The following is a 55,643-nucleotide window of genomic DNA, read 5'->3' as shown; positions in this document are numbered from 1 at the left end:
GGAACAACGGCGTGAAGCCCGAGGAGTACCTGCTGATCACCGTGCAGGACGACGGCCGCGGCATGCCCGAGGGCTTCGACCCGCAGCAGGCCGGCAACCTCGGCCTGCAGATCGTCCGCACCCTGGCCACCGGCGAACTCGGCGGCAGCTTCGACATGGTGGCCGCGCCGGACGGCGGCACCAAGGTGGTGCTGGAGATCCCCGTCCCCTGACGGGGGCGGGGCGTCCCCCTCCCGGGGGCGGAGACAGAAACGAGGCCCTGCCGACCGGGGGGGGTGGGTCGGCAGGGCCTCTCGACCCGGTCCGGCCGTCGGGGGGAGTCGGCCGGAACGGGGGCTTCTGGTGGTGGCGCGACGCCCGCCCCGTGCGTTGCACACGGTGAGCGCCACAGGCCAACGATATTGCTCTCCGTGAACAGTATCAAGTGCCTGGGCGGCTCGCGTCGTCGGCCCCGCGGATCGAGCGGGCCCGTTCGGGAAGGCTCGGCCGGCCAATCGCGGCCGAACCCTTGATCATGGGTTGATCCGTACTGCTGCCGACTGCTCCTGACGACGCGTCAGTCGGCGGGTGGTCGGGTGTATCAGGCGGTGCGGGCGCGGTTGCGGGCAGCGCGGCGCTTCATCGCGCGACGCTCGTCCTCGCTCATGCCGCCCCAGACGCCGGCGTCCTGGCCGGTTTCGAGCGCCCACTGCAGGCACTGCTCCATCACGGGACAACGGCGGCACACGGCCTTGGCTTCCTCGATCTGCAGCAGAGCAGGGCCGGTGTTCCCGATCGGGAAGAACAGCTCCGGGTCCTCTTCGCGGCAGACAGCGCGGTGGCGCCAGTCCATGGTCGTCCAACTCCTCCGGTCGACGGGCCGTGGCCCGCGACTCACTCGAATGGCTTGTGAATGTGAACGCTTTCACGAATCCCGCAACAGCAAAAGGGACCTAAGGCCCATCGGGCCCGGGCGGTCTGTGCTGAGGGGGGTTCGGCGATTCGAGGGGCTCTCCCGCGGTGTCCCGCTGCGGTGTGTCCCGATCGCCATGTAGAGGTTCGCAAACCTCGAAGCCGGATACAACCCCCTTCGGCAAGAAATTTTTGATTCTTCGGTGTCGCCTACCTCACAGGCAGTACTTCTATGGGGTGAAGGGGCTCGAACGTTCGAGAGCAAGGCGATGACCCCCTTCTGGTCACACAATCACACGCAGTGCCCGCCGTACGCCTGTGAAACTGACGCGACTCCTGTCTCCAAGGTGGTCCCCGTCGACCTGAAACGGGGCCGGTTCCTCTGAAACCAAGGTGAAGTGCCGGACGTCGTGATAGGAGACGAGGTGCTTCCCGGAGGGGCCGGCCGGGCGTTCACCGCCCTCCGCCGAGGGCAGCGGACGGAGGATCTGACGGACCGTCCGGGCGGTCCGGAACGCCGTCATTCGAGTGATGCCGAAGATGTCCAGGTCGGTTTCGAATGAAGCCGAGGGGGACGGGAAGACGGGACGGGAACCCAGAAAGGTCCACGGTGAAGTGTTCGAGACTATGGCCATCACCATGCCCGGCACCGGCTCCTGGCCGTTGATCTCCAGGGAGATCGGCCCGGAACGCCGGTGTTCACGCTCGGTGACGTAGTGCCGGAGCGCCTCGACCACGTAGAGCGCGTGGGTGGATCTGCGCCCCGCCCGGCGCTGGCGCTCCACCCGGCCGACCACGCCCGCGTCGAAGCCGAACCCCGCGGTGAAGGTGAACCAGCGGTCCGGCACCCCGTCGGTCAGCGCCTTGCCCAGGCCGATCGCCCGCTCCCGGCGCTCCGCCAGCGCGTCCAGCAGCGCGCCGGTCGCCTCCACCGGGTCGTTCGGCAGGCCCAGCGCGCGGGCGAACACGTTGGTCGAACCGCCCGGCACCACCGCCAGCCGCGGCACCCGCTCGCCCGGGCCGTGCGCCAGCAGGCCGTTCACCACCTCGTTGACCGTGCCGTCGCCGCCCAGGGCCACCACCAGGTCCACCGCGCCGTCCTCGACCGCCCGCTGGGCCAGGTCCCGGGCGTGGCCGCGGTACTGGGTCTGGGCGACGTCCAGCTTCAGGTCGCTGCGCAGGGCGTGGATCAGCACGTCCCGGGTCCGGCCACTGGTGGTGGTCGCCTTCGGGTTCACGACCAGGAGAGCGCGCATGGTGATCAGCCTACGACCCGCCCGACCCGGGACGACCGTTACCCTGGCCCGGTGACCGCTGAACCCGCCTCCGCCACCACCCCCGTCGCCCGGCCCGTCCCGCTGCTCGTCGGCGCGGTGACCACCGCGCTGGAGGGCGCGGCCATGGCCGGCTGGGGCGTCTACAACCTGCTGTCCGGCTTCACCGGCGCGGACGCCGACTTCGGCCGCGCCGAGCTGGGCGGCGCCGTCCTGCTGCTGATGGGCCTGCTGCCGCTGCTGGCCGCCCGCGCGCTGCTGCGCGGGCAGCGCTGGGGCCGCAGCCCCGCGGTGCTCACCAACTCCATCTGCCTGCCGGTCGCGTACTACATGTGGCAGTCCGGCGGCGCGATGGCCGCCGTCGGCGCCGCGGTCGCCCTGGTCGGGCTGGCCGGCATCGTCGCCCTGCTCAACCCCCGGGTCACCGCCGTGCTCTACGGCACCCCCGGCGAGCGCTAGCCGCACGCCCCGGCCCGCCACGACCGGCAGGGCCCGTCCCCGGGTGGGGCCGGGCCCTGCGGCGTCGTACGGGGGCGTGCGGAGGCCCGGACGGGCGCGCGGCGGGTGCCCGCGCGTCCGTCCGCTCCTCGCCTACTCCTCGACCAGCAGCTTCTCGCGCAGCTGCGCCAGGGTGCGGGCCAGCAGCCGGGAGACGTGCATCTGGGAGATGCCGACCTCGGCGGCGATCTGCGACTGGGTCATGTTCCGGAAGAACCGCAGCACCAGGATCTTCTGCTCCCGGGGCGGGAGTTGGGCCAGCAGCGGCTTCAGCGACTCGCGGTACTCGACGCCCTCCAGCGCCTCGTCGGTGGCCCCCAGGGTGTCCGCGACGGCCGGCGACTCGTCGTCGCTGTCCGGCACGTCCAGCGAGAGCGTGGAGTACGCGTTGGCGGACTCCAGGCCCTCCAGCACGTCCTCCTCGGAGATGCCCAGGTGCTCGGCCAGCTCGTGCACCGTCGGCGACCGGCCGTGCCGCTGGGACAGCTCGCTGGTCGCCGTGGTCAGCGACAGCCGCAGCTCCTGGAGGCGGCGCGGCACCCGCACCGCCCAGCCCTTGTCGCGGAAGTGCCGCTTGATCTCGCCGACGATGGTGGGCGTCGCGTACGTGGAGAACTCGACCCCGCGCTCGTGGTCGAACCGGTCCACCGACTTGATCAGGCCGATGGTGGCGACCTGGGTCAGGTCGTCCAGCGGCTCGCCGCGGTTGCGGAAGCGGCGGGCCAGGTGCTCCACCAGCGGGATGTGCATCCGGACCAGCTGGTTGCGGATCTCCACCCGCTCCGGCGACCCCTCCGGCAGCTCGGACAGCCGGACGAACAGCGCCCGGGCCGCCTCGCGGTCCGGGGCACCGCTGCGGTGCCCCTGCGCCGGGACGGTCGAGCGGACGGCCTCGGCGGCCGCCGCCGGACCACCGCCCGCAGCGGGCTCGACCGCGGGCACCGCCTCGGGCACCACCTCGGGCCGCTCGGGCTTCGGATCGGTCGGCTGGCTCATCCGGTGGGAGTCCTTCGGGAGGGCTTCTTCGTCAGGGGTGGCGGTGCGGGCGACGCTCGCCTGCGGCGGTACGACGGCAACTGTGCGGTCCAGATCACTCACGGCGATCACCCGTTCCGTTCCGAGAACACGTCACTACCTACGGCTGGCCCGGCGACCCGCCGCGCTTCTTGTGCAGGCTGATGGAGACCGTGTTGTCCGAGCCGACCGTCGAGTCGACCTCGCCGGCCAGCGCGGAGAGCACCGTCCAGGCGAAGGTGTCCCGCTCCGGGGCCCGGCCGTCGGTGGTCGGGGCGGACACGGTGACCCGCAGCGCGTCTCCCACCAGGCGGAACTCGCAGCTCAGGATCGAGCCGGGGACGGCCTGTTGGAGCAGGATGGCGCAGGCCTCGTCCACCGCGATCCGGAGATCCTCGATCTCGTCCAGGGTGAAGTCCAGCCGTGCCGCGAGGCCGGCCGTCGCCGTCCGCAGCACCGAGAGGTAGGCGCCCGCCGCGGGCAGCCGGACCTCAACGAAGTCCTTCACTCCGGGCTCGCCGTCGATCTGGGACACCCTCACCTCCTGGGTGACGCACGGTGCTTGCGGCCGGGGAGCTGCCAACACCACTGGCTCGGTTCAACTGCCTTGTGCCCCGAGACGTTACCGCGCCCGGGGGTGGTCTGTCGTGATCTCGCCGTACCGTCACGGGAACGGGGGACCACGGTTCGAACGGGCTCGCGCTCAGCGCGGACCGGAGCCGAGCGCGGTGAGCGCGCCGTCGGTGAGCCGGAAGACCGTCCACTCGTCCATCGGCACCGCGCCGAGCGACTTGTAGAAACCGATCGAGGGCTCGTTCCAGTCCAGCACCGACCACTCCAGGCGCTGGTAGCCGCGCTCCACGCAGATCCGGGCCAGCTCGGTCAGCAGCGCCTTGCCGTGGCCGCCGCCGCGCTTGTGCGGGCGGACGTACAGGTCTTCCAGGTAGATGCCGTGGGTGCCGCGCCAGGTCGAGAAGTTGCGGAACCAGAGCGCGAAACCGACCGGCTCGCCCGCGTCCTCCGGGTCGTCGGACTCGGCGATCAGGCCGAACACCGCCGGGTGCTCGCCGAACAGCGCGTCGTGCAGCTGCTCCTCGGTGGCCTTCGCCTCGGGCAGCGCCCGCTCGTACTCGGCGAGCTCGCGGATCATGGCGTGGACGAAGGGGATGTCGGCGGGAGTCGCGGTGCGGATCATACGGTCGAGCGTACTCATCTCACCCCTCCATCCGGAAAGGGCTTTATGCCCTGGACGGCACCGCCGGAAACGGTGCCCGGACGGCGCCGCCGCACCGGCGGGACGGGGTGGGGGACGGAGGGGGAGCGGGGCGGGGGCTCAGACGGACCGCCGGGCGCGCAGCGCGTTCAGCAGGGCGGCACCGCGCTCGGCGTCGTCGACGCTGACCGCGAAGTCGTGGCCGGTGGCCCGGACCCGGACCACCAGGCACTCGCCGGCCCGCAGCATCACCGTGGTGCCGCGGCCGCTCAGCCGGTAGCCCCAGCCGCCGACCTGCGCCGCGCCCCGGCGCTCGACCCGGGCCGACTCCAGCTCCGCCAGCGGCCAGCGGCGGGTGGGCAGGCCGAGCGGGCCCAGCGCCACCTCAAGGCCGGCCGTCGAGACCCGCACCCGCACCGAGGAGCAGGCCCCGACGGTCAGCCCGGTCAGGGCGAGCACCCCGAACACCGTCCAGCCCGGTCGCGCCGCGAGCAGGCCGGTCCCGGCGCCCAGCAGGACCGCCGCCGCGGCCAGGCCGCAGAGCGCCGCCAGCGCCCGCAGCCACGGGTTGGCGGTCCGGGAGAGCCACACCAGGCGTTCGCCGTCCGGGAGTTCGAGCACCGGGCCGGCCGGGGCCGGGAGCACCCGCCGGGCGGACAGCCGGCGGCGGCCCGACAGCCACGCCGCCGCGCCGGTCAGCAGCGCCGCCGCCAGGGTGCCGAGGAACCAGCCGAGCGGCAGCCCGGCCCCGTGCCAGTCGGCGCGGTCGAGGTTGGCCCGGACCAGGGTGGCCTGCACGCCCGGGAACAGCACGCCGCCCGCCGCCAGGCAGACCAGCAGCCAGAGCCGGGCGAGCGGATCGCCCCGGTGCCGCTCCAGCAGGGACAGGCCCAGCAGGCCCAGCGCGCCCAGCACCGCCCAGATCAGCGCCGGGACCAGGCAGGCCGCCCAGAACGGCATCGAGCCGTCCGCGGTGCTGCTCCTCCAGTGGGTGGCCATCCGCTCCGGCAGCCGCCCGGCCGCGCCCAGCGGGAGGACGGCGGTCAGCACCGCGGTGCCCGCCGTCCAGACCGCCGGCCGGACCGCCGGCCACCGCAGGCCGTCCCGGTGTGCGCTCCGCTGCTCGCTCACGGTATCCCCCTGATCATCTCGACGAGTTCGGCCCTGCTGTACCCGGCCCGGGCGGCCTCCGCGACCAGCGCGCGGGCCTGCTCCAGCAGCCCGGAGCGCTGCTCCGCGCCGCTCGCGACCGTCACGCCCCGGCCCCGGCGGAACTCCAGCAGGCCGTCGTCGCGCAGGTCGCGCAGGGCGCGCAGCACGGTGTTGACGTTCAGGTCGAGCGCCTGCGCGAGGTCGCGCGCGGAGGGCAGCCGGTCGCCCGGGCGGCACTCGCCCTCGGCCACGGCACGGCGGACGGCGGCGGCGACCTGCTCGTGCAGGGGCCGGGTGTCCTTGGTGTCCAGTCTCAGCAGCATGGTGCTAATGAAGATAGCACCATTGGCTCGAACGGGGCTGCCGGAGCCCTCCCGGTCCCGGAAACGCGAAGCACCCGGCCGCCCCTGGTGGGGCGGCCGGGTGCCGGCGAGGGCTGACCCGGGGTCAGGCCTTCTTGGTCTCCCAGAAGATCGCGTCGATCTCGGCGATCAGGTCCAGCAGGGCCTGGCCGGTGGCCGGGTCGGTGGACGCCTTGGCGGCCGAGGCGGCCTTGCCGGCGCGGTTGAACAGGTCGTGCAGGCCCGGGTAGGCCTCGAAGTGCGGGGCCTTGAAGTAGTCGGTGTGCAGCACCGAGAGGTGGTGCTTGACCAGCTCGGCGCGCTCCTCCTTGATGACGATGGCGCGAGCCCGGAACTCGGCGTCCTCGTTGGCCTGGTACTTCTCCTGAGTGGCCTTCACCGACTCGGCCTCGATGCGGGCCTGGGCCGGGTCGTACACGCCGCACGGCAGGTCGCAGTGGGCGTGGGCGGTGACTCGCGGAGCAAACAGACGAGAGAACATGGGGGTCCTTCCTTAGATCGTCTTCCCGCGCCCGACATTACCCTCACGGCAGGCCGAAATCGCGGTCGCCCCGGGGGCCTAGGGCAAAAGAAGGAGTTCGAATCGTGCGATATGGGACACCGTTCGGCCTCGCCGACATCGCCGGCCCGTCGATGCGCCGGCTGCTCTCCGACGGCGACCGGGTGCTGGTGCGCTACGGCGCTCCGCTGCGGCCCGGGGCGATCGCGCTGTTCCGGCACCCGCTCCAGCACGACCTGCTGGTGGTCAAGCGGGCGGCCGAGCGGCGTCCGGGCGGGTGGTGGATGCTCTCCGACAACCCGCTGGTGCGCACCGACAGCCGGGAGTACGGCGCGGTGCCGGACGAGTTGGTGCTCGGCCGGGTGCTGCTGCGGCTGGCCCCCCGGCCGGCCTGGCTGGCGCCGGGGCGGCGGCTGGAGCGGGTGCTGCGCGGGCGGGTGCTGCGCGGGCGGGTGCCGCGGCTGGCGGAGCGGCTGGGGGTCGGCGTCCCGTTCGAGGACCGGCTCTGACGGCGGCTCAGCCCTGGGCGGCCAGGGCGCGCTGGGCCTCCTGCCGCTTGCGGGCCCGGTAGGCGGCCACGTTGGCGCGGGTGGCGCACCGGTCGGAGCAGTAGCGGCGGGAGCGGTTGGTCGAGGTGTCCAGGTAGGCGTTGCGGCAGGGCGCGGCCTGGCAGATGCCGAGCCGGTCGACGCCCAGGCCGGTGAGGTGGATGGCCAGGCCCATGCAGGCGACGGCGGCGTAGTTGGCGGCGGCGGTGGGCGCGTTGTCGGCCAGGTGCAGGTGCCAGTTGGGGCGGCCGGTGTCGTCCAGGTCGTCGTGGCCGGAGACCAGCGGGCTGACGGGGTACTCCACCATCAGGCTGTTCAGCAGGTCGACCGCCCGGACGTCCTCGCCGTCGGCGGCGGCCTCGAACACCCCGCGCAGCCGGGTGCGCACGGCGCGCAGCCGGGGCAGGTCGGACTCGTCGGCCAGGGCGGCGGCCCGGGACGGCGCGCCGAACAGGGCCCGGACGGCGTCCACCGAGGTGAGGTCGTCGGTGCCGCGGCCGGGTTCCTCGCTGTTGACCAGCCGGACGGCGAAGTCGGCGTAGGAGGCGAGCTCCACGGGGGTCCTTCCGGGCGGGAGTGTAACGGGTCGAATGACTCCAGGGTATTACAGGTGGGGGCGGGCGCGCCGGTGCCCGCCGTGCGCGGGGCGCAGGGCGGGCACCGGGGGGCGTGCGGGAGCGGGGTCAGAGCACCTTGGACAGGAAGGCCCGGGTGCGCTCGTGCTGCGGGTTGCCGAGCACCTCGCGCGGGTGGCCGGACTCGACCACCACGCCCCCGTCCATGAACACCAGGGCGTCGCCGACCTCGCGGGCGAAGCCCATCTCGTGGGTGACCACGATCATCGTCATGCCGTCCTCGGCGAGGCCGCGCATCACGTCCAGCACGTCGCCGACCAGTTCGGGGTCGAGCGCCGAGGTGGGCTCGTCGAACAGCATCAGCTTGGGCTCCATGGCCAGCGCCCGGGCGATCGCCACCCGCTGCTGCTGGCCGCCGGAGAGCTGGGACGGGTAGTTGCCGGCCTTGTCGGCCAGCCCGACCCGCTCCAGCAGGGCCGTCGCGCGCTCCCGGGCGGCGGCCCTGCTCTCCTTCTTGACCTGCACCGGCGCCTCGATGACGTTCTCCAGCGCGGTCATGTGCGGGAACAGGTTGAAGCGCTGGAACACCATGCCGATGTCCTGGCGCTTGAGCGCGACCTCGCGGTCCTTGAGCTCGTACAGCCGGTCGCCCTTCTGCCGGTAGCCGACCAGCTCGCCGTCGACGTACAGTCGACCGGAGTTGATCTTCTCCAGGTGGTTGATGCAGCGCAGGAAGGTGGACTTGCCGGAGCCGGACGGGCCGACCAGGCAGAACACCTCGCTCTGCCGCACCTCCAGGTCGATGCCCTTGAGCACCTCGACCTGGCCGTAGGACTTGTGCACGCCCTCGGCCCGGACCATCGGGTGGTCGGGGGCCGCCTGCGGCTTGGTCAGGTCGGTCATGCGTCCTTCCCTCCGTCCGGTGCGCCGCCGTCGGACGCCGCGGGCTCCGCCGGGGCGGGTGCCGCGGGTGCCGCTGCCGCTGCCGCTGTCGCTGTCGCCGGGGCCGCCGCTGCCGCCGGTGCCGCCGTTTTCGCCGGGGCGCGGCCGGCGAACAGGGCGCGCACCCGTTGCAGCGGGGTGGGCGGCAGCGTCCGGTTGGCGCCGCGGGCGTAGTACCGCTCCAGGTAGTACTGGCCGACCGTGAGGACCGAGGTCAGCAGCAGGTAGTAGATCGAGACCGCGATCATCGCGGCGATCGGCTTGTAGGTGCGGGTGGAGATGTCGTGGCCGGCGGTGAACAACTCCACCAGCGAGATCACCTGCACCAGCGAGGTGGTCTTCAGCATCGAGATGGTCTCGTTGCCGGTCGGCGGGATGATCACCCGCATCGCCTGCGGCAGCACGATCCGGCGCAGCGCGGTGGCCCGGCTCATGCCGAGCGCGTGCGCGGCCTCGGACTGGCCCTCGTCCACCGACTGGATGCCGGCCCGGACGATCTCCGCCATGTAGGCGGCCTCGTTGAGGCCGAGGCCGAGCAGCGCGGCGGTGAACACCGGCACCAGGGTGTTGGACTCCTGGGACCAGAAGGAGGGGCCGAACGGGATGCCGAGCGAGATCTCCTTCCACAGGAAGCCGATGTTGTTCCAGAGCACCAGCTGCACCAGGACCGGAGTGCCGCGGAAGACCCAGATGTAGAACCAGGCGGCGCCGGAGAGCACCGGGTTCCTCGACAGCCGCATCACGGCCAGCAGCACGCCGCCGACCACGCCCATCAGCATGGCCAGGACGGTCAGTTCCAGGGTGGTCCAGATGCCGTGGACGACGGTGGGGTCGCGCAGCGTGGCGCCGACGAAGTCCCAGTCCAGGGCGGGGTTGGTGAACAGGACGTGCAGCAGCATCGCGCCGAGCACGGCGACGACGGCGACGGTGACCCAGCGGCCGGGGTGGCGGACGGGGACGGCCCTGATGGGATCGGGCCGTCCCGCGGCCGCCGACCCCTGGTCGGTCGTTTTCACGTGGTTACCTCGTCAGGGATCGGACGACGGGGCGTCAGCTCTGGGCGGCGTTGATCTCGGAGGTGGTGATCGCCCCGGCCGAGACGCCCCACTTGTCCAGGATGGTCTTGTAGGTGCCGTCCGCCATCAGCGACTGGATCGCACCCTGCACCGCCTTGCTGAGCGGCGAGTCCTTGGCCAGGATCACGCCGTACGGGGCGGCGCCGTAGGTGTCGCCGAGCTTCTCCAGCTGGCCGCCGGTCTGCTTGAGGGCGTAGTCGATGACCGGGGAGTCGGCCAGCATCACCTGGTCGCGGCCGGAGACCAGCGCCTGGGCGACGTCGGTCTGCAGGGCGAAGCGGTCGCCGTCGTTCGGGATGGCGCTCTTGCCGGCCTTGGCGCAGTCCGGGTTGCGGGTGTCCTTGACCTCGTCGGCCTGGGTGGTGGCGTCCTGGACCGCGACCTTCTTGCCGCACAGGTCGTCCAGGACGATCTTGTCCGGGTTGCCCTTCTTCACGGCGGCGGAGGTGCCGGCCGAGAAGTAGCTGACCATGTCGACCTGCTCCTGGCGCTCCTTGGTGACGGTGAAGGAGCTCATGCCGAGCTGGTACTTGTTCGACTGGATGCCGGGGATGATGTCGGCGAAGCCGGCGCTCTGGAAGTCGGCGGTCAGGCCGAGCTTCTGGGCGATGGCCGCGCCCAGGTCGACGTCCATGCCGACGATCTTGCCCTTCTCGTCCTTGAACTCGTTGGGCGCGTAGGAGGTGTCGGAGCCGACGACCAGCTTGCCGCCGGCCTTCAGGGTGTCCGGGACCAGTCCGGCCAGGGCCGGGTCGGCGGCGACCGCGGGGATCGCCTGGGTGGGTATCGGGGCGGCGCCCGCAGTGGTCGTGGTGGTGCTGGAGCTGCTGCACGCGGTGAGGAGCAGCGAGCCGGCCGCGAGGACGGCGGCCGCGGTGAGCGGCCGGAGGCGCGGGGTACGGGCAGCGGGCATGGGGGGGATCTCCTCTTGGGGATCGGACGGGGTGCCGCGCTGCGGGTGGGACGGCGCGGTACAGCGGGTCGGTGCTCGCCACCCTCCGCCGAGGTGACAGGTGGTTCCGATGTGGGGGGAATCCTGCCACTGTGGGCGGGAAATCGGAGCCTGTGGCAGATCAAAATCGGATAACAGGACTGCCGACTGTCCGGTATCCGGATATTTCTCCCGTTCATGTCACCCGGTGCATAACCATGCACCGGGTGACCGAGTGGGCGGGCGACCGGCTCGGCGGTCTAGAAGCTGCCGTTCACCACGGCGCTCTGCACCGCGCCCTCGGACAGGCCCCACTTCGCCAGCACCTTGTCGTACACGCCGTTCCGGATCAGCCGGTTCAGCGCCTCCGCCACGGCGTCCCGCAGCGCGGTGTCCTCCTTGGCGAACGCGATCCCGTACGGCGCCATCTGCAACTGCTCACCCGCCACCTGGAACTGCGCGCCGGCCCGGCCGTTCTTCACCGCGTGCGCCGCCACCGGGGAGTCGTTCAGGTCCGCGGTCGCCCGGCCCTGGGCCACCAGCGCCAGTGCCTGGTCGTCCGTCTCGGTCTCGGTCACCGTCAGCTTCTTGCCGGTCTTCTCGCAGGCCCCGGCCTGGCGCTCCATCATCACCGACTGGACGGTCTCGCGCTGCAGCGCGACCGTCCGCCCGCACAGGTCGTCCAGCGAGGAGACCTTCTGCGGGTTGCCCTTGGCCACCACGATCGAGGTGCCGGTGACGAAGTAGTCCACGAAGTCCAGGCCGTCGTTGATCTTGCGGGCCTGGTCGTCGGTGCCGTCCCGGCGCTGGGTGTTGTCGGTCATGCCCGACATCACCAGGTCGTACTCGTGGGCCTGCAGCCCCAGCCGCAGCCGGTCGAACGGCACGTCGCTGAACTGCACCTGCACGCCCAGCACGTCCCCCAGCGCGTGGGCCAGGTCCACGTCCAGGCCGTCCGGCTCGCCGCCCTCCGCCTTGAAGCCGATCGGCGCGTACGTCAGGTCCGCGCCGATCCGCAGCACCCCCGCGGAGCGGACCGGGGCGGGCAGCCGGCCGTGCAGGTCGGACGGCGCGGCGGTGGCGCCCGACGAGGAGCCGGAGCCGCAGCCGGTCAGCAGCAGTGAACCGGTCACCGCGGCGGCGGTGAGGGCGCCGGCCCGGTGCGCGGTGGTGGTGGTCCGGCTTCCGGCGCCGGTGCCGGATCTGACGGGGCGAGTGGCCGTCGACATCTTGGTCCTCCTGTGGGAGAGGGAGCGGGCCCCCGACGCCGCGCGCTGGTGTGCGCGACCGGGTGCGACGGGGCAGGACGCGGCCCGACGTGCGCGGGAACGTCCGGACAACGGTGGTCGAACACCGGATACTGCCATCCCGACCTGATGGAGCAGGTAGCGGGTGTGTCAGAATCTGGTATCGGGTGACCCCCGACGCAGAACTCAGACCGCCGGTTCGCCACAGGGCCGGGGTGCCCAGGAACGGAAGCCGTCACCGGCTCCGTATCCGAAGGCGCCAGCTCCCCTCCGTGTCTGCGTTCACTCCTGCGAGTGCCCTGCGGACCCCTCGCTTCGGGGGCCACGCGGACAAGAAGGACCCGGCACAGGTGCGGTACCGGGCCCGGACCACAAGCGCAGAACACCTAACACCCTCACCCCGAGGGCGCCGCCGACGGCAGCGCCCCGACCCGGACACGGGTACGCCACAGGCGGCGTACCCGGATTCGCGCATTGCCGCGCGGCCGGGCCGAAGTCCGTCGGACGCGCGCCTTCGCTGATATGACGAAGAGGTCATTGTGGCAGCGGAGATCATCACCGACACCCAGAGCACTGACGACCCGGTCGACGCCGTCTTCGCGCTCCACCGCGGCGGCAAGATGGAGATCCGGGCGACCGTCCCGGTCCGCGACGCGGAGGACCTGTCGCTCGCCTACACCCCGGGCGTGGCCCGGGTCTGCACCGCCATCGCCGAACAGCCCGCCCTGGTCAACGACTACACCTGGAAGTCCAACACCGTCGCCGTCGTCACCGACGGCACCGCGGTGCTCGGCCTCGGCGACATCGGCCCCGCGGCCTCGCTGCCCGTGATGGAGGGCAAGGCCATCCTGTTCAAGCAGTTCGGCGGCGTCGACGCGGTGCCGATCGCGCTGGACTGCACCGGCGTCGACGAGATCGTCGAGACCGTGGTCCGGCTCGCGCCGTCCTTCGGCGGCGTCAACCTGGAGGACATCTCCGCCCCGCGCTGCTTCGAGATCGAGCGGCGGCTCCAGGAGCGGCTGGACATCCCGGTCTTCCACGACGACCAGCACGGCACCGCGATCGTCACCACCGCCGCGCTGTGGAACGCAGCCAAGGTGACCGGCCGTCAGGTCGGCGACCTGCGCGCGGTCATCTCCGGCGCGGGCGCGGCCGGCATCGCGATCGCCAAGATGCTGCTCGCCGCCGGCATCGGCGACGTCGCGGTCTGCGACCGCCGGGGCGTGGTCCACCAGGGCCGCGAGGACCTCACCGACGTCAAGGCCGAGATCGCGGCGCTCACCAACCGCACCGGCCGCACGGGCAGCCTGGCCGACGCGCTGGCGGGCGCGGACGTGTTCATCGGCGTCTCCGGCGGCACCGTCCCCGAGGACGTCGTCGCCACCATGGCGCCCGGCTGCTTCGTCTTCGCGATGGCCAACCCCACCCCGGAGATCCACCCCGAGGTGGCCCACCGGTACGCGGCGGTGGTCGCCACCGGGCGCTCCGACTTCCCGAACCAGATCAACAACGTGCTGGCCTTCCCGGGCATCTTCGCCGGCGCGCTCTCGGTCCGGGCCAGCCGGATCTCCGAGGGCATGAAGCTCGCCGCGGCGCAGGCCCTGGCGGGCGTCGTCGCCGACGAGCTGACCCCGCAGAAGGTCATCCCGTCGCCCTTCGACGAGCGGGTCGCCCCCGCGGTCACCCGCGCGGTCGCCGAGGCGGCGCGGGCGGAGGGGCTCGCCCGGCTCTGACGCCGGGTCGCACGGCACCGGGGCCCGCCCGAGGACTCGTCCGGGGGCGGGCCCCGGTGCCGTGCGCGGACAACGGCCGCCCCGGAAAAGCAATATGGGGACGTTCACAGTGAGTCGTGGTTAACGCGCGGGGCGTCGCCCGGCTATGGTCCGGGCATGTTCGCTGCCTACGCCGCCCGCATCAGTCCCGACGACCCGCTGAGCGCACTGGAACTGGGCGAGGTGCCCGAACCGGAGGCCCGCCCCGGCTGGAGCGTGGTGACGGTCAGGGCCGCCACGCTGAACCACCACGACCTGTGGTCGCTGCGCGGGGTGGGCCTGCCCGCCGAGCGGCTGCCGATGGTGCTGGGGTGCGACGCGGCGGGCGTCGACGAGGACGGCAACGAGGTGGTGATCCACTCGGTGGTCGGCCAGAGCGGCCACGGGGTGGGCCCGCACGAGCCGCGCTCGATCCTCACCGAGCGCTACCAGGGCACCTTCGCCCAGCGCGTCGCGGTGCCGACCTGGAACCTGCTGCCCAAGCCGGCGGAACTGAGCTTCGAGCAGGCGGCCTGCCTGCCGACCGCCTGGCTGACCGCCTACCGGATGCTGTTCACCAACGCGGGCGTGAAGCCCGGCGACACGGTGCTGGTGCAGGGCGCCGGCGGCGGGGTGTCCACGGCGCTGGTGGTGCTGGCCAAGGCGGCCGGGCTGCGGGTGTGGGTCACCGGACGGGACGAGGCGAAGCGGGCCCGGGCGGTGGAGCTCGGCGCGGACGCGGCGTTCGAGAGCGGCGCCCGGCTGCCGGAGCGGGTGGACGCGGTGATGGAGACGGTCGGCGCGGCGACCTGGTCGCACTCGGTGAAGTCGCTGCGCCCGGGCGGCACCATCGTGATCTCCGGGGCGACCAGCGGCCCGAACCCGAAGGCCGCCGAACTGAACCGGATCTTCTTCCTGGAGCTGAAGGTGGTCGGCTCGACCATGGGCACCAAGGAGGAACTGGCCGGCCTGCTGGCGCTGTGCGCCCACACCGGGGTGCGGCCGGTGATCGACTCGGTGCTGCCGCTGGCCGGGGCCCGGGAGGCGTTCGCCCGGCTGGAGCGCGGGGACGTGTTCGGCAAGCTGGTGCTCACCCCCTGACCCGGGGCCCGGCCGGGGCGCCGGACGTGGGCGGAGCGCCCCCGACCCGTCCTCGGGGGCGCTCCGGGTCTCCGGTGCGGGCCTAGCGTCCGTACAGGGCGCGGGCGGCGGCGGCCAGCGCCTGCCGGGCGCGGGCCAGCCGGGCGGCGTCGACGCCCCGGTCGCGGGCGGTGTCCCGGACGTGGTCGCGGAACCGGTCGAGCAGGCGCTCCAGCTCGCGGGCCGGGTCGCCGTCCGGGTCGGTGCGGGCCCAGTCGGGCAGCTCGGCGGCGTCAACGGTGCCGGCAGCGTCCGCCGGGCCGGTCGCGTCCGCCGGGGCGTCCTTGTCCAGGTCGATCCGGACGGCCGGCTCCTCGGAGCTGCCCCAGCGCGCGGCGTCCGCCAACGAGCCGAGGCCGCGGGTGAGTTCGGCCAGGCCCTCGGCCAGGCCGGCCGACCAGTCGCCGCCCGAGGCGTGCGCCCGGACCTGCTCCTCGACCCGCCGCTTGAGCCGCAGCGCCTCCTGCTGGGCGGCGGTGCGGGCGGCCCTGGACTGCTCGCGCAGCCGCCTGGACTCGGCCTCGGCGGCCTTGGCCTGCTGCCGGGCGGCCTTCTCCTGCTCCTTGGCGCGCCGGGCCTGCTCCTTGGTCTCGGCCTTGAGCCGGGCGAACTCCTCCTTGGCCCGCTGCCAGGACTCCTGGTCGCGCCAGGGGGTGCCGGTCGAGGAGGCGCCGGGCTCGGCGGCGGCCTGGTTCCACAGCTCGGCGCGCAGGTCCTTGGCGTTGTCCCGGACGTCCTGCCGGATGGCCCCGGCGAGCTGGCCGACCGAGTCGTGGATCTCGGCCTCCAGGTCGGTCAACTCGGCAGCGCGGGAGGCGAGTTCGGCTCGGCCCTGGTCGGTGAGCCGGTAGACCTTGCGGCCGCCCTCGGTGGTGTGGCTGACCAGTCCCTCCGCCTCCAGCTTGGCCAGCCGGGGGTAGACGGTGCCCGCGGAGGGCGCGTACAGGCCGTGGAAGCGCTCCTCCAGCAGGCGGATCACCTCGTAGCCGTGCCGGGGGCTCTCGTCGAGCAGCTTCAACAGGTAGAGGCGCAGCCGCCCATGGCCGAACACCGGTGTCATCAGGACTCCTTGGTCAGGTCGAGCGGGGCCGCCGACAGTTCCTTGGCCGGCTGCTCCTCCTCGGACTCGGGGCGGCGCTGGACGGTGACCGCGCCGGTGACGGTGGTCACCGCGAGGCGGCCGCGGCCGGTGCCGAGCTGGCCGGAGAGCTTCTTGGAGCCCCAGCCGCCGCCGACGCTCAGCTCGGCGAAGGCGCTGGAGAGCGTCCCGCTGGTGGTGCCGGCCTCGACCTTGGCGTCGGCGAGGGCGGGCAGCCGGACGCCGACCGCGCCGGAGACGGTGTTCACGCCGATGTCGGTGGGGGTGGCGGCGTCCAGGTCCAGGGTGACGGCGCCGGAGACCGAGTGGGCGCGGATCTTCGTCGCGGAGCCGGCCACCAGGGTGACCGCGCCGGAGACCGTGTTGACCTTCAGCTGGCCGGACAGGCCCTCGGCGTCCACGTCCCCCGAGACGGTGTTGGCGCTGACCAGGCCGGTCAGCCCGGCCAGCGTGGTGGCGCCGCTGGCGCCGTGCACGCCGACCTCGCCCGCGATGCCGGAGATGGTGGCGTCGGCGGAGACGGTGCCGACCCGGACCACGGCGGCGGCCGGGACCGCGACCGTCAGGTCGGCGCTGCGCTTGCGGCGCAGCCCGGAGAAGAAGGACTTGACCGTCTGCACCGACTTCACGGCCTCGCCGAACTCGCCCCAGCTGAGGTCCTTGTAGGTGACGGTGAGCACGCCGTCCTCCAGGGCGACCTGGAGCGGCTCACCCTCCAGCCGGGCCACCTCCAGCCGGGCGGGCCCCTCGGTGGGGACCACGTTCACGGTGCCGTCGACGACCCGCACGTGCAGGGTGTGCACGCTCTCGTCGAAGGCGATCTGCTGAGTGCTGTCTACCGTCCACTGCGTCATGTCCGACTCCCCGTCCTCCCATACGCGATGTATCGCGTCGTCCTGTTATTCACGATATATCGCGTGGCGCGGAAGTCAAGGCGCTCCGGCCCCCACCCCGACCCGGAGCGCACCCCGAGCCGACCCCGAGCCGGACTCCGGGGCGGGGCCGGACCGGGCTCCGGGCCGGGCTCCGGGAACGCGAACGGCCCGGGAGGCGAACTCGCCTCCCGGGCCGCGCTGCTGACGTCGCGTCAGCCGGTCACTCCTCGTCGTCCTCGTCGTCCAGCCGGGCCAGCCAGGTGGCCAGCCGCTCCACCGGCACCTCGAAGTCCGGGTTCAGGTCCACGAACTCCCGCAGGCGCTCGGCCAGCCACTCGAAGGTGACCTCCTCCTCGCCTCGCCGGCTCTCCAACTCCTCGATGCCGCGGTCGGTGAAGTACACGGTGGTTCGCTCCGGGGGTGGGTGGTTCCAGGTCCGTCGGAACCCAGGATAGTGGCGCGCCGATCAGCCGTTGTACCGGTAGTAGCTGAGCGAGAGGGAGACCGCGCCGTCGTTGGTGACGTTGGTGACCTTCATGATCGCCACGCTCCAGCTCTGCCGGTTGCGCACGCAGATCATCCGGCCCGGCGGCAGGTCCCCGTACGGGAACGCGGCGCTGGGGTTCTTGTCGATGGCGTCCGAGCACTCCTGCGGGGTGAGCGAGTCCGCCTTGCTGAGGTAGCGGTCGAAGTCGTCCGGCACGGACAGCTTGTCGTAGCCCGGCCGCACCAGGCCGTCGCTGACCGAGGTCGGCACCACCTTGCCGTTGACCAGGTCGAAGCCGTAGTCGCTGCTGGGCGCGGACAGCTCGCGGTCGGTGTAGACCGCGGTGAACCCGGCGGGCGCCCCGCTCGGGCGGGCCGACCCGGAGGGCGAGGACTTCGGGCTGCCGGAGGCGGACGGCGGCGGCGGCGACACCTGGTCCTGGCCCACGCTGTCGCCCCCGGCGCCGCCGCCGGTGGGGCTCGGACCGACCGTGACGGTCTCGGTGGCGACCGGGGTGCCCCCGGTGTCGCCGCCCAGCTGCTTCATCAGCACCAGCCCGCCCGCCGTCCCGGCCAGCAGGGTCACCAGCGCGACGATCAGCAGGGTCTTCCAGGACACCCCGCGGTGGCGCTCCGCCGGTCCGGCCGGGGCCGGCTCGGCGGCGAGCGGGACGGCCGGGCCGGGCGGCGGGGTGTGCTGCTCGGCCAGCCGCACCGTCGGGTCGGCCGGGGCCACCGGGCCGGTGACCGCCTCGGAGACCGGGGTGGGCGGCCCGAACACGCCCGCCGGCGGCGCCACCGGGGCGTGCTGCTGCACCGGCGGCGCCACCGGGGCGTGCTGCACCGGCGGGGCGAGCGGCTGCGGGGGAGTGGTCGGCAGGGTCGGCGGCGCGGCCGGCAGCGGGGTCGGCGGGGTCCGCGGCAGGTCGGAGCGCCGGGTGATCTCGGTGTTCACCTGCCCCGGCAGCCAGTCCTCGCCGAACCGCAGCTGCCCGCCCACCGCCGGGTGCTCGCGGGCCGCCAGGATGATCTCGGCGGGCGTCGGCCGGTCCGCCGGGTCCTTCGCCAGGCAGCGCCCGATCAGCTCGCGCAGCGGTGCGGGCACGCCGTTCAGCTCCGGCTCCTCGTGCACCACCCGGTACAGCACCGCGGTGTCCGGGCCGTCGCCGAACGGCGGCGCGCCGCCCGCCACGTACGCGGCCAGCGCGCCCAGCGCGAACACGTCGGTGGCCGCGGTGACCGGCCGCCCCTGGGCCTGCTCCGGCGACATGAACGCCGGCGAGCCGATCCGGTAGCCGGTGCCGGTCAGCGCCGTCGCGTCGGCGGCCCGCGCGATGCCGAAGTCGATCACCCGCGGCCCGTCCGCGGCCACCAGCACGTTGGCCGGCTTGAGGTCCCGGTGCACCACCCGCACGCTGTGGATCGCCTGCAGCGCCTCCGCGATGCCGCCCACCAGCAGCAGCACCGTCCGCACCGGCAGCGCCCCGTGCTCGCGCACCACCTGCTGGAGCGACGGCCCCGGCACGTACGAGGTGACCAGCCAGGGCGCGCCCGACTCCAGGCCGCCGGAGTCGATCACCTGCGCCGTGTACAGCCCGTGGATGCGCTGGGCGCTGCTCACCTCCTGCGCGAAGCGGCGGCGGAACTCCCCGTCCTCGGCGAACTCCGACCGCACCACCTTGAGCGCCACCGGACGGCCGCCCGGCGTGTACGACAGGTAGACCCGGCCCATGCCGCCGGCGCCGAGCCGGGCGAACAGCCGGTAGCCGCCGACCTCGCGGGGGTCGTCCGGCAGCAGCGGCTGGAAGACCGGTGGGAGCGGAGCGGCGTGCTGCGGAGTGTCGGCTGCCATGAGGCGGGTCCCCCTCGGATGAGCGTGTCGAAAGACGGCCGTCCGGCGCGCGGCGCCGGGAACGGCGAACCACAACCTATCGACCCGTCAGAACCCGTGCAGCCCACCGGCTCCCGCAGTGCGTCACGGTCCGGAAACGGAAGCGCCCCCGCCCCCGGAGAACCGGGGACGGGGGCGATCCGTGCCGTGCCGTACGGCGTCGTGCCGTGCAGTGCCGTGCCTCAGCGCGTCAGAGCGAGAACACCTCTTCGATCAGCGCCTGCTGCTCGGCGGCGTGCCGCTTGGCGGAGCCGACCGCGGGGGCCGAGGAGGCCGTGCGGGCGACCCGGCGCAGCCGGGCGTCGCCACCGGAGCGGCCGACCACGACCTGCAGGTGGTCGACCAGGTTCATCGCGATGAACGGCCAGGCGCCCTGGTTGGCCGGCTCCTCCTGCGCCCAGACGAACTGGACGTTCTCGCCGTAGCGGCTCAGCTCCTCCTGGAGCTCGGCCACCGGCAGCGGGTACAGGCGCTCGACGCGGACGATCGCGGTGTCGGTGGTGCCGCGCGCGGTCCGGGCCGCCTCCAGGTCGTAGTAGAACTTGCCGGAGGTGATGACCACCTTGCGGACCTGCGCCGGGTCGACCGTGCTGTCCCCGATCACCGGGCGGAACGAGCCGCTCAGGAACTCGGAGGTGGCGGACGCCGCGGCCTTCAGGCGCAGCATCGACTTCGGGGTGAAGACGATGAGCGGCTTGTGGTGCGGGTTGTGCGCCTGCCAGCGCAGCAGGTGGAAGTAGTTCGACGGCAGGGTCGGCATGGCGACCGTCATGTTGTCCTGCGCGCACAGCTGCAGGAAGCGCTCCGGGCGGGCGGACGAGTGGTCCGGGCCCTGGCCCTCCATGCCGTGCGGCAGCAGCAGGGTGACGCCGGAGTGCTGGCCCCACTTCTGCTCGGCCGACGCGATGTACTCGTCGACCATGGTCTGCGCGCCGTTGACGAAGTCGCCGAACTGCGCCTCCCACATGACCAGCGCGTTGGGGCGGGTCAGCGAGTAGCCGTACTCGAAGCCCATCGCCGCGTACTCGCTGAGCAGCGAGTCGTAGACGGTGAACCGGGCCTGGTCCTCGGTCAGGTACATCAGCGGGGTGTAGTCCTCGCCGGTGTTCCGGTCGATCAGCACCGCGTGGCGCTGGCCGAAGGTGCCGCGGCGGGAGTCCTGGCCGGCCAGCCGGACCGGGTGGCCCTCCATCAGCAGCGAGCCGATGGCGAGCGCCTCGCCGGTGGCCCAGTCGATGGTGTTGTCCTCGACCGAGGCGGCGCGGCGCTGCAACTGCGGCAGCAGGCGCGGGTGCACGGTCAGCCAGTCCGGCAGGTTGACCTGCGAGGCGGCGATCCGCTTGACCATCTCGGCGGAGATGCCGGTCTGGATGGAGACCGGGAAGTCCGCGACCGGGCGGCCGGCCTCGGCCTGGGCCGGGGCGGCGACGGCCTCGCGGACCTCGGCGAACACCTTCTCCAGCTGGCCCTGGAAGTCCTGCAGCGCCTGCTCGGCCTCTTCCATGGTGATGTCGCCGCGACCGATCAGCGCCTCGGTGTAGAGCTTGCGCACCGAGCGCTTCTTGTCGATCAGGTCGTACATCAGCGGCTGGGTGAACGACGGGTTGTCGGCCTCGTTGTGACCGCGGCGGCGGTAGCAGATGAGGTCGATCACGACGTCCTTGTGGAACTGCTGGCGGAACTCGAAGGCCAGCCGCGCGACGCGGACCACGGCCTCCGGGTCGTCGCCGTTCACGTGGAAGATCGGGGCCTCGATCATCCGGGCCACGTCGGTGCAGTACATCGAGGAGCGCGAGGAGGCCGGGGCGGCGGTGAAGCCGACCTGGTTGTTGACCACGATGTGCACGGTGCCGCCGGTGCGGTAGCCGCGCAGCTGCGACATGTTCAGGGTCTCCGCGACCACGCCCTGGCCCGCGAAGGCCGCGTCGCCGTGGATCTGGATCGGCAGCACCGGGAAGGTGGTGCCGCCGAAGTCCAGGATGTCCTGCTTGGCGCGGGCGATGCCCTCGACGACCGGGTCGACGGTCTCCAGGTGCGAGGGGTTGGCGGCCAGCGACACCTTGATGGTCTCGCCGTCCAGGCCGGTGAAGGTGCCCTCGGAGCCCAGGTGGTACTTCACGTCGCCGGAGCCGTGCATCGACTTCGGGTCGAGGTTGCCCTCGAACTCGCCGAAGATCTTGCCGAACGGCTTGCCGACGATGTTCGCCAGCACGTTCAGCCGGCCGCGGTGGGCCATGCCGATGACGGCCTCGTCGAGGCGGTGCTCGGCGGCGGCGTCGATGGTGGCGTCCAGCAGCGGGATGAGCGACTCGCCGCCCTCCAGCGAGAAGCGCTTCTGCCCGACGTACTTGGTCTGCAGGAAGGTCTCGAACGCCTCGGCCGAGTTCAGCCGGCGCAGGATGCGCAGCTGCTCCTCGCGCTCCGGCTTGGTGTACGGCTTCTCCAGGCGCTCCTGCAGCCAGGTGCGCTGCGCCGGGTCCTGGATGTGCATGTACTCGATGCCGACGGTGCGGCAGTAGGTGTTGCGCAGCAGGCCGAGGATGTCGCGGAGCTTCATCATCTTCTGGCCGCCGAAGCCGCCGACCGCGAACTCGCGCTCCAGGTCCCACAGGGTGAGGCCGTGCGAGACGACGTCCAGGTCGGGGTGCTTGCGCTGCATGTACTCCAGCGGGTCGGTGTCGGCCATCAGGTGGCCGCGGACCCGGTAGGAGTGGATCAGCTCGATGACCCGGGCGGTCTTGTTGACCTCGTCGTCGTGGGTGGTGGCCACGTCGGTGGCCCAGCGCACCGGCTCGTACGGGATCCGCAGGGACTCGAACACCTCGTCGTAGAAGTTGTTCGCGCCCAGCAGCAGCTGGTGGATCGAGCGCAGGAACTCGCCCGAGGCCGCGCCCTGGATGACCCGGTGGTCGTAGGTCGAGGTCAGGGTCATGGTCTTGGAGATGCCCAGGCGGGCCAGCGTCTCCTGGGAGGAGCCCTGGAACTCGGCCGGGTACTCCATGGCGCCGACGCCGACGATGGTGCCCTGGTTCTGCATCAGGCGCGGCACCGAGTGCACGGTGCCGATGCCGCCGGGGTTGGTCAGCGAGATCGTGACGCCGGTGAAGTCGTCCATGGTCAGCTTGTTGGCGCGGGCCCGGCGGACGATGTCCTCGTAGGCCTGCCAGAAGCCGAAGAAGTCGAGCGTCTCGGCCTTCTTGATGGCCGCGACGACCAGCTGGCGGTCGCCGTTCGGCTTGACCAGGTCGATGGCGAGGCCCAGGTTCACGTGCTCGGGCTTCACCAGGTAGGACTTGCCGTCCTCCACCTTGTAGCTGTGGTTCATGCCGGGGTTGGCCTTCACGGCCTGGACCAGCGCGTAGCCGATCAGGTGGGTGAAGGACACCTTGCCGCCGCGGGCCCGCTGCAGGTGGTTGTTGATGACGATGCGGTTGTCGATCAGCAGCTTCGCCGGCACGGCGCGCACCGAGGTGGCGGTCGGAACCTCCAGCGAGGCGTCCATGTTGGACGCCACGGCCTTGGCCGGGCCGCGCAGCTGGACCAGCTCGGGGCCCTCCGCGGCGGCCTTCGCGGGCGCGGCGGCGGCCGGGGCCGCCGCCTTCGGCGCGGGCGGCGCGGCGGGGGCGGCCGGGAGCGGCGCGGGAGCGGCCACCGGCTGCGCGGGCGCCGGCGCGACGGGCGCGGGGGCGGCGGGCGCGGCCGGAGCTGCGGCAACGGGAGCGGCAACGGGGGTCGGCTGGGCGCCGACCGGAGTTGCGGCCTGGGTCACTGGAGTCACCTCGGTACCGGGCTTGTAGTCGGCGAAAAAGTCCCACCAGGCACGGTCGACCGAGGCCGGGTCCTGGAGGTACTGCTGGTAGATCTCGTCGACGAGCCACTCATTGGGGCCGAAGCCAGTGGAGCTTGCCGAGCTGGGGGTTTCTTGGTGTGGCGACACGGGGCAACCGCCCTCTTCCGCTTCCTTTTGGGATGGTGGACAGCGGGGATTAAGGCTACGCCTCCGACCAGTGATCGCGCAGTCCCCGGTGGTCAGGCGTCGCCCAGATCACATCGCTGAGCTGGTTTTTGGCTGAATCCGAGCGTTAGAGATGCCGGAAATCAGGGAACTCGGCCCCTGATCGGTCGTGGTCATACCGGCGGAAAATCGGACGAACCAGTGGTCTGGACCATTTTACGGCCCGGGCCGGGGACCGGCACCGAGCAGCCCGGTCCCGGTCTGTACCGATTGCGCCACAGTCTCAGGCCGGCACCGGCGTCCCACCCGGGAGGGTGACCTCGATCCGGCAGCCCGCGGCCGCCTCCGCCACCCGGATCCGGCCGCCGTGCAGGTCCACCGCCCAGCGCGCGATCGCCAGCCCCAGGCCCGTCCCGCCGTCGCTGCCCGGCCCCAGCGCGGTCGGCGAACCGCTGCGGCCGAACCGCTCGAAGACCCGCTCGCGGTCCGCCGCCGGGATGCCAGGACCCTGGTCCTCGACCTCCAGCAGCAGCCCGCCGCCCTCCGCCGCCCGGGCCCGCACCGTCACGGTGCCCCCGGCCGGCGAGTGCTTGCAGGCGTTGTCCACCAGGTTGGCCACCACCTGGTGCAGCCGCTCCGCGTCCGCCACCGCCGCCAGGTCGGCCGGCTGCACGTCCAGCGCCAGCCGGACGTCCTCGCGCCGGGCGTACGCGCCGCCCGCCGTCGCGCCGTCCACCGTCACCCCGCGCAGCACGCCGTCCAGGAACGGGCCGACCCGGAACGGGCGGGAGTCCAGCGGGACCACGCCGTCGTCCAGCTTCGACAGGTCCAGCAGGTGGGTGACCAGCCGGCCCAGCCGCTCGGTCTGCTCCAGCGCGGTGCCCAGGTTCTTCGGGTCCGGCTTCACCACGCCGTCCACCACGTTCTCCAGCAGGCCGCGCAGCGCCGCGATCGGCGTGCGCAGCTCGTGCGAGACGTTGGCGATCAGCTCGCGGCGGTGCCGGTCGGCGGCCTCCAGGTCGCCCGCCATCCGGTTGAAGGTGTCGGCCAGTTCGCCGATCTCGTCCCGCGAGGACACCTCGACCCGGGCGCTGTAGTCGCCCTCCGCCATCGACCGCGCCGCCGCCGTCATGTCGCGCAGCGGCGCCGTCAGGCCGTTCGCCAGGAACTGCATGAACAGCAGCGAGGCGATCAGCGAGAAGATCATGATCAGCCGGATCTGGGTCTCCGAGCGGATCGCCACCACCACCATCCCGGTGGCCAGCACCACCGAGACGACCACCAGCATGGCCAGCTTGCCCTTGATCGACCGGACCGGGTCGAACGGGCGGATGTCGGCCCACACCCGGTGCGCGGCGCGCGCCGCGAGCGAGGGCCGGGGCCGGGGGGAAGCCGGTTCGGCTTCCCCGTTGCGTTGCTGCGGAAAGGTCATGGTGTCCCTGCGACTCGTGCTCGGGGCGGGGCGGGGGCAGCCGCGCGGGCCCGCGGGCCCGGGACCGGCGGGGCCCGGTCAGGACAGCGGGGCCTCCAGCGCGTACCCCACGCCGTGCACCGTGCGGATCCAGCTCGCGCCGATCTTCCGGCGCAGCGCCTTCACGTGGCTGTCCACCGTGCGGGTGCCGGACGCGTCGGTCCAGTCCCACACCTCGGCCAGCAGCTGCTCGCGGGTCAGCACCGCGCGCGGCTGCGCCGCCAGGCAGGCCAGCAGGTCGAACTCGGTCGGCGTCAGGTGCACGTCGCCCGAGCCCAGCCGGACCCGGCGCTGCACGTGGTCGATCTCCAGCTCGCCGAACCGCAGCGACCCCAGCGCGGGGGTGCGGGCCGCCTGCTGGGCGCGCTCCACCCGGCGCAGCAGCACGTTCACCCGGGCCGCCAGCTCGCGCATCGAGAACGGCTTGGTCATGTAGTCGTCCGCGCCGACGCCCAGACCCACCAGCAGGTCCGTCTCGTCGTCCCGCGCGGTCAGCATCAGCACCGGCACCGGGCGCTGCGCCTGGATCCGGCGGCACACCTCCAGGCCGTCGAAGCCCGGCAGCATGATGTCGAGCACCACCAGGTCCGGCTGCCAGGTGTGGAACCCGTCCACCGCGCCCGGCCCGTCATGGGCCACCGCCACCTTGAAGCCCTCTGCTCCCAGCCGGGCCGCGATCGATTCGGCGATGGTGGGCTCGTCCTCCACGACGAGCACCCGTCGCTGGGTGCCCACCGGCCCACTGCTGATCGTCTCTTGCTGGATCTCTGTCACGGTCACGCCACCGCCCCCAGGGCTCGCGGGCCGGCCGTCCGGGGGGACGGCGGGCTCCGCTCGTAGTCGTCTTGTTCCGTCGTCGTCTTGCTTCCGCCGTGCCGTTCCGCGCGGGAGCGCCCCGTCCGCGGTCGCGGCCGGTTTGGCAGGTCCCCGCTCGGACGGGCACGGGCCGATACCTTACCCGGAGCACTTGCGAGCTGTAACGGTACGTGTGCGAGCGGCAGGTGCCGGGGCGGAGGTCTTCACAGAAGTTCCTCAGACGGCTCTCACCCGGCCCCCGTATCGTGGGCCGGACAAGGCGTTCTGGAGGCACCATGACCAGCGCGGAACTGCGTCGACGACTGATCCGCCCCGGGCTGCGGGCCGTGCCCACCCCGCGGGCCAACCCGTTCGCACTCGGTTACCTCGCGCTGCTGCTCGGCACCACCCTGTACGGGCGCCTGGGCGACCCGGAGACCGTGCACCGGCTCCAGTCGCTCTCCTCCACCGACGCGCACAACCTGCTCGTCCACCCCGCCCTCTCCCTGGTCGGCAGCGGCCTGTGGGTCGCCGGACCGGTCTGGATGCCGTACTTCTGGGCCTTCGCCCTCACCGTCGCACCCCTGGAACGACGCGTCGGCGGCCTTCGTGCCCTCGGCGTCTTCGGCGCCGGCCACGTCGCCGCGACGCTGCTCTCGCAGGCCGTCGTGGTCGCCGCGGTGGCGACCGGCCGGGCCGAGAAGGAGCTGCTCGACGCGATGGACATCGGCGTCTCGTACGGCGTCCTCGCCTCGCTGGGCGCGCTCGCCGGGCTGCTCGGCCCGGTGGGGCGGCGGACCGCGCTGGGCGCGGGCGTCGCGCTGGTCGGCCACCAGCTGGTGACCGACCCCGACCTGGTCACCTCGGTCGGCCACCCGGCGGCCCTGGCGGTGGGCGTCTCGCTCTGGCCGCTGCTGCGCGGCCGCGGGCCCCGGCCGCCGTGGCGGGCGCGGCGGGCGCCGGCCTGGCAGGTCCGGTCCCGCCCGGAGACCGCGTCCGTCGAGGGCTGACCGCCCGACCCCCGCGCCGTCCCCCCGTCGTCCCCCCGCCGTTCCCCGTGCCCCGACCGGGGTGCGGGGTTCTCGCGCTGCGTTCACTGACGGTGAACAGCGGGTGGGGAACAATCGCGGTGCACCGAACCTTAGTCAGGTCAGCTCAACTTCACTGACTGGGGAGAGATCATGGCATCGACGTCCGTTCCACTCACCCTGCCCGTGCTGCCGCTCGACGACGAGGTAGTGCTTCCCGGCATGGTGGTTCCGTTGGAGCTCTCGAATCCCGAGGTGCGGGCCGCCGTGGAGGCGGCGCGGGCCGGGAGCGGCGGGGGCAAGCCGCAGGTGCTGCTGGTGCCGCGGCTGGACGGGTCGTACGCGGCGGTGGGCGCGCTGGCGACGGTCGAGCAGGTCGGGCGGCTGGCGGACGGCGACCCGGCGGCGCTGGTGCGGGCCGCGCGCCGGGTGCGGATCGGCGCCGGGACGACCGGGCCCGGGGCCGCGCTCTGGGTGGAGACCACGCCGTTCAAGGAGTCGGACCAGGGGCTGCCGGTGGCGGGGCGGGCGGCCGAGCTGGTCAAGGAGTACAAGGCGCTGTCGACGCAGTGGCTGCGCCGTCGCGGCGCCTGGCAGATCGTCGACCGGGTGGCCGCGATCGAGGACGTCGGCGAGCTGGCCGACCACATCGGCTACGCGCCGTTCGCGACCGCCGAGCAGAAGCTCAAGGTGCTGCTGGAGGCGGACCGCCCGGCCCGGCTGGAGTACGCGCTGGGCCTGCTGCGCGAGCACCTCGCGGAGGAGGAGGTCAACGACACCATCCGCAAGGACGTCGAGGAGGGCGTGGCCAAGCAGCAGAAGGAGTTCCTGCTGCGGCGCCAGCTGGAGGCGGTCCGCAAGGAGCTGGCCGAGCTGAACGGCGGGACGGACTCCGAGGAGGACGACTACCGGGCCCGGGTCGAGGCCGCCGCGCTGCCCGGGAAGGTCCGGGAGGCCGCGCTCAAGGAGGTCGACAAGCTGGAGCGCTCCAGCGACCAGTCGCCCGAGGGCTCCTGGATCCGCACCTGGCTGGACACCGTGCTCGAACTGCCGTGGAACGAGCGCTCCGAGGACGCGTACGACATCGCCGGGGCCCGCGCCGTGCTGGACGCGGACCACACCGGCCTGGCGGACGTGAAGGACCGGATCGTCGAGTACCTGGCCGTCCGCAAGCGCCGGGCCGACCAGGGCCTCGGGCAGATCGGCGGACGCCGGGGAGGTGCGGTGCTGGCGCTGGTCGGGCCGCCCGGCGTGGGCAAGACCTCGCTGGGCGAGTCGGTGGCGAAGGCGATGGGCCGGTCCTTCGTCCGGGTCGCGCTCGGCGGCGTGCGCGACGAGGCGGAGATCCGCGGCCACCGCCGGACGTACGTGGGCTCGATCCCCGGCCGGATCGTCCGGGCGGTCAAGGAGGCCGGGACGATGAACCCGGTGGTGCTGCTGGACGAGATCGACAAGGTCGGCTCGGACTACCGGGGCGACCCGGCGGCGGCCCTGCTGGAGGTGCTGGACCCGGCGCAGAACCACACCTTCCGGGACCACTACCTGGAGGTCGAGCTCGACCTCTCCGACGTGGTGTTCCTGGCCACCGCGAACGTGCTGGAGGCCATCCCCGAGCCGCTGCTGGACCGGATGGACCTGGTCCGCCTCGACGGCTACACCGAGGACGAGAAGGTCGCCATCGCCCGCGACCACCTGCTGCCGCGCCAGCTGGCCAAGGCGGGCCTGGGCGAGGCCGAGCTGACGGTGGACGAGCGGGCGCTGCGCAGGCTGGCCGCCGAGTACACCCGGGAGGCGGGCGTCCGGAACCTGGAGCGGGCGATCGCGCGCATCCTGCGCAAGGTCGCCGCCCAGGTCGAGCTGGGCGAGCGCGAGCTGCCCGCCGCGGTCGGCCCGGACGACCTGCGGGCCCTGCTGGGCCGGCCGCACCACGTGCCGGAGTCGGCCCAGGAGCCGGCCGAGCGCCGCACGGCGGTGCCGGGCGTGGCCACCGGGCTGGCGGTCACCGGGGCCGGCGGCGACGTCCTCTACATCGAGGCCTCGCTGGCGGACGCCGAGACCGGCTCGACCGGGCTGACCCTGACCGGCCAGCTGGGCGACGTGATGAAGGAGTCCGCGCACATCGCGCTCTCCTACCTGCGTTCGCGCGGCGCCGAGCTGGAGCTGCCGGTGACCGGGCTGCGCGAGCGGGGCATCCACCTGCACGTGCCGGCCGGCGCGGTGCCGAAGGACGGTCCGAGCGCGGGCATCACCATGACCACGGCGCTGGCCTCGCTGCTGTCCGGCCGCAAGGTGCGCACCGACGTGGCGATGACCGGCGAGGTGTCGCTGACCGGCCGGGTGCTGCCGATCGGCGGCGTCAAGCAGAAGCTGCTGGCCGCGGACCGCTCCGGGATCACCACGGTGATCATCCCGAAGCGCAACGAGGCGGACCTGGACGACGTCCCCGCCGAGGTGCTGGAGCGCCTGACGGTGCACCCGGTGTCCGACGTCCGCGAGGTGCTGCGGCTCGCCCTGGAGCCGGCCGAGGTGCTGGTGGCGGCGGCCTGACGCCCCGTCCGGCACCACCGGGGGCCCGCGGACCCGTCCGCGGGCCCCTGGTGGTCTCCGGGCGGCGCCGATGGGAGACTGCCCGCATGCCGTCCCCTACGCAGCGCGTGCTGGCCGCCGTCCCGGAGCGCTACCGGCCGTTCCTGGTCAAGCACCGCACGCTGGTGAAGTTCCTGGTGGTCGGAGGGACCTGCTTCCTCCTCACCATGCTGATCAACTTCGGCCTGAAGACCACCGTGCTGGAGAACAAGCCGGTGCTGGCGCTGACCGTCGCGACCGTGGTCACCACGGTGATCTCGTACGTGCTGAACCGGCAGTGGTCGTTCCGCGCGGTCGGGCGCAAGCGGGAGGCGGCCGGGTTCTTCGTGGTGAGCGCGCTGGCGGTGGGGGTGAACGACCTCCCGCTGGTGGCGTCCCGGTACGTGTTCGACCTCCGGACGCCGGACGTGAGCCACTTCGCGCAGGAGGTCGCCGACTTCTTCAGCGGGATGATCGTCGGCACCCTGCTGGCGATGGCGTTCCGGTTCTGGGCGATGAACCGCTTCGTCTTCACCGAGCTGGCCGAACGGGAGCCGGAGGACCGGCGGCCGGGGCGGGAGCCCGAGCGGGTCTGACCCCCGCCCCGGCCGGGCTCACCCCTCGGCCGGGATGGGGCGGCCGAACCGGGGCGGCCGGGCCACCGCGAGGAAGGTCACCGCGACGCCGCCCACCGCCCAGGCCGCCAGCACCAGGAACGGCACGGTGAGGTGGGTGGAGTCCAGGTAGGCGATCGAGCGGGCCGCGGAGGTGCCGGCCCCGTTCGGGATCCACTCGCCGATCGCCCGCCAGAACGCGGGCAGCAGCGGCGGCGGGAAGACGCCGCCCGCGCTGGGGTTGCCCAGCACCACGAAGAGCAGCACCGCCAGGCCGATGCCGACCACGTCGAACAGGCACTCCAGGGCCATCGTGACGGCGCCGACCGAGAACACCACCAGGGTGCCCAGCCCGGTGAGCGCGGCGATCGAGCCGGGCAGCGCGTGCAGGATCGGGCCGATGATCAGCGCGCCGCCGAGGCCCGCCGCGACCGAGTACAGCGCCAGCGTGCCCAGCCGCAGCAGCGCCCGGCCGGTGTTGGCCGGGCGGGAGCCGGCGCTGATCCCGAGGATCGAGGCGACCAGGTAGCCGCCCACGCACCAGCCGACCACCAGGTAGAAGGCGGACAGGCCCTCGGCGTCGCCCTTGGCCAGCGGGATGGTGTCGTCGACCACGACGGTCCGGCCCTGGGCGGCGGCCAGCTTGGTGACCACGCCCTCCGCGGCGGTGGCGGCGGCCGGGCCGCGGGCGTCGGCGACCAGCAGCGCGTCCTCGGTGCCGGTCGGGTCGAACACCCAGGCCGCGTAGACCTTCTGGTCCTTGATCCGCTCCCGCGCGGTGTCGCCGTCCGGCAGCGCGGAGGCGCGCACCGCGCTGTCCGGGACGGACTCCAGCGCGCCGACCAGCTTGGGCGCGACCTCGGGCGGGGCGACCACCGCGATGGACAGCTCGTGCGGCGTCGGGTGGTGCAGCGCGCCCACGTACGAGGTGATGAAGCCGAGCTGGAGCAGCAGGACGGCGACCACCAGGAAGAACGCGCGGGGGGTGACCGCGTCCCGGAGGTCGCCGAGGAATCCCTTGCGCTGCTCTGCCGTGTGGGCCATGGCGGGGCGTCTCCCTCTATATAGCGGTTCGAATGCGGCAAAAAAGTCAAAACGGATACTTCATATCATGAAACAGTTGCGTGCCGGGGGAGGCGCGAGCTGCGCGATACTGAGCGCCATGAGTGACCCCCTGGACCGGCGGAACCCCGCCGAACTGGCGTTCCTCGCGGTCGAGCGCGAGGTGGCGACGCTGTTCCGGCGCAGCCGGGCGCGGGCCGCGGAGACCTCCCGCCTGGTGCACCCCGAGCTGGAGGCCGGGGCGTACGTGCTGCTCGGGTTCATCCGGGAGTCCGGGCGGGCCCGGGTGACCGACGTCGGGCTGCACTTCGGGGTGGGCAAGGCCACCGTGAGCCGGCAGATCCGGGCGATCGAGGAGCTGGGCCTGCTCTGCCGGGAGACCGACCCGCTGGACCGGCGGGCCTCGCTGGTCTCGCTGACCGAGGAGGGCGAGCGGCGGTTCGCGGCGGCCCGGGAGGTGCGGATGGCGCGGTTCCGGGCCTCGCTGTCCGGGTGGGAGCTGGGCGAGCTGGAGCAGTTCGCCCGGCTGCTGGAGCGGTTCAACGAGCTGACCGAGGGGGTCTGAGGGCGGCCGGTCGGGAGGGTTTCTTTACTTGGGCTTGAAGAAAGTTGCCTCAGTCAACTATCGGCGTATAGTTGCTTGAGGCAACGAATTTTTAGTCGAAGGAACCGCATGTCGACGACCCTCAAAGCACCGCCGCAGGTCCAGATGTCCCACCGCCAAGTCCTCGAAGCCCTCTCGGGCCTGCTGCTCGGCCTGTTCGTGGCCGTGCTCTCCTCCACGGTCGTCTCCAACGCGCTCCCGCGGATCCTCACCGACCTGCACGGCGGCGAGTCCGCGTACACCTGGGTGGTCACCGCCGCCCTGCTGTCGATCACCGCCGCCACCCCGCTCTGGGGCAAGCTCTCCGACCTGGTCAGCAAGAAGCTGCTGGTCCAGATCGCCATGGTGATCTACGTGTTCTCCTCGGCGCTGGCCGGCCTGTCGCAGAGCATCGGCATGCTGATCTTCTGCCGGGTGCTCCAGGGCATCGGCGCCGGCGGCGTGATCGCGCTCGGCCAGATCTGCCTGGCCGCGATGGTCCCGCCGCGCGAACGCGGCCGCTACAGCGGCTACTTCGGCGCGGTCTTCGCGCTCGCCACCATCGGCGGCCCGCTGATCGGCGGCGTCATCGTGGACACCTCCTGGCTCGGCTGGCGCTGGTGCTTCTACGTCGGCGTCCCGTTCGCCCTGGTCGCCATCCTGGTGCTGCAGCGCACCCTCAAGCTGCCCGAGGCCCCGGCCCGCAAGCCGAAGATCGACTACCTGGGCGCGACGCTGATCACCGCCGCCGTCAGCCTGCTGATGATCTGGATCTCGCTGGCCGGCAAGAACTACGACTGGGTCTCCTGGCAGACCTTCGTGATGGTGTTCGGCGGCCTGGCGCTGGCCGGCCTGTTCGTCGCGGTCGAGAAGCGCGCCGCCGAGCCGCTGATCCCGCTCGACCTGTTCCGCCACCGCACCGTCGCCCTCGCCGCGCTGGCCAGCGCCTTCGTCGGCGTCGGGATGTACGGCACCACCACCTTCCTCGGCCAGTACTTCCAGCTCGCCAAGGAGAAGTCGCCCACCCAGGCCGGCCTGCTCACCCTGCCGATGATCCTCGGCCTCGCGGTCTCCTCCACCGTGGCCGGCCGGCTGATCACCAAGTACGGCAAGTGGAAGGGCTTCCTGGTCGCCGGCACCGTGCTGCTCGCCACCGGCCTCGGCCTGATGGGCACCGCCCGGGCCGACACCTCGTACGCGCTGCTCGCCCTCTACATGCTGCTGGCCGGCATCGGCCTCGGCCTGACCAGCCAGAACCTGGTGCTCGCGGTGCAGAACACGGTGCCGCGCAACGAGCTCGGCGCGGCCAGCTCGGTGGTCACCTTCTTCCGCACCATGGGCGGCGCGATGGGCGTCTCCGCGCTCGGCGCGCTGCTCGGCAACAAGGTCGCCAGCTACGCGGCGGAGAACTTCGCCAAGGCCGGCATCCCGGCCGCCGGGGCGGGCGGCGACGGCATCCCGGACCTCAAGAAGCTGCCCGCGCAGATCGTCCCGCTGATCACCGACGCGTACGGGCACGGCGTCGGCACGGTGTTCCTGATCGCCGCGCCGTTCGCGGTGGTCGGCTTCCTGCTGGTGCTGTTCATCCGCGAGGTGCCGCTGCGCACCTCCAACGAGGAGCGGGCCGCCGCCCCCGCCGAGGCCAAGGCCGCGGAGCTGGTCGCCGACTGACCGTCGGTCCGGCGGACCGCCGGGCCGCCGACACCCGAGAGACGACATGCGAGAAGGGCCCCCGCCGGTGCGGCGGGGGCCCTTCGCCGTGCGGTGCGCACGGCCGGGTGCGGCGCTACTTGGCGGCGATCAGCGAGATGCCGTACAGCACCACGGCCGCGCAGGCCGCGAAGCAGACACCCGCGGCGGCCAGCGCCGCCGTGCCCCGGCCGGTGCCCGCCGCGACGGCGGCCTCCCGGCGGGAGAGGGCGAGGTTGCCGAGCGCGAACACGGCGACCACGGCGACGGTCACGAGCAGGCTGACGCCCGCGGTCTCGGCCAGTGCGGCCCACTTGATGGTCATGGCGGGGGTTCCTCTCAGGCCGCGAGGGTGGTCGGGGCGGTGGGGGCGGGGGCGGGCACCTCGGTGACGGGGGCGACGTCCGCGCCGTGCACGTTGCCGGCGTGCACCGGCTGGCGGCGCGAGAGCAGCCACATCGAACCGGCGCCCAGCACCAGGACCAGGCCGACCAGGGCCACGCCCCAGTCACCGCGGCCGGCCACCAGCGCGGCCAGGCCGGAGACCGCGGCGGCGGCCGGCAGGGTCAGGCCCCAGGTGTAGAACATCCGGCGCACCATGCCCCAGCGCAGCCGGCCGGACGGGCCGCCCAGGCCCGCGCCCATGATGCCGCCGGAGCAGACCTGGGTGGTGGACAGGCCGTAGCCCATGTGCGAGGAGGTCAGGATCACCGTCGCGGCGGCGGTCTCCGAGGCGAAGCCCTGCGGCGGCCGGATGTCGGCCAGGCCGGAGCCCATCGAGCGGATGATCCGCCAGCCGCCCATGTAGGTGCCCAGCGCGATGGCCGTGCCCGCACTGGCGATCACCCAGGTCGGCGGGCCGTCGCCCTTGTGCAGGGCACCGGCCGAGACCAGGGTCAGCGTGATGATGCCCATGGTCTTCTGCGCGTCGTTGGTGCCGTGCGCGAGCGAGATCAGCGAGGAGGAGAGGACCTGCCCGCGGCGGAAGCCCTTCTCGGTGCCCGCCTTCGGCGCGCCCCGGGTGATCAGGTAGGCCAGCTTGGTGGCGCCCCAGGAGGCCAGGCCCGCCACCAGCGGGGAGGCGACCGCCGGGATCAGGATCTTGGAGAGCACGGTGGAGAAGTTCACCCCGTGCAGGCCGACCCCGACCACGGTGGCGCCGATCAGGCCGCCGTACAGGGCGTGCGAGGAGGACGAGGGCAGGCCCTTGAGCCAGGTCAGCAGGTTCCACAGGATCGCGCCGACCAGGGCGGCGAAGATGATCGAGGGCTGCAGTCCGGCCTTCTCGTTGACGAGGCCGCCCGAGATGGTGGTGGCGACCTTCACCGAGAGGAAGGCGCCGGCGAAGTTGAGCACCGCCGCGATCGTGACGGCGACCTTGGGCCGGAGCGCGCCGGTCGCGATGGAGGTGGCCATCGCGTTGGCGGTGTCGTGGAAGCCGTTGGTGAAGTCGAAGGCGAGCGCCGTGATGATCACAACGGCCACCAGGAACGTGATGTGTTCCATACCCAAACAATCGTCGAAGTGGTCGGACTGACGTTGCTGTCCTCGGCGAAGGTAAGGAGCCTCGGTGAACGGGAGGTTAACTGGGCGCGGAGTCCTGGTTCCCCCGGTGGCCCGGGAGTTGCCGGGGCGTTGGGTTCCGGTGGAGACCACGACCCCGCGGTGAGACCGTTCTCACACCCCGCGCCGGATGAGAATTCACCCGGCGGTCCGGAAAGCACCTGCCCCGAACACCCCTCCACGTGGCAGGATCGGTCCGATCGCCGACGGACAATCTGGGGAGGGCCGGCCGATGGGGGCTGGGCAGCGGACCGAATCGACCGGCCTGAGGCCGTGGGTGCGCGCCGCGCTGCGCTGCGGAGCGGTGCTCGCCGCCGCCGCGCTCACCCTGCCGTTCTTCTCCTCGGCGGCGTACGCCGTGCCCGGGCCGGGCGCGCCTGCGGTCTCCGCCGGGTCCGACCCGCTGGCCGAGGCCAAGCGCACCCTCGGGCCGATGCTCGACGAACTGCACGCCCTGTACCAGCAGGCCGAGACCGCCACCGAGCAGTACAACGGCACGGTCGCCAAGCTCGCCGAGCAGCAGGCCACCGTCGAGGACCTGAACAACCGGGCCGCCCGGCAGCAGGACGCCGTCGACGCCGGCAGCGACCTCGCCTCCCAGCTCGCCGCCGCGCAGTACCGCAACAGCCAGATATCCGGGTACGCCGAGCTGCTGATGGCCGAGAACCCGTACGAGGCCGTGGTGATCGCCGAGCTGCTGAACTCCGCCGGGCACTCGCAGAAGGAGTTCCTGGACCGCCTCAAGGCGGACCGGGACACCCTGACCGCGCTGCGCACCGCCGCCGAGCAGGCCGTCGCCCAGTCGCAGGCGCTGGCCGCCGAGCAGGAGAAGGCGAAGGACGACGTCGCCCGGAAGCTGGCCGAGGTCGAGCAGCTGGTCGGCTCGCTCACCGGCGCCCAGCGCGACGAGCTGGCCGAGCTGGAGAAGCAGCAGGCCAACGAGGCGCAGCTGGCCTTCCTGGCCTCCGGGGCGCTCGGCAAGGGCGAGCGGACGCCCTCGGCGACGGGCCGCAAGGCGGTCGCCTGGGCGCTCCAGCAGCTCGGCAAGGACTACGTGTGGGGCGGCGCCGGGCCGGACGTGTTCGACTGCTCCGGCCTCACCTCGCAGGCCTGGCTGCACGCCGGGCTGCCCATCCCGCGCACCAGCCAGGAGCAGTGGGCGCAGCTCAAGCACGTCCCGCTGAACCAGATCCGCCCCGGCGACCTGATCGTCTACTTCGGCGGCGCCACCCACATCGGGATGTACATCGGCGGCGGGCTGATCGTGCAGGCCCCGCACACCGGGGACGTGGTGAAGGTCTCGCAGATCGGCGCGATGCCGATCCTGGGCGCGGTGCGCCCGGACGGGAACGACGCGGCGGACGACGCGGGCGGCGCCTGGAAGGTGCCGGACGTGCCGCTGGGCGCGGTGAAGATCCAGCCCGCCAAGCCCTCGACGCTGCCGACGCCGCCCGCGCCGACGACCACGCCCACCGCGCCGGGCGGCACGCCCAGCGCGCCCGCGACGCCGTCCGACCCGGCCACGCCCGGCGGTTCGGGGACGCCGAGCGGTTCCGGGACGCCGAGCGGTTCCAGCACGCCCGGTGGCTCCGGGACGCCGAGCGGCTCGGGCACCCCGAGCGGGACGGCCGGGCCGAGCGGGACGGGCACGCCCAGCGGCCTCACGACGCCCGCCGGGTCGGGGTCGCCGAGCGGGGCGGACGCGGTGTCGCCGTCCGGGAGCCGGTCGGCGGGCTGAGGCCCGGAGCGGCGGGGCCCGCCGACCGGTCCGGCGGGCCCGCTGCTCGGCTCCTCGGCTCCTCGGCTACTCGGCTTCGAGGCGGACCACGACCGACTTCGAGGTCGGGGTGTTGCTGATGTCGGCCGTGGAGTCCAGCGGGACCAGCACGTTGGTCTCGGGGTAGTACGCGGCGGCGCCGCCGCGGGCGACGGGGTAGTGCACCACCCGGAAGTGCGGGGCCCGGCGTTCGACGCCGTCGCTCCACTCGCCGACCAGGTCGACGTACCGGCCGTCGGCCAGGCCGAGTTCGGCGGCGTCGGCGGGGTTGACCAGGACCACCCGGCGCCCGCCGGTGATGCCCCGGTAGCGGTCGTCCAGGCCGTAGACGGTGGTGTTGTACTGGTCGTGCGAGCGCAGGGTCTGGAGCAGCAGTCGGCCCGGCGGGACCTCGGGGGCGGTCAGCGGGTTGACGGTGAAGTTGGCCTTCCCGGTGGCGGTGGGGAAGGTGCGGGTGTCGCGCGGGGCGTGTGGGAGGGCGAAGCCGCCGGGGCGGCGGACCCTGGTGTTGTAGTCGTCGAAGCCGGGGACGACCCGGGCGATCCGCTCGCGGACGCGGTCGTAGTCGAGGGCGAACTCCTCCCAGGGGGTGGGGTCCTGGGGGCCGAGGGCGGCGCGGGCCAGCCGGGCCACGATGGCGACCTCGGAGAGCAGGCCGGGCGCGGGCGGGCGCAGGCCGCCGCGGGAGGCGTGCACCATGCCCATGGAGTCCTCGACGCTGACGAACTGCTGCCCGGCGGCGGTGAGGTCGCGGTCGGTGCGGCCCAGGGTGGGCAGGATCAGGGCGCGGGCGCCGGTGACCAGGTGCGAGCGGTTCAGCTTGGTGGAGACGTGCACGGTCAGCCGGCAGCGGCGCATCGCGGCCTCGGTGGTGTCGGTGTCCGGGCCGGCCGAGACGAAGTTGCCGCCCATCGCGAAGAACACCTTGACCCGGCCGTCGCGCATGGCCCGGATGGTGTCGACGGTGTCGAAGCCGTGGTGGCGCGGGGGCTCGAAGCCGAACTCCTTGCCGAGGGCGTCCAGGAAGGCGGCGGAGGGGCGTTCGAAGATGCCCATGGTGCGGTCGCCCTGGACGTTGCTGTGGCCGCGGACCGGGCAGACGCCGGCCCCGGGGCGGCCGACGTTGCCGCGCAGCAGCAGGAAGTTGACCACCTCGCGGATGGTGGGCACGGAGTGCTTGTGCTGGGTGAGGCCCATCGCCCAGCAGACGATGATCTTCTTCGAGGAGAGCACCAGGCGGTGCAGCTCCTCGACCTGCTCCCAGGGCAGCCCGGTGGCGCGCAGCGTGGCGTCCCGGTCGAGCTCGGCGGCCTCGGCGGCGAACTCCGGGTAACCGGCGCAGTGTTCGGCGACGAACGCCTCGTCGACCGCGCCGGGGGTGGTGAGCAGCAGGTGGTTGAGGGCGCGGAACAGGGCGAGGTCGCCGCCGAGCCGGATCTGCAGGAACAGGTCGGTGAGCCTGGTGCCGCCGCCGACCAGGCCGCGCGGGGTCTGCGGGTTCTTGAAGCGCTCCAGCCCGGCCTCGGGCAGCGGGTTGACGCTGACGATCTTCGCCCCGGCCCGCTTGGCGCGCTCCAGGGCGGAGAGCATCCGGGGGTGGTTGGTGCCCGGGTTCTGGCCCGCGACGATGATCAGGTCGGCCTGGTAGAGGTCCTTGAGCGAGACGCTGCCCTTGCCGACGCCGAGCGTCTCGGTGAGCGCCGAACCCGAGGACTCGTGGCACATGTTGGAGCAGTCGGGCAGGTTGTTGGTGCCGAGCCGGCGGGCGAACAGCTGGTACGCGAAGGCGGCCTCGTTGGAGGTGCGGCCGGAGGTGTAGAAGGCGGCCTCGTCCGGGGAGCCGAGCGCGGTCAGCTCCTCGGCGATCAGGGCGAAGGCGTCGTCCCAGCCGATCGGGGCGTAGTGGGCGGCGCCCGCGTCCAGCAGCATCGGGGTGGTGAGCCGGCCCTGCTGGCCGAGCCAGTAGCCGGAGCGCCCGGCGAGTTCGGCGACCGGGTGCTCGGCGAAGAAGGCCGGGGTGATCCGGCGCTCGGTGGCCTCCTCGGCGACGGCCTTGGCGCCGTTCTCGCAGAACTCGGCCAGGTGCGGCTTGTCCGGCTCGGGCCAGGCGCAGCCGGGGCAGTCGAAGCCGCCCGGCTGGTTGACCCGGCGCAGGGTGGCGAGCACCCGCCCCGGCGACATCTGGTCGGCGGCCATCCGCAGGGTGTGCCCGATCGCGGGCAGCCCGGCGGCGGCGTGCGCCGGCGGGGAGGTCTGCGGCGCGTCCTGGGCGGGGTCGCGGTGCGGGGGCTGCTTGGCCATGGCGGGCTCTCCGGAGGGCTCGGGGTGCTTCCGAGCGTATCCGGTGCGGGTGTTCGACGGCGGCGGGTGTCCGACGGCGGGTGTTCGGCAGCGGCGGGTGTCCGGCGGCGCGGGCCTCAGTCCTCCTTCTGGAGTTCGGTGAGCAGGCGGCGGGCGACGGCGTCGTTCTGCCGGAAGGACGGGGCGTCGGTGCGCGGGCGGGCGAAGGCGGCCGGGGCGCGGGTGGTGGTGGGGGCGCCGAGCGCGGTGCGGCGCGGGTGCGGGCCGCCGAGGGCGGGGTCGAGCAGCCGGGACTCGGGGTCGGTGCGCACCAGGCCGGAGCGGTAGGTGTGGCCGTCGGGGTCGGCCAGCCGCTCCTCGTCGATCCGGCCCTCGTGCAGGAGCCGGCGCAGCAGCGGGTCGTTGCTGCGGTCGAGGGCGTGCCGGGGGAGGAAGGCGTCGACCAGGGCGGTGCCGTGGATCCGGTGACCGGGCAGGGCGGGGGAGGAGGCGCGGAAGGTGCCGTGCTGCTCGTCGAGGTCGACCCGCAGGTCGGGGCCGAGGAAGTGCAGCAGCCCGGCGTCGGAGAGGGCGAGCAGCTGCTCCAGGCGGAAGCCGGGCGGGCCGGAGGCGTAGAAGGAGAAGAAGCCGGTCCACCAGCCGTCGAGTTCGGCGGCGGTGGAGCGGGCGGTGAGCGGGTGGGCGGGCAGCAGGTGGACGAGCTGGCCGTACAGCGAGAGCAGGGCGTAGAAGGCGCCGAGGTCGGCGCTGTGCCGCTGGTCGGAGCGGCGGGCCAGGTCGGCGCGCAGGTGGGCGCGCAGGTGCTGCTGGAGTTCGGTGGGGCTGCCGACGCGCAGGCCGGCCAGCGGGCGGTCGAGCCGTTCCAGGTCGAGGCGGTCGGCCGGGTCGGGGACGGCGGCGGCGACCAGGGCGGCGCGTTCGGGGCTGTCCCAGGGGTGGCGGTCGTAGCCGGCCAGGAACTCGGCCCAGGGCAGGGCGGTGCGCTCCGGGTGGCCGTGGAAGAGCTCGTGGTAGTAGCCGAAGCCGATCTCCTTGGCCATGGCGGGCCACAGGTCGCGCTTGAACTCGGCCGGACCGTCCGGGAGTTCGAGGTCGGGGCCGAAGTAGCGGGGCAGCGGCGGGATCGGGCCGCGGAGCCGGTAGCCGGTCTTGGCGTGGTACGGGACGCCGCGCCGGGAGCCCGCGTACAGCACGGGTTCACGGCCGGAGGGGTGGTAGCGCAGGCCGCCGCCCAGGCGCGGGGTGAAGCGGCCGCCGCGGCCCTCGGTGAGCAGCGCGACCAGGTCGACGAAGGCCAGGCCGAGGCCGCGGACCACCACCCGCTCGCCGGGGGCGAGGCCGGACAGGTCGGCGTCGGCGGTGAACGCGGGCGGCAGGTAGGTGCGGCCGTGCCGGTCGGCGAAGCCGCGGGCCTCGGCGGTGTCGGGGCCGGGCGCGGAGTCGAGGTGGCCGAGTGCGAGCACCACCCGGTCGGCGAGCAGCACGGTGTCGGAGAGGTGGACGCGCTGCGGGCCGTCCGGGTCGCCGGTGATCCGCAGCGCGGTGTCCTGGTGGACGAACAGCCGTACGTTCTCCGGGAGTTCGGCGGCGGCGCGGCGCAGCGTCCAGTCCAGGTAGGCGGACTGGGCGCGCCGGGTCGGGAAGTCGGTGGGCAGCAGGGTGCGCAGTTCGTCGGCGATGCCGGGGTCGGCCTCCGGCAGGTACGGCGGGTGGGCGGCCGGGTCGGTGGCCCACTCGGCGAGCGAGGGGCCGGGGCGGACCGGGCCGTCCATGGTGGTGCGCTCGTCGGTGAACATGGTGACGTCCTCCGCCATCGAGTTCATCCGCAGCAGCGGGGACTGCGCGTTGCGCCAGATCCGGCCCCCGCCGGGCGGGTGCGGATCGACCAGGTGGACGTCCAACCGCACGCCGGGGCCCAGTAGTTCGGGCGCGTTGGCGGCTATCCGCTCCAGCAGGCCGGTGCCCCGCGGACCGGCTCCCACGACGACCAGCACGGGCACCGCGCTCACCGCCCGACCGCGCGGCGGAAGACGGCCCGGGCCCGCTGCCACGGGGTCGGCGGCAGCCCGGCCCGGGTGGCGCCGCGGGCGAAGTGCCGCTCCAGGTAGTACTGGCCGACGGACAGCACGCTGGTCACCGCGATGTACCAGAGGGTGGCCACCATCAGCAGCGGGATCACCTGGTAGGTCTGGTTGTAGACCAGTTGGGTGGAGAACAGCAGGTCGTGGACGGCCAGCACGCTGATGATCGAGGTGCCCTTGAGGGTGCCGATCAGCATGTTCCCGGCGGGCGGCAGGATCGCCCGCATCGCCTGCGGCAGCACGATCCGGCGCAGCACCCGGCCGCGGCCCAGGCCCAGCGAGGCGGCCGCCTCCAGCTGGCCCTGGTCGACCGACAGGACGCCGGAGCGGACCACCTCGGCGGCGAACGCGGCCTCGTGCAGGGTCAGTCCGATCAGGGCGGTGAGCACCGGGCCGAGCAGGTCGACGGTCTTCACCGCGAACAGCTCGCCGCCGAACGGCAGGCTCAGCGACAGCTTCGGGTACAGCGCCCCGATGTTGAACCAGAGCAGCAGCTGGACCAGCAGCGGGGTGGCCCGGAAGATCCAGACGAAGCCCCAACTCAGCGCCTGGAGAACCGGGTTGCCCGACAGGCGGGCCACCGCCAGGGCGGTGCCCAGGGCGAAGCCGAGGGCGGTCACCGCGCCGGTCAGCCAGAGCGTCAGCAGCAGGCCGCGCAGGATCGACGGGGCGGTCAGGTAGCTGCCGACCACCGACCACTCGAAGGCCGCGTTGCCGGCCAGCGAGCGCAGCAGCAGGGCGGCGGCCAGCAGCGCCAGCCCGCCGCTCAGGTACCGCCCGGGGCGGCGGCGGGGCACGATCGGCAGCTCGGCGGGGACGGTCCCGGTGGGGGGCTGGTCGGTCGGGTCCGGCGGCGCGGCGGACCGGGCGCGGGCGGACGGGACGGCGGGCGAGGCCATGAGGGCTCCATCGGGCGGCGGGGCAGGCGGTATCCGCATGCCGTCACTCACGCGCGCCGCGTCCCTCAACGCGGCTGGGCCTGGCGGCAGTTCGACCGGGCCCGGGCAGTACTCGCTCCACTTCGATCGTACGGGTGTGCGTCCGGAGGCTGTCAAGGACGCGGGTGTGACGCCGGTGTTTCGTCCCGCGCGGAAAGGTTGACGGACCCTCGGCGGCACTGCTCAACTGTTCGACATGAGAGCCGGACAGCCCGCCCTGGTGACGCGCGGCCACATCGACTTCGGTCGGGTGTGGTCCGCGGCGTGTCGCGGCTGACCCGGCAGCGGGCCGCCTGACCGGCCCTCCTCCCCTCCGGGAGTCCTCCCTCGGTCGCCCAGTACCGGTCCGGGAAGCCGTCCGTCCGGACGGACCAACAGGCGCACGCTGCCGCCTCCTCCGCGTTCCCGCTCGCTCCTGAGCCGGCGTCCCGTCACGCGCCGCACGCCCCCGTCCGTCCACCCGCCGCCCGCGTCCGCCCCCGCCCGCCAGGGCGTCCCCCGGCCTGCCCGGACGCGGCTCCCACCCGACCGGAAGAGCCCTGCCATGCCCGTCGAGTTCCTCGGAATCGCCGCCACCGGCGACGGTTCGGAGACCACCGCCCGCACCACCCACGCCTTCGACCGCGACTACACGCTGCGCCTGGCCCGCGCCCACGAGGACCACGGCTGGGACCGGGTGCTGTTCGCCTACGGCGCCGGCTCGCCCGAGCCCGCCGCCGCCGCCGCGTACCTCGCCGCCAAACTCGACAAGCTGCAGATCCTGCTGGCGCACCGCCCGAACGTCTCCTACCCGACCTTCGCGGCCAAGACCTTCGCCACCCTGGACCGGATCAGCGACGGCCGGCTCACCGTGCACTTCATCACCGGCGGCAGCGACCACGAGCAGCAGCGCGAGGGCGACTTCCTGCCCAAGGACCGCCGCTACGACCGCACCCGCGAGTACATCGGCATCGTCAAGAAGGCCTGGACCAGCCGCGAACCCTTCGACCACGCGGGCGAGTTCTACCGCTTCAACGACTTCGTCTCGGACGTCTTCCCGGTCCAGCAGCCCCGGCCGGACGTCTCCTTCGGCGGCTCCTCGCCCGCCGCGTTCGCCGCCGGCGGCGCCGAGGCCGACATCTACGCGCTGTGGGGCGAGCCGCTGGCCCGCACCGCCGAGCAGATCGAGCTGGTCAAGGCCGCCGCCGCGGCCGCCGGGCGCACCGACACCCCGCGGATCCAGGTCGCCTTCCGGCCGATCATCGCGCCCACCGAGGAACTCGCCTGGGAGAAGGCGCACCGCACGGTCGCCGCGATCAAGGCCCGCCGGGAGGGCAACGACCTGGTCCGCCGCCGCCTGGCCAACGGCGCCCAGCCGGAGAACTCCGGCTCCCAGCGGCTGCTGGAGATCGCCGAGGCGGGCGAGCGCTACGACCGCGCGCTGTGGACCCCGACCGCCGCCGCCACCGGCGGCGCGGGCAACTCCAACGCCCTGGTCGGCACGCCCGAGACGGTCGCCCAGGCGCTGCTCGACTACTACGACCTCGGCGTGGACATCCTCTCCGCCCGCGGCTACGACCACGTCGACGACGCGATCGACTTCGGCCGGTACGTCATCCCGATCGTCCGCGAGGAGGTCGCCAAGCGCGACGCCGCCAAGGCCGCCGGGGCCGCGGCGGCATGAGCGAGCTGACCGTGGCGCGGGCCGTGCTCGGCGACCCGCTCACCGCCCCCCTGATCCGCGAACTCACCCACGAGTACGTCACCCGCTACGGCCCCGAGGGCCGGCAGGAGATGGACCGGCACGGCGCCGCGGAGTTCACCCCGCCGGACGGCCTGCTGCTCCTGCTGCTGCGCGACGGCGAACCGGTGGCCGGCGGCGCCTACCGCCGGCACCAGGACGAGGGCACCGCCGAGCTGAAGCGGATGTGGACCTCCGCCGCGCACCGCCGCCAGGGCCTGGGCCGCCGGGTCCTGGCCGAACTGGAGGCCGCCGCCGGGCAGGCCGGCTACCGGCGGATCTTCCTCACCACCGGCCCGCGCCAGCCCGAGGCCGAGGCGCTCTACCTGGCGACCGGCTACACCCCGCTGTTCGACCTCCGGGCGCCGCGCCCGGAGCTGAAGCCGCTGCCGTTCGAGAAGCACCTGCAACTCCCGCACGCACGAACCACGTTCGCGCAAGACCTGGCCGCCGCCGCGGCGGCCGGAAAGGCACCCTCCAGATGAAGCGCCACCTCCCCGCCACCGCACTGGCCGCCGTCGCCGTCCTGGCGCTGGCGGGCTGCGGCTCCGACCCGGCGGCCCCCGCGAAGGCCTCGCCGGTCGGCGTCCAGCCGAACCAGGACGCGCTGGCGGGGGTGACGAAGAACGAGGCCATCGCCGCGCTGCTGCCCCCCGAGGTCCGCGCCTCGGGCACCGTCAAGCTCGGCGGCACGGTCGCCGCCCCGCCCGCGGCGTACTACCCGGAGGGCCAGCACGAGCCCGCCGGGGTGGACGTCGACCTGGTCAACGGCGTCGCCAAGGTGCTCGGGATCACCGTGCAGCGCGAGGACGCCGCGTTCGAGAGCATCCTGCCCGCGCTCGGCAGCGGCAAGTACGACGTCGGCACCGGCAACTTCGGCGTCACCGAGGCCCGGCTGAAGACCACCGACTTCGTCACCTACATCGACGACGGCCAGGGCTTCGCGGTGCGCTCCGACAACACCGCGCTGACCAGCGTCACCGACCTGGTCCAGCTCTGCGGCCTGACCGTCGGCACCGGCGCGGGCACCACCTTCGAGGCCACCCTGAACGCCAAGAAGGACGTCTGCACCCAGGCCGGCAAGAAGCCGTACGAGGTCAAGTCGTTCTCCGACAACGGCGCCGTGATCACCGGCCTCCAGCAGGGCCGGCTGGACGTGGTGATGTCCACCATCAACGGCCTGCGCTACCAGGCCGCCCAGCCCGGCTCCAAGACCCGCTTCCTCGGCGAGTACCACCGGCTCGACGTCGGCTTCGCGTTCAAGAAGGGTTCGCCGCTCACCCCGGCCTTCCAGGCCGCCGTCAACGAGCTGATCAAGGACGGCTCGTACCAGAAGATCCTCGCCAAGTGGGGCACCACCGACTCGGCGATCACCGAGTCGAAGATCAACCCGCCCGAGCACTCCTGACCGCGGAGCCCCCGATGACCGCCGTGACTCCCGAAACCCCCCTCGCCGACCGACAACCCGTGGACGACACCGCCGAGTTGCCGATCGTCCCGCACCGCAGGCCGTGGCGGCTGGTGGCCGGCCTGGCCGCGCTGGTGCTGACCGCCCAGTTCCTGCACGGACTGGCCGTCAACCCCGGCTGGGACTGGCCGACCTTCCGCGCCTTCGTGTTCTCCGACAGCATCCTGCGCGCGGTCGGCGTCACCCTCCAACTCACCCTCTACGGCACGGTCCTGGGCTTCGCACTGGGCGCGGTGATCGCCGCGCTGCGGCTGTCCGGCAGCCCGATCCTGCGCACCATCGCCTGGACGTACGTGTGGGCGTTCCGCTCGATCCCGCTGATCGTGCAGCTGGTCTTCTGGTTCAACCTGGCCTACCTGTACAAGCGGATCGGCATCGGCATCCCGTTCGGCCCGAGCTTCGTCTCCTTCGGCACCATGGACCTGCTCGGCGCGCTCGGCGCGGCCGTCCTCGGCCTGGCCCTGCACCAGGCCGCGTACGCCGCCGAGATCATCCGCGGCGGCGTGCTCGCGGTGGACGCCGGACAGCTCGAGGCGGCCGCCGCGCTCGGCATCCCGAGGTTCCGGCAGGCCTGGCGGATCGTGCTGCCGCAGGCCATGCGCGGCATCCTGCCGAACGCCGCCAACGAGGTCATCTCGCTGTTCAAGGGCACCTCGATCGTCTACGTGATGGCGATCGGCGAGCTCTTCTACCAGGTGCAGGTGATCTACGGCCGCACCGGCCGGGTGGTGCCGCTGCTGATGGTCGCCACCGTCTGGTACGTGCTGCTGACCACCGGGCTCTCGCTCGTCCAGTACTGGGTCGAGCGCTACTTCGCCCGCGGCAGCGGACGCGCCGCGCCGCCCACCCCCTGGCAGCGGCTGCGGGCCGCCGCCACCGAGATCAAGGAGAAGCGGGCATGAGCGGCGACGGCGCCACGGCCATGGTCGAAGTACGCGGCGTGCACAAGCGGTTCGGACGGCTGGAGGTGCTGCGCGGCATCGACCTCGACGTCCGCCCCGGCACCGTCACGGTGGTGCTCGGCCCGTCCGGCTCCGGCAAGTCCACCCTGCTGCGGGCGGTCAACCACCTGGAGAAGCTCGACCGGGGCCACGTCCGGGTGGACGGCGAGCTGATCGGCTACCGGCGGGTCGGCGACAAGCTGCGCGAACTGCCCGAGCGCGAGGTGCTCAAGCAGCGCACCAAGCTCGGCTTCGTGTTCCAGAACTTCAACCTGTTCCCGCACCTGACCGTGCTGGAGAACCTGGTCGAGGCCCCGGTCGGCGCGCTCGGCGTCCCCAAGGCCGAGGCCCGGGCCCGGGCCCGCGAACTGCTGGAGCGGGTCGGCCTCGCCGACAAGGCCGACGAGTACCCGCGCCGGCTCTCCGGCGGCCAGCAGCAGCGCGTCGCCATCGCCCGGGCGCTCGCCCTGGAACCCAAGGTGCTGCTGTTCGACGAGCCGACCTCCGCGCTCGACCCCGAGCTGGTCGGCGAGGTCCTCGACGTGATCAAGGACCTGGCCCGCACCGGCACCACCATGATCGTGGTCACCCACGAGATCGGCTTCGCCCGCGAGGTCGCCGACACCGTGGTGTTCATGGACGGCGGCGTGGTGGTCGAACAGGGGCCGCCCGCCCGGGTGCTGGACGACCCGCAGCACGAGCGGACCCGCGCCTTCCTCGCCAAGGTCCTCTGAACCACCTTACGAAACAAAGGAGTTGCCCCCATGTCCGTGACCCGCCGCACCTTCGTCCCGGCCGCCGCCGCCCTCGCCGCCGCCCTGCTGCTCTCCTCCTGCGGCTCCTCCGACAACGCCTCCGCGGACCTCGGCGCCAAGAAGGAGGGCACCGCGCCCAACGGGGTCAAGGTCAACCTGACGCCCGACCAGAACCGGGTCACCACCCCGAAGGTCGACGCGATCGCCGCCCTCGTCCCGGACGAGATCCGCCGAAGAGGCACCCTGGAGGTCGCGGCCAACGTCAGCACCGTCCCGCCGCTGGGCTTCTACGCCACCGACGACAAGACGGTGATCGGCACCGAACCCGACATCGCCTACCTGATCGGCGACGTGCTCGGCCTCAAGGTCGAGATCAACCCGGTCTCCTGGGAGAACGTCTTCGTCGGCCTGGACAGCGGCAAGTACGACGCGGGCATCACCAACGTCACCGTCACCGAGGCCCGCAAGGAGAAGTACGACTTCGCCACCTACCGCCTCGACATCCTCGGCTTCGAGGCCAAGAAGGGCGGCAGCTGGAAGGTCAAGGGCCCGGCCGACGTGGCCGGCCACACCATCGGCGTCGCCTCCGGCACCAACCAGGAGAAGCTGCTGCTCGACTGGAGCGCCCAGGACGTCAAGAACGGCCTCAAGCCGGTGGACGTGAAGTACTACCAGAACGCCTCCGACTACTACCTGGCCCTCGGCTCCGGCCGGATCGACGCCTGGCTCGGCCCCAACCCGGCCAGCGCCTTCCACGCCGCGCAGACCGGCGAGACCGAGGTCATCGGCACCTACTCCGGCGCCGGCGACACCGTCCTCGGCAAGATCGCCGCCACCACCAAGAAGGACAACGGCCTGGTCAAGGCGTTCAACGAGGCCCTCAACGAGGTCATCAAGAACGGCACCTACACCGAGGTCCTCAAGCGCTGGGGCCTGGAGAACGAAGCCGTCCCGACCTCCGAGATCAACCCGCCCGGCCTGCCCAAGACCGACAGCTGACGCCTCCCCGGCACCCCCCGGAGCGCATCCCTCACCACCCGTGCGGGATGCGCTCCAGCACGCCGCCCGCGAACACGTCGTACAGCGGCAGCGACTCCAGGTGCACGTAGCCGATGTGGCAGTCGCAGCTCCCCAACGGGCACGCCCGCGGCCGCAGTTGGTCCCGGTACGAGTCGTCGTACAGGTTGCCCAGCGGCGGCCGGACGAAGTGGCAGCGGCGCACCGTGCCGTCCCCGTCCACCGACACCACGCTCTCCCCGGTCCGGCACGGCAGCCCCGCGCTGCGGTGCGGGTGGCGGCTGTAGCCGAACAGCGGGTCCAGCTCCGCCCACCCGGCCGCCTCGGCGTCGGTGTACGTCAGCCCGTCGGCCGCGTTCACCCACAGGTAGACACCCGCCGGCAGCGCCGCGCGCAGCCGCCGGGCCGCCGCCAGGTGCTCCGGCTGCCCGACCACGCCGACGCTGAACCGCACGCCCAGCGCGGTGAGTTCGGCGCACTTGGCGAGGAAGCGCCGCTCGCTCACCTGCCCCGGGTGGTACGTCACCCAGAGCGCCAGCTTCGCGCGGTCCGCCTCGGCCAGCCAGCCCGTCCGGCAGCTCGCGTTGGTCTGGATCGCCACCCGCTCCAGGTGCGGCAGCCGGCTCAGCTCCACCATCGCCCGCCGGTACCAGCTGCGCACCAGCCCCTCGCCCCACGGCGTGAACAGCACCGACAGCCGGCCGTGCCGGTACGCCGCCGCCCAGGCCGTGAACCGCTCCAGCGCCGCCCGGTCGGCGCGCAGCAGCTCCGGCGTGTCCCGCCGCTTGGCGAACGGGCAGTACGGGCAGTCGTAGTCGCAGGAGGACAGCGGGCCCCGGTACAGGATCGTCAACTCGCTCGTACGGTCGGTCACTTCGCCTCGTACTCCGCCATGTTGGCCCGCACCCCGGCCGAGAACAGCCGCGGCCCCACCGCGTCCGACCAGGCCAGGCCCTCCGGGCTCAGCAGCAGCCGCGCCGGGTCGTCCGCCGCCAGCCAGCCGCGGGCGGCGAACTCGGCCAGCTCGGCCGGGAAGTCCAGCTCCGGGGTACTGCCGAAGCGCTCCCGGTAGGCCGCCAGGTCGACGCCCTCGCCCTGGAGCAGCGACTGCACCAGGTGGCGGCGGCGGGTCTCCTCGTCCGTCATCACCCAGCCCAGCTCGGCCCGGGAGAAGTCCGGCGCGGCCACGTAGTCGTCGATGATCCGGCGCACCTCGCGGGCGTCCACCGCGTAGTCGAAGGAGTAGTGCAGCCGCGAGGTGTACGAGCGGGCCCCGCAGCCCAGGCCCACCATGCCGTCGGTCTGGCAGGCGTACTCGCCCGCGCTCGCGCTCGCGGCGCCGGTCCGGCGGAACATCCGCATCGACACCTGCCGGTACCCCTCGGCCAGCAGGTGGTCGCGGCCCGCCCGGTACAGCGCCAGCCGCCGGGCGTCCCAGGCGGGGTTCGCCGCGGTCCCCGCGTGCCGGCCCAGGCCGGTCAGCGGGCGGACGTACAGCGGGTACAGGTACAGCTCCTCCGGCCGCCAGGCCAGCGCCGCGTCCAGGGACGCGATCCAGCTGGCCGGCGTCTGGCCGTCGATGCCGTAGATCAGGTCGATGTTCAGCACCGGGAACCCGGCGTCCCGCACCCGGCCCAGCGCCGCCTCCACCGCCGCCCGCTTCTGCGGGCGCACCGCGGCCCGCGCCTCCCCGTCCAGGAAGGACTGCACGCCCAGGCTCAGCCGGGTCGTCCCGCGCTCGGCCAGCACCCGCAGCCGGTCGGCCGTCGCGGTGTCCGGCGACGCCTCCACCGACAGCGGGACCGCCCGCAGGTCCGCGCCCGTCCCCGACTCGGCGATGTCGCAGAGCCGTTCCAGCTCGGCCGCGGTCAGGTAGGTCGGCGTCCCGCCGCCGAAGGCCGCCAGCGCGAACCGGGCCTCCGGCGCCAGCGCCTCCCGCACCTGCCGGGCCTGCCGCTCCAGCGCGTCCAGGTAGGCGGTGGTCAGCCCCTCCGGGCTGCCGATCCGGGTGAACAGGTTGCAGAACCCGCACCGCACCTCGCAGAACGGCACGTGCAGGTAGAGCGAGAGCGCGTCCTGCTTCTCGCCCCGCCACAGCTCCGCGAGCCGCGGGCGCTCCGGCAGCGGGCGGTAGGCCGTCTTGTGCGGGTACGCGTAGACGTAACTCTGGTACGGGGACTCGGTGCCGACGGTGGTGGCGGCGACGGTGCTCATCGGGGCTCCTGCGGGGTGGCCGGGAGGGTGAAGTGCGCGTAGGGGACGGTCCAGACCACCTCGTGGCCGATCCGGTGGCCGGTGTACCCGTCCTCGCCGTACGCGGTGCCGTGGTCCGAGCAGACGATCGCGAAGCACGGGCGCCGGGCGGTCATCGCCGCGAACAGCCGCCCGACGTGCGCGTCCACGTACTCCAGCGCGGCGGCGTGGGTGGCCCGGCTGTCCCCGTCCGCGCGGGTCGCCCCCGGCAGGTGGAACCAGTTCGGCTGGTGCAGCGCCGAGACGTTGACGAACAGGAACAGCGGCTGCCCGGGCGGCTGTTCGGCCGCCACCCGCTCGGCCACGGCCACCTGCGACTCGAAGGAGGTCGGCGACGGGACGCCCAGCTCCGGCGCCCAGTGGCTCTCCTGGAACAGGCCCGGCAGGACGGAGCCGAGCGGCCCCTGCTTGTTGAAGAACCCCACCCCGCCGACGCAGACCGTCCGGTACCCGGCCTGCGCCAGCCCCGTCGGCAGGTCGGGCGCGTCGAACACCCAGGTGCGCGGCTCGGTGCTCTCCGAACCCGCGAACCGCGCCGCGAACAGCCGCGGGTGCGGCCCGTCCGGCGAGGCGGGCGTCGGCAGGAACCCGGCCAGGATCGCCTGGTGCGCGGCGTACGTGAAACTCCCCGGCGAGTGCCGGCGCTCCCAGCCGGTGGGCGGGAGCACCTTCGCCAGGTGGGGCAGCCGGCCGGCCGCGAGCAGCTCCGCGGCGACGTCGAAGCGCAGCGTGTCGAGGGTGACCAGCAGCAGGTCGTGCGAGCCGACCACCTCGTTCATGTCGGGGATCACCGCGCCTCCAGGATGCGGGGCAGGACGGCGGGCTCCCCTTCGCCCGTCGGAGGGCCGAACGCGTACGCCGGGGAGGCGAGTTGGGCCGCGTAGGTGTCGAGACCCGGGGCCGGTCCGTCGGGCAGGCCGGGGAGGTTCGGGAGCAGGTCGCCGAAGGCGTTGACCTCGCCGACCAGGGCGCGCCGCCAGCGGGCGTGCGGGAGGAGGTCGACGCCGACCATCGGGGAGCGGGGGAAGCAGCGCGCGGCGGCCTCCGCGGTGACGAGCAGCCCGGGCCAGCGCTCCCCGGCGGCGGCCCGGACCGCCGCCGGCTCGCCGCGGACGCCGCCGAGGTGCAGGTTGGTCATCGGGTGCCGGCTGGTGCGGACCACCACGTGGGTGGCCCGGCCGCCGACCACCAGCACCCGCAGGTCCGCCGCCCGGCCGCCCTGCTCGGACTTCGGGACCCAGCGCTCGACGTGCAGCCCCTCGGGGGCGAGCCGGTCGACCAGCTCGGCGACCTCCGCCGCGGAGCGGTAGCGGCGCACCGCGAGCGAGTTGTGCAGCCCGTCCGGGGCGAGCTCCACCGAGGTGGTCGCCTGGACCCGGCCGCGCGGGCCGAACTCCAGGGCCACCACCCCGGAGGCGGACGAGCCGTGCACCGGCTTGAGGAACACCCGGCGCATCCCGGCGTCCGCCAGCCGCTCCCGCAACTCCCGCCAGGAGCACGGGAGTCCGCCCGGCAGCGCGGGCGGCACCGGCACCCCGGCGGCGGCCAGCCGGGCGTGCGCGCGCCGCTTGTCGAACATGACGGCGATCTCGTCCGGATCGCCCAGCAGCCGCACCCCGGGCCGCTCGGCCAGGGCGCGCAGCGCCGCGGTGACGCCCGCGTACCAGGCGGGGCCGCCCTCGACCCGGGTCGGGGCGTAGCCCGCGCCGAGGACGGGGCCGCGCAGCAGCCGGTCGGCCGCCGGGTCCTCCCCGGGCGAGTCGATCCGGACCACCGCGCCGGGCGGCAGCTCGTACCGGCCGTGCAGCACGGCGGACCAGGGCAGCACGGCGGGCTCCGGTCGGCCGGCGGCGCGGGCCGCGGCGGCGAACAGGGTGGTCCGGCGGTGCCCGGGGCAGCCCAGGACGACCAGCTGGTGCGAGGTCACGTGCGCCGTCCCGCCTACTCGGAGATGGCGACGTAGCGCCAGTTGTCGCCCGGGTCCTCGGCGCCGGAGAGGTCGATCTCGACGCCGGGCAGGGCGTCCCGCAGGCGCTGCTGCATGCCCTCGGTGAGGTAGTGGTGGTGCAGGTCCAGGGTCTTCAGGTGGGTGAGCGGCTGGCCCTCCAGCAGCGCCCCCGCGCCCTCGTCGGTGAACGCGCCCATGGACAGCGACAGGCCGGTCAGCCGGGGCACCACGGGGGCCCGGGCGACCAGCGCGGCGATCTGGTCCTGGAACACCGAGTCCTGCAGGCCCAGGTACGTCAGCGCGGGCAGCTTGGTGCCGGACAGGAACGGGGCGAGGTCGTCCAGCGTCCAGTCGCCGCCGTAGTTGTCCACGCCGAGCCACAGCTCCAGCCGCTCCAGCGCCGGGAAGTCGCAGGCGCCGACCGCGCGGACGATGCTCGCGGGCAGGCCGCCGGACTCGAAGCGCAGCGCCTTCAGCGCCGCGTGCTCCACCGGCTGGAGGCCGAGCCGCTCGTTGTCCTCGTAGTCCTCGCCGGCGCCGCGCACCACCAGTTCCTCCAGCCGCGGGAACGCCGCGAACACCGGGGTGATGTCGCACATCTGGATCCAGGAGATCTCGCACTCCTCGAAGGTGATGTCGCCCAGGAACAGGCCGCGCAGCGCGGGCAGCCGGTCGGCGGCGGCGAGGATCTGCGGCAGCGCCTTGGAGAGCGGCTCCGGCTCCTCCGGGAACCAGCGGCCGAGCACCAGCGCGGTGACCCGCTCCGGCTCGACGGTCTCCAGGAACTTCTGCCAGAGCTCGTCGAAGCCCTGCTCGTCGTCCCAGTCCAGGGCGATCCGCCAGGCGGTGGCGTCCGCCGCCGGCAGCTTCCCCTCCGCCGCGGCCGCCCGGAAGTCGGTCACCGGGAGGCCGTGGAACGTCTCGGCGTGCTCGTTGATGGTCATGCGCTGCTCCTCGTCGCTGGTCGCTGCTCGTCGTCCGTGGTGCTCGGCCGCCGTGCCGGTGGTGCTCGTGCGCGTGATGGCCGAGACCTGTCTACCAGCCGCCCGTGACGTTCACCCGCACGAAGGACCCGGCGGGAGCGGGGTTGTCGGTGGCGCGGCCTAGTTTTCCTGACGTGGCGTTCGGCAGCGGGCCGGACCCGACCACCGGGAGGCCCCGTGTACCGCCAGGGAGACGTACTGATCGTGCCGGTCGCGCAGAGCGCCGTGCCGGCCGCCGTCGCGCACATGGCCCGGCAGCCGAGGGACGCCCGCGGGCGGCTGGTGCTGGCCCTCGGCGAGGTCACCGGGCACGCCCACGCGGTGGTCGGCCCGGGCGAACTCGTGCGCGAGGGAGGCCCGTTCGGCTTCTCCTGGCTGCACCTGCCGGAGGGCGGCCGGGTGGTCCACGAGGAGCACGCCGCGATCGCCCTGCCCGGCGGCTGGTTCCGGGTGGTCCGCCAGCGCGAGTACACGCCGAACGCGGTCCGGGTGGTCGCCGACTGATCCCCCCGGGCCCCCGCCCGCGCGCGTACCCGCCACCGCACCCGACCCGCCACCCGCACCGCACGAGGACAGGAAACTGATGAGCAGCCAGCTGACGGGCCGACCGGCCGACCTCTCGGTGGCCCACTGGCGGGCCGTCGCCGCCGCGACCGGCCCCGCCGACCGGGCCACCGTGGAGCAGGCCGTCCGGGACGCCTACCGGGCCGCCGGCCTCGCCGAGCCCGCCGAGTTCCGCTGGTGCCCCTCGCCGCGCGCCGCCGTCGCCGAACTCCTTTCGCGTCGCGAGGAGTTCGGGGCAAGCGTGCGCGAGCAGGTGCGCACCGCCGCCTGGGAGCGGGCCCGCACCGCCGCCCTCGCCGCGCTCGGCCCCGGCGGCTGGGGCGAGCTGTGGGCCACCACCGGCGCCGAACTCGCCACCACCACCGCGCTGCCCGCCGAACGCGTCCGCGCCGCGCTGCTCGACCACTTCGCCCCCGAGCCCGAGCCGATCGACGACTGGACCGAGGCCCGCAAGCCCGAGAACCGGGCGGCCCGGCTGGCCGCCGCCGAACAGCGCGGCCGGGTCCGCCTGCTCCTGCTGGACGCGGTGGCCGGCCAGCACGACGCCGCCTGGCTCGCCGCCTTCGACACCGCCGGCACCGGCGACCCGGCGCTGGCCGCGCTGGCCGGCATCGCCCGCCAGACCGGCTGGTGGTGGCCGTACGAGCGCACCGTGCTGCTCAGCGAGCGCCCCGTCGCCCTGCACCGCGACGAGGCCGGCCGGCTCGACCGCGCCGACGGCCCCGCCCTCGCCTACGCCGACGGCTTCGCGCTGCACGCCTGGCGCGGCATGCCCGTCCCCGCCGACTTCCTCGACCGGCTGACCGGCCTCACCCCCGAGCGCATCCGCGCCGAGGACAACGCCGAGCTGCGCCGCGTCATGCTGGAGCACTTCGGCTACGACCGCTACCTGGCCGAGTCCGGCGCCGAACCGCTGCACCGGGACGAGACCGGCACCCTGTGGCGGATCCAGCTCCCGAACGACGAGCCGGTGGTGATGGTCGAGGTGCTCAACTCCACCCCCGAGCCGGACGGCACCCACCGCACCTACTACCTGCGCGTCCCGCCCGCCACCCGCACCGCGCGGGCCGGCGTCGCCTGGACGTTCGGCGTCGAGGAGGCCGAGTACCGCCCGCAGCGCGAGACCTGACCGGCCGCCGGGCCGCCGTCACGGCTGCGGGCGGGCCGCCGTCGAAACTGCGGGCGGGCCGCTGTCAAGGGTGCGGGCCACCGAGCCGGTCCCCGTCCGGGCCCTCCGATCGGGAGGAATTCGCCGAACCGGAACCACTGTTCCGCAGGTGAGCGCCGCTGGTATACCTCGATGTCCCGGGGCGGGGGACCACCCGCCCCCGAGACGAATCAGGTGGTGACAGGCAGTGAAGCTCCTCCGTGTGGGCCCTGCGGGCGCGGAACGACCGGTCGTCCTCGCCCCCGACGGCACCGCCCGCGACCTCCGCCCCCTCACCCCCGACCTCGACGGCGCGTTCCTCGCCCGGTTCGACCCCGCGGCGCTCGACCCCGCCGACCTCCCCGTCACCGACCTCACCGGCGAACGGACCGGCCCGCCGGTCGCCCGCCCCGGCAAGATCGTCGGCATCGGCCTCAACTACCGCGACCACGCGGCCGAGGCCGGCGCCGCGATACCGGCCGAGCCGGTGGTCTTCCTCAAGCCCGCCAACACCCTGGTCGGCCCGCACGACCAGGTGCTCGTCCCGCGCGGCAGCCGGAAGACCGACTACGAGGTCGAACTCGCCGTCGTCATCGGCCGCACCGGCCGCTACCTCGACTCCGCGGCGGACGCCGCCGCGATCATCGCCGGCTACGCCGCCGCCAACGACGTCACCGAGCGCGCCTTCCAGCTCGACCGCGGCGGCCAGTGGGACAAGGGCAAGTCCGCCGAGACCTTCACCCCGCTGGGCCCCTGGCTGGTCACCCCCGACGAACTCGGCGACCCCCAGGCGCTCGGCCTGCGGCTCTGGGTCAACGGCGAGCTCCGCCAGGACGGCAGCACCGCCGACATGATCTTCCCGGTCCACGAGACGGTCCGCTACCTCACCCACTTCATGCGCCTCGACCCCGGCGACGTCGTCATCACCGGCACCCCCGCCGGCGTCACCCTCGGCCGCCCC

51 protein-coding genes (2 of these 51 running past the window's edge) are annotated in these 55,643 nt (G+C 73.4%); 20 read left to right on the top strand and 31 right to left on the bottom strand.

The features are described 5' to 3' along the window. Positions 1–212: the end of a sensor histidine kinase gene (locus tag ACIP60_RS09570; protein WP_100836408.1), read on the top strand. The gene continues 1,309 nt to the left of window position 1, outside the view; only the last 212 of its 1,521 coding nucleotides appear in the window; the start codon falls outside the window, past its left edge; its stop codon occupies positions 210–212. A 368-nt stretch (positions 213–580) separates the two neighbouring features. Here the strand turns inward: ACIP60_RS09570 and ACIP60_RS09565 are convergent, their stop codons facing one another. Both ACIP60_RS09565 and ACIP60_RS09560 read right to left on the bottom strand, forming a co-directional pair. Further along, positions 581–832, bottom strand: a complete 252-nt coding sequence (locus ACIP60_RS09565) for a WhiB family transcriptional regulator (protein ID WP_014138019.1) — start codon at positions 830–832, stop codon at positions 581–583. A 343-nt stretch (positions 833–1,175) separates the two neighbouring features. Beyond that, positions 1,176–2,147, bottom strand: coding sequence for a diacylglycerol/lipid kinase family protein (locus ACIP60_RS09560; protein WP_400681905.1), 972 nt, complete (start codon positions 2,145–2,147; stop codon positions 1,176–1,178). A gap of 51 nt (positions 2,148–2,198) precedes the next feature. On the opposite strand from ACIP60_RS09560, the gene ACIP60_RS09555 reads away from it, so the two are divergent. Beyond that, on the top strand, positions 2,199–2,624 hold the full coding sequence (locus ACIP60_RS09555; RefSeq protein WP_400681903.1) for a hypothetical protein: 426 nt from the start codon (positions 2,199–2,201) through the stop codon (positions 2,622–2,624). Positions 2,625–2,756: 132 nt separating this feature from the next. Here ACIP60_RS09555 and ACIP60_RS09550 read toward each other — a convergent pair whose 3' ends face one another. The 6 genes from ACIP60_RS09550 to sodN all read right to left on the bottom strand — a co-directional run bounded on the left by ACIP60_RS09550 (position 2,757) and on the right by sodN (position 6,885). Next, entirely contained in the window at positions 2,757–3,659 is a 903-nt protein-coding gene (locus ACIP60_RS09550) for an RNA polymerase sigma factor SigF (protein ID WP_233533609.1), read from the bottom strand. 139 nt (positions 3,660–3,798) lie between these two features. Further along, positions 3,799–4,212 carry an anti-sigma regulatory factor gene (locus ACIP60_RS09545; RefSeq protein WP_100836405.1) on the bottom strand — a complete coding sequence of 138 codons (414 nt, stop codon included), beginning with the start codon at positions 4,210–4,212 and terminating at the stop codon, positions 3,799–3,801. A gap of 168 nt (positions 4,213–4,380) precedes the next feature. After that, the gene (locus ACIP60_RS09540) at positions 4,381–4,872 is read right to left on the bottom strand and encodes a GNAT family N-acetyltransferase (RefSeq protein ID WP_400682650.1); all 492 of its coding nucleotides are present in this window, start codon (positions 4,870–4,872) and stop codon (positions 4,381–4,383) included. Between the two features lie 138 nt (positions 4,873–5,010). Beyond that, positions 5,011–6,021, bottom strand: coding sequence for a DUF1648 domain-containing protein (locus ACIP60_RS09535; RefSeq protein ID WP_400681899.1), 1,011 nt, complete (start codon positions 6,019–6,021; stop codon positions 5,011–5,013). Then, a complete protein-coding gene (locus ACIP60_RS09530) occupies positions 6,018–6,365 on the bottom strand; it encodes a GntR family transcriptional regulator (RefSeq protein WP_100836403.1) in 348 nt (115 codons plus the stop codon). The genes ACIP60_RS09535 and ACIP60_RS09530 overlap by 4 nt, the downstream gene beginning before the upstream one ends. A 124-nt stretch (positions 6,366–6,489) precedes the next feature. Further along, positions 6,490–6,885 carry a superoxide dismutase, Ni gene (sodN, locus tag ACIP60_RS09525; protein WP_030457790.1) on the bottom strand — a complete coding sequence of 132 codons (396 nt, stop codon included), beginning with the start codon at positions 6,883–6,885 and terminating at the stop codon, positions 6,490–6,492. A gap of 104 nt (positions 6,886–6,989) precedes the next feature. On the opposite strand from sodN, the gene sodX reads away from it, so the two are divergent. Next, positions 6,990–7,412, top strand: a complete 423-nt coding sequence (gene sodX, locus ACIP60_RS09520; protein WP_400681894.1) for a nickel-type superoxide dismutase maturation protease — start codon at positions 6,990–6,992, stop codon at positions 7,410–7,412. Positions 7,413–7,419: 7 nt separating this feature from the next. On the opposite strand, the gene ACIP60_RS09515 is transcribed toward sodX, so the two are convergent. The 5 genes from ACIP60_RS09515 to ACIP60_RS09495 all read right to left on the bottom strand — a co-directional run bounded on the left by ACIP60_RS09515 (position 7,420) and on the right by ACIP60_RS09495 (position 12,204). Beyond that, the gene (locus ACIP60_RS09515; protein WP_400681892.1) at positions 7,420–8,007 is read right to left on the bottom strand and encodes a CGNR zinc finger domain-containing protein; all 588 of its coding nucleotides are present in this window, start codon (positions 8,005–8,007) and stop codon (positions 7,420–7,422) included. A 127-nt stretch (positions 8,008–8,134) separates the two neighbouring features. Beyond that, positions 8,135–8,887 carry an amino acid ABC transporter ATP-binding protein gene (locus ACIP60_RS09510; RefSeq protein WP_400682648.1) on the bottom strand — a complete coding sequence of 251 codons (753 nt, stop codon included), beginning with the start codon at positions 8,885–8,887 and terminating at the stop codon, positions 8,135–8,137. A gap of 38 nt (positions 8,888–8,925) precedes the next feature. Further along, the gene (locus ACIP60_RS09505; RefSeq protein ID WP_400681889.1) at positions 8,926–9,984 is read right to left on the bottom strand and encodes an amino acid ABC transporter permease; all 1,059 of its coding nucleotides are present in this window, start codon (positions 9,982–9,984) and stop codon (positions 8,926–8,928) included. A gap of 34 nt (positions 9,985–10,018) precedes the next feature. Further along, a complete protein-coding gene (locus ACIP60_RS09500) occupies positions 10,019–10,957 on the bottom strand; it encodes an ABC transporter substrate-binding protein (protein ID WP_400681887.1) in 939 nt (312 codons plus the stop codon). 278 nt (positions 10,958–11,235) lie between these two features. Further along, the gene (locus tag ACIP60_RS09495; RefSeq protein WP_400681884.1) at positions 11,236–12,204 is read right to left on the bottom strand and encodes an ABC transporter substrate-binding protein; all 969 of its coding nucleotides are present in this window, start codon (positions 12,202–12,204) and stop codon (positions 11,236–11,238) included. 557 nt (positions 12,205–12,761) lie between these two features. Here ACIP60_RS09495 and ACIP60_RS09490 point away from each other — a divergent pair. Next, positions 12,762–13,955: an NADP-dependent malic enzyme gene (locus tag ACIP60_RS09490; protein WP_100836397.1), complete on the top strand. Its 1,194-nt coding sequence runs from the start codon at positions 12,762–12,764 to the stop codon at positions 13,953–13,955. A gap of 156 nt (positions 13,956–14,111) precedes the next feature. Then, positions 14,112–15,074, top strand: a complete 963-nt coding sequence (locus tag ACIP60_RS09485) for a zinc-binding dehydrogenase (protein WP_111554208.1) — start codon at positions 14,112–14,114, stop codon at positions 15,072–15,074. A gap of 82 nt (positions 15,075–15,156) precedes the next feature. Here ACIP60_RS09485 and ACIP60_RS09480 read toward each other — a convergent pair whose 3' ends face one another. The 7 genes from ACIP60_RS09480 to ACIP60_RS09450 all read right to left on the bottom strand — a co-directional run bounded on the left by ACIP60_RS09480 (position 15,157) and on the right by ACIP60_RS09450 (position 25,664). Next, positions 15,157–16,173: a helix-turn-helix transcriptional regulator gene (locus tag ACIP60_RS09480; RefSeq protein ID WP_400681883.1), complete on the bottom strand. Its 1,017-nt coding sequence runs from the start codon at positions 16,171–16,173 to the stop codon at positions 15,157–15,159. Continuing rightward, complete coding sequence (locus tag ACIP60_RS09475; protein WP_400681881.1) at positions 16,173–17,066, bottom strand: DUF4097 family beta strand repeat-containing protein; 894 nt, start codon at positions 17,064–17,066, stop codon at positions 16,173–16,175. Before ACIP60_RS09475 ends, ACIP60_RS09480 begins: the two co-directional genes overlap by 1 nt. Before the next feature lie 241 nt (positions 17,067–17,307). Continuing rightward, on the bottom strand, positions 17,308–17,490 hold the full coding sequence (locus ACIP60_RS09470; RefSeq protein ID WP_100836393.1) for a DUF6104 family protein: 183 nt from the start codon (positions 17,488–17,490) through the stop codon (positions 17,308–17,310). Positions 17,491–17,553: 63 nt separating this feature from the next. Continuing rightward, positions 17,554–19,425: a serine/threonine-protein kinase gene (locus ACIP60_RS09465; RefSeq protein ID WP_400681878.1), complete on the bottom strand. Its 1,872-nt coding sequence runs from the start codon at positions 19,423–19,425 to the stop codon at positions 17,554–17,556. A gap of 229 nt (positions 19,426–19,654) precedes the next feature. Beyond that, the gene (locus tag ACIP60_RS09460) at positions 19,655–23,401 is read right to left on the bottom strand and encodes a multifunctional oxoglutarate decarboxylase/oxoglutarate dehydrogenase thiamine pyrophosphate-binding subunit/dihydrolipoyllysine-residue succinyltransferase subunit (protein WP_400681875.1); all 3,747 of its coding nucleotides are present in this window, start codon (positions 23,399–23,401) and stop codon (positions 19,655–19,657) included. Positions 23,402–23,702: 301 nt separating this feature from the next. Then, positions 23,703–24,851, bottom strand: a complete 1,149-nt coding sequence (locus ACIP60_RS09455; RefSeq protein ID WP_400681872.1) for a sensor histidine kinase — start codon at positions 24,849–24,851, stop codon at positions 23,703–23,705. A 78-nt stretch (positions 24,852–24,929) separates the two neighbouring features. After that, complete coding sequence (locus ACIP60_RS09450; protein ID WP_014138042.1) at positions 24,930–25,664, bottom strand: response regulator transcription factor; 735 nt, start codon at positions 25,662–25,664, stop codon at positions 24,930–24,932. Between the two features lie 317 nt (positions 25,665–25,981). Here ACIP60_RS09450 and ACIP60_RS09445 point away from each other — a divergent pair, with 317 nt between their 5' ends. The 3 genes from ACIP60_RS09445 to ACIP60_RS09435 all read left to right on the top strand — a co-directional run bounded on the left by ACIP60_RS09445 (position 25,982) and on the right by ACIP60_RS09435 (position 29,874). Continuing rightward, the gene (locus ACIP60_RS09445; RefSeq protein WP_400681870.1) at positions 25,982–26,695 is read left to right on the top strand and encodes a rhomboid-like protein; all 714 of its coding nucleotides are present in this window, start codon (positions 25,982–25,984) and stop codon (positions 26,693–26,695) included. A gap of 171 nt (positions 26,696–26,866) precedes the next feature. Beyond that, entirely contained in the window at positions 26,867–29,260 is a 2,394-nt protein-coding gene (gene lon, locus ACIP60_RS09440) for an endopeptidase La (RefSeq protein WP_400681868.1), read from the top strand. An 86-nt stretch (positions 29,261–29,346) separates the two neighbouring features. After that, positions 29,347–29,874 (top strand): GtrA family protein, encoded by a 528-nt coding sequence (locus ACIP60_RS09435; protein WP_400681865.1) that lies wholly within the window; start codon positions 29,347–29,349, stop codon positions 29,872–29,874. A gap of 18 nt (positions 29,875–29,892) precedes the next feature. On the opposite strand, the gene ACIP60_RS09430 is transcribed toward ACIP60_RS09435, so the two are convergent. Beyond that, a complete protein-coding gene (locus tag ACIP60_RS09430; protein WP_400681862.1) occupies positions 29,893–30,936 on the bottom strand; it encodes a DUF3533 domain-containing protein in 1,044 nt (347 codons plus the stop codon). Between the two features lie 118 nt (positions 30,937–31,054). Between ACIP60_RS09430 and ACIP60_RS09425 the strand changes: the two genes are divergently transcribed. Both ACIP60_RS09425 and ACIP60_RS09420 read left to right on the top strand, forming a co-directional pair. Beyond that, entirely contained in the window at positions 31,055–31,519 is a 465-nt protein-coding gene (locus ACIP60_RS09425) for a MarR family winged helix-turn-helix transcriptional regulator (RefSeq protein ID WP_400681859.1), read from the top strand. 108 nt (positions 31,520–31,627) lie between these two features. Further along, positions 31,628–33,208, top strand: a complete 1,581-nt coding sequence (locus tag ACIP60_RS09420; RefSeq protein WP_100836384.1) for an MDR family MFS transporter — start codon at positions 31,628–31,630, stop codon at positions 33,206–33,208. Between the two features lie 115 nt (positions 33,209–33,323). Here the strand turns inward: ACIP60_RS09420 and ACIP60_RS09415 are convergent, their stop codons facing one another. Both ACIP60_RS09415 and ACIP60_RS09410 read right to left on the bottom strand, forming a co-directional pair. Continuing rightward, positions 33,324–33,551: a hypothetical protein gene (locus ACIP60_RS09415; protein ID WP_199528110.1), complete on the bottom strand. Its 228-nt coding sequence runs from the start codon at positions 33,549–33,551 to the stop codon at positions 33,324–33,326. A 14-nt stretch (positions 33,552–33,565) separates the two neighbouring features. Further along, positions 33,566–34,732, bottom strand: coding sequence for an anion permease (locus ACIP60_RS09410; RefSeq protein WP_400681855.1), 1,167 nt, complete (start codon positions 34,730–34,732; stop codon positions 33,566–33,568). A 289-nt stretch (positions 34,733–35,021) separates the two neighbouring features. On the opposite strand from ACIP60_RS09410, the gene ACIP60_RS09405 reads away from it, so the two are divergent. Beyond that, positions 35,022–36,527, top strand: coding sequence for an NlpC/P60 family protein (locus tag ACIP60_RS09405; protein WP_400681853.1), 1,506 nt, complete (start codon positions 35,022–35,024; stop codon positions 36,525–36,527). A gap of 66 nt (positions 36,528–36,593) precedes the next feature. Here the strand turns inward: ACIP60_RS09405 and ACIP60_RS09400 are convergent, their stop codons facing one another. The 3 genes from ACIP60_RS09400 to ACIP60_RS09390 form a co-directional block, all read right to left on the bottom strand. Next, positions 36,594–38,867 (bottom strand): FdhF/YdeP family oxidoreductase, encoded by a 2,274-nt coding sequence (locus ACIP60_RS09400; protein WP_400681850.1) that lies wholly within the window; start codon positions 38,865–38,867, stop codon positions 36,594–36,596. 116 nt (positions 38,868–38,983) lie between these two features. Beyond that, positions 38,984–40,876: an FAD/NAD(P)-binding protein gene (locus ACIP60_RS09395; protein WP_400681848.1), complete on the bottom strand. Its 1,893-nt coding sequence runs from the start codon at positions 40,874–40,876 to the stop codon at positions 38,984–38,986. After that, positions 40,873–41,847 carry an amino acid ABC transporter permease gene (locus tag ACIP60_RS09390; protein ID WP_400681846.1) on the bottom strand — a complete coding sequence of 325 codons (975 nt, stop codon included), beginning with the start codon at positions 41,845–41,847 and terminating at the stop codon, positions 40,873–40,875. The genes ACIP60_RS09395 and ACIP60_RS09390 overlap by 4 nt, the downstream gene beginning before the upstream one ends. A 583-nt stretch (positions 41,848–42,430) precedes the next feature. On the opposite strand from ACIP60_RS09390, the gene ACIP60_RS09385 reads away from it, so the two are divergent. The 6 genes from ACIP60_RS09385 to ACIP60_RS09360 are packed head-to-tail and all read left to right on the top strand — an operon-like array spanning position 42,431 to position 47,769. Continuing rightward, positions 42,431–43,549, top strand: a complete 1,119-nt coding sequence (locus ACIP60_RS09385; protein ID WP_400681844.1) for an LLM class flavin-dependent oxidoreductase — start codon at positions 42,431–42,433, stop codon at positions 43,547–43,549. Beyond that, positions 43,546–44,091 carry a GNAT family N-acetyltransferase gene (locus ACIP60_RS09380; protein ID WP_111554225.1) on the top strand — a complete coding sequence of 182 codons (546 nt, stop codon included), beginning with the start codon at positions 43,546–43,548 and terminating at the stop codon, positions 44,089–44,091. Before ACIP60_RS09385 ends, ACIP60_RS09380 begins: the two co-directional genes overlap by 4 nt. Beyond that, complete coding sequence (locus tag ACIP60_RS09375) at positions 44,088–45,014, top strand: ABC transporter substrate-binding protein (RefSeq protein ID WP_400681841.1); 927 nt, start codon at positions 44,088–44,090, stop codon at positions 45,012–45,014. Before ACIP60_RS09380 ends, ACIP60_RS09375 begins: the two co-directional genes overlap by 4 nt. Before the next feature lie 14 nt (positions 45,015–45,028). Continuing rightward, entirely contained in the window at positions 45,029–45,976 is a 948-nt protein-coding gene (locus tag ACIP60_RS09370) for an amino acid ABC transporter permease (protein ID WP_400681840.1), read from the top strand. Further along, on the top strand, positions 45,973–46,749 hold the full coding sequence (locus ACIP60_RS09365) for an amino acid ABC transporter ATP-binding protein (protein WP_400681838.1): 777 nt from the start codon (positions 45,973–45,975) through the stop codon (positions 46,747–46,749). The genes ACIP60_RS09370 and ACIP60_RS09365 overlap by 4 nt, the downstream gene beginning before the upstream one ends. 30 nt (positions 46,750–46,779) lie before the next feature. Then, positions 46,780–47,769: an ABC transporter substrate-binding protein gene (locus tag ACIP60_RS09360; protein WP_400681836.1), complete on the top strand. Its 990-nt coding sequence runs from the start codon at positions 46,780–46,782 to the stop codon at positions 47,767–47,769. A gap of 31 nt (positions 47,770–47,800) precedes the next feature. Here ACIP60_RS09360 and ACIP60_RS09355 read toward each other — a convergent pair whose 3' ends face one another. Genes ACIP60_RS09355 through ACIP60_RS09335 form a run of 5 tightly spaced genes read right to left on the bottom strand, consistent with a single transcriptional unit; the run spans position 47,801 to position 52,932 of the window. Continuing rightward, entirely contained in the window at positions 47,801–48,661 is an 861-nt protein-coding gene (locus tag ACIP60_RS09355) for an STM4011 family radical SAM protein (protein ID WP_400681834.1), read from the bottom strand. Next, on the bottom strand, positions 48,658–50,001 hold the full coding sequence (locus tag ACIP60_RS09350; RefSeq protein ID WP_400681832.1) for an STM4012 family radical SAM protein: 1,344 nt from the start codon (positions 49,999–50,001) through the stop codon (positions 48,658–48,660). The genes ACIP60_RS09355 and ACIP60_RS09350 overlap by 4 nt, the downstream gene beginning before the upstream one ends. Beyond that, positions 49,998–50,819, bottom strand: coding sequence for an STM4013/SEN3800 family hydrolase (locus tag ACIP60_RS09345; protein ID WP_400682646.1), 822 nt, complete (start codon positions 50,817–50,819; stop codon positions 49,998–50,000). Before ACIP60_RS09345 ends, ACIP60_RS09350 begins: the two co-directional genes overlap by 4 nt. An 8-nt stretch (positions 50,820–50,827) precedes the next feature. Continuing rightward, positions 50,828–51,967, bottom strand: coding sequence for an STM4014 family protein (locus ACIP60_RS09340; protein ID WP_400681830.1), 1,140 nt, complete (start codon positions 51,965–51,967; stop codon positions 50,828–50,830). Positions 51,968–51,981: 14 nt separating this feature from the next. After that, entirely contained in the window at positions 51,982–52,932 is a 951-nt protein-coding gene (locus tag ACIP60_RS09335; RefSeq protein ID WP_400681828.1) for an STM4015 family protein, read from the bottom strand. A gap of 216 nt (positions 52,933–53,148) precedes the next feature. On the opposite strand from ACIP60_RS09335, the gene ACIP60_RS09330 reads away from it, so the two are divergent. From ACIP60_RS09330 to ACIP60_RS09320, 3 genes are all read left to right on the top strand, one after another. Beyond that, on the top strand, positions 53,149–53,475 hold the full coding sequence (locus tag ACIP60_RS09330) for a hypothetical protein (protein ID WP_100836368.1): 327 nt from the start codon (positions 53,149–53,151) through the stop codon (positions 53,473–53,475). A 79-nt stretch (positions 53,476–53,554) separates the two neighbouring features. Further along, complete coding sequence (locus ACIP60_RS09325; RefSeq protein WP_400681825.1) at positions 53,555–54,664, top strand: DUF6745 domain-containing protein; 1,110 nt, start codon at positions 53,555–53,557, stop codon at positions 54,662–54,664. A gap of 226 nt (positions 54,665–54,890) precedes the next feature. Beyond that, a protein-coding gene (locus ACIP60_RS09320; RefSeq protein ID WP_400681822.1) for a fumarylacetoacetate hydrolase family protein crosses the window boundary here: on the top strand, positions 54,891–55,643 show its 5' portion. The gene runs 87 nt beyond the window's last position; only the first 753 of its 840 coding nucleotides appear in the window; it begins with the start codon at positions 54,891–54,893; the stop codon falls past the right edge of the window.

This window comes from Kitasatospora sp. NPDC088783 (genome assembly GCF_044750705.1).
GTDB lineage: Bacteria > Actinomycetota > Actinomycetes > Streptomycetales > Streptomycetaceae > Kitasatospora > Kitasatospora fiedleri.
The sequence above is the reverse complement of the archived record's forward strand: the minus strand, read 5'-3'. Positions and strand labels throughout refer to the sequence as shown.

Bases quoted from the DNA above. Each gene is read 5' to 3' on its own strand.
- ACIP60_RS09565 (WP_014138019.1), bottom strand. From the start codon at position 832: ATGGACTGGCGCCACCGCGCTGTCTGCCGCGAAGAGGACCCGGAGCTG.
- ACIP60_RS09560 (WP_400681905.1), bottom strand. From the start codon at position 2,147: ATGCGCGCTCTCCTGGTCGTGAACCCGAAGGCGACCACCACCAGTGGC.
- ACIP60_RS09550 (WP_233533609.1), bottom strand. From the start codon at position 3,659: ATGAGCCAGCCGACCGATCCGAAGCCCGAGCGGCCCGAGGTGGTGCCC.
- ACIP60_RS09540 (WP_400682650.1), bottom strand. From the start codon at position 4,872: ATGATCCGCACCGCGACTCCCGCCGACATCCCCTTCGTCCACGCCATG.
- ACIP60_RS09530 (WP_100836403.1), bottom strand. From the start codon at position 6,365: ATGCTGCTGAGACTGGACACCAAGGACACCCGGCCCCTGCACGAGCAG.
- sodN (WP_030457790.1), bottom strand. From the start codon at position 6,885: ATGTTCTCTCGTCTGTTTGCTCCGCGAGTCACCGCCCACGCCCACTGC.
- ACIP60_RS09510 (WP_400682648.1), bottom strand. From the start codon at position 8,887: ATGGTCCGGGCCGAGGGCGTGCACAAGTCCTACGGCCAGGTCGAGGTG.
- ACIP60_RS09500 (WP_400681887.1), bottom strand. From the start codon at position 10,957: ATGCCCGCTGCCCGTACCCCGCGCCTCCGGCCGCTCACCGCGGCCGCC.
- ACIP60_RS09495 (WP_400681884.1), bottom strand. From the start codon at position 12,204: ATGTCGACGGCCACTCGCCCCGTCAGATCCGGCACCGGCGCCGGAAGC.
- ACIP60_RS09485 (WP_111554208.1), top strand. From the start codon at position 14,112: ATGTTCGCTGCCTACGCCGCCCGCATCAGTCCCGACGACCCGCTGAGC.
- ACIP60_RS09480 (WP_400681883.1), bottom strand. From the start codon at position 16,173: ATGACACCGGTGTTCGGCCATGGGCGGCTGCGCCTCTACCTGTTGAAG.
- ACIP60_RS09475 (WP_400681881.1), bottom strand. From the start codon at position 17,066: ATGACGCAGTGGACGGTAGACAGCACTCAGCAGATCGCCTTCGACGAG.
- ACIP60_RS09465 (WP_400681878.1), bottom strand. From the start codon at position 19,425: ATGGCAGCCGACACTCCGCAGCACGCCGCTCCGCTCCCACCGGTCTTC.
- ACIP60_RS09455 (WP_400681872.1), bottom strand. From the start codon at position 24,851: ATGACCTTTCCGCAGCAACGCAACGGGGAAGCCGAACCGGCTTCCCCC.
- ACIP60_RS09445 (WP_400681870.1), top strand. From the start codon at position 25,982: ATGACCAGCGCGGAACTGCGTCGACGACTGATCCGCCCCGGGCTGCGG.
- lon (WP_400681868.1), top strand. From the start codon at position 26,867: ATGGCATCGACGTCCGTTCCACTCACCCTGCCCGTGCTGCCGCTCGAC.
- ACIP60_RS09435 (WP_400681865.1), top strand. From the start codon at position 29,347: ATGCCGTCCCCTACGCAGCGCGTGCTGGCCGCCGTCCCGGAGCGCTAC.
- ACIP60_RS09430 (WP_400681862.1), bottom strand. From the start codon at position 30,936: ATGGCCCACACGGCAGAGCAGCGCAAGGGATTCCTCGGCGACCTCCGG.
- ACIP60_RS09425 (WP_400681859.1), top strand. From the start codon at position 31,055: ATGAGTGACCCCCTGGACCGGCGGAACCCCGCCGAACTGGCGTTCCTC.
- ACIP60_RS09420 (WP_100836384.1), top strand. From the start codon at position 31,628: ATGTCGACGACCCTCAAAGCACCGCCGCAGGTCCAGATGTCCCACCGC.
- ACIP60_RS09415 (WP_199528110.1), bottom strand. From the start codon at position 33,551: ATGACCATCAAGTGGGCCGCACTGGCCGAGACCGCGGGCGTCAGCCTG.
- ACIP60_RS09410 (WP_400681855.1), bottom strand. From the start codon at position 34,732: ATGGAACACATCACGTTCCTGGTGGCCGTTGTGATCATCACGGCGCTC.
- ACIP60_RS09405 (WP_400681853.1), top strand. From the start codon at position 35,022: ATGGGGGCTGGGCAGCGGACCGAATCGACCGGCCTGAGGCCGTGGGTG.
- ACIP60_RS09400 (WP_400681850.1), bottom strand. From the start codon at position 38,867: ATGGCCAAGCAGCCCCCGCACCGCGACCCCGCCCAGGACGCGCCGCAG.
- ACIP60_RS09390 (WP_400681846.1), bottom strand. From the start codon at position 41,847: ATGGCCTCGCCCGCCGTCCCGTCCGCCCGCGCCCGGTCCGCCGCGCCG.
- ACIP60_RS09385 (WP_400681844.1), top strand. From the start codon at position 42,431: ATGCCCGTCGAGTTCCTCGGAATCGCCGCCACCGGCGACGGTTCGGAG.
- ACIP60_RS09380 (WP_111554225.1), top strand. From the start codon at position 43,546: ATGAGCGAGCTGACCGTGGCGCGGGCCGTGCTCGGCGACCCGCTCACC.
- ACIP60_RS09375 (WP_400681841.1), top strand. From the start codon at position 44,088: ATGAAGCGCCACCTCCCCGCCACCGCACTGGCCGCCGTCGCCGTCCTG.
- ACIP60_RS09370 (WP_400681840.1), top strand. From the start codon at position 45,029: ATGACCGCCGTGACTCCCGAAACCCCCCTCGCCGACCGACAACCCGTG.
- ACIP60_RS09365 (WP_400681838.1), top strand. From the start codon at position 45,973: ATGAGCGGCGACGGCGCCACGGCCATGGTCGAAGTACGCGGCGTGCAC.
- ACIP60_RS09360 (WP_400681836.1), top strand. From the start codon at position 46,780: ATGTCCGTGACCCGCCGCACCTTCGTCCCGGCCGCCGCCGCCCTCGCC.
- ACIP60_RS09350 (WP_400681832.1), bottom strand. From the start codon at position 50,001: ATGAGCACCGTCGCCGCCACCACCGTCGGCACCGAGTCCCCGTACCAG.
- ACIP60_RS09345 (WP_400682646.1), bottom strand. From the start codon at position 50,819: ATGAACGAGGTGGTCGGCTCGCACGACCTGCTGCTGGTCACCCTCGAC.
- ACIP60_RS09335 (WP_400681828.1), bottom strand. From the start codon at position 52,932: ATGACCATCAACGAGCACGCCGAGACGTTCCACGGCCTCCCGGTGACC.
- ACIP60_RS09325 (WP_400681825.1), top strand. From the start codon at position 53,555: ATGAGCAGCCAGCTGACGGGCCGACCGGCCGACCTCTCGGTGGCCCAC.